The organism is Kitasatospora sp. NPDC023118, from assembly GCF_055560875.1.
The window spans coordinates 58,237-114,820 of sequence record NZ_JBVHHW010000005.1 but is presented as its reverse complement, the minus strand read 5'-3'; the positions used below and the strand labels follow the sequence as shown (position 1 = coordinate 114,820).

Here is a 56,584-nt window from a genome sequence, read left to right as displayed (position 1 = left end):
CGAGGCCGACGCCGAGCACGAGGCCGGCGACGATCTGCACCCAGAACGGCGTCTTGCGGATGCGGGCGAGCACGGACGGCGACGAGGTCGCCTCGGGCGCTGTGGACATGGGGGTGCGACTCCGGGGGAGGGCGTTGCTGACGGTGGGGTGTGGGGCGGAGGAGGCGGCACGGCACGGGGCCGGACGTGAGAGGGTCACGGACCCTGTTCGTCACAGACCCCGTTCAGGGGCGTGCCGCCGGAATACAGCTCATGGCGCGACAACGGCGCGGGCTGTCCACAGCACCGGTCAGAGCGCACGGGCGGGCGGCGCCGGGCAGCGGGCCCGGGCCGTGCATCCGCAGTGCGTCTGAGGTGGTCACGGCCGACACGTTAGCAGTAAAGGTTTGAGATGTTCAAAGTAGTTGTTTGAGATCGAGCCAGACCCCGACGCCTCGCGAGGGCGAGATCCGGACACGAACGAGGCTGACGTCCCATCAGGCGCACCCTCCGCCCGGATTGACCGGCCAGCAGTTATACGTATAACTTTGACAGCGCCCCCGCCCTCCCCTGCCCTGCCCTGACCTGACCGGAGAAGAACACCGATGGGCTACCTCGCCCTGCTTCGAGCCCCGCACGTCACCCGACTCCTGCTCGGCACCCTGCTCGGCCGCATGCCCGCCGGAATGACCGCCCTGGTGATCGCCCTCGCCCTGCGCGACGCCGGAGTCCCGTACAGCCGGATCGGACTGGCCACCGCCGCCTACGCGATCTCCGCCGCCGTCGGCGGACCGGTGCTCGGGCGGATCGTGGACCGCACCGGACAGCCCCGCGTCCTGCTCGCCTCCGCCGTGGTGGCCGGCGGCGGGTACGCGCTGCTCGCCCTCGACCCCGGCTCCCCGGTCGCCGCGCCCCTCGGCGCCGCCATAGCCGGCCTCGCCATGCCCCCGCTGGAGCCCTGCCTGCGCTCGCTCTGGCCGGACGTGGTCGAGGAGGAACAGCTCGACACCGCGTACGCCTTCGACTCCGCCTCCCAGCAGATCCTCTACGTGGCCGGACCGCTGGCCGTCGCCGGCATCGCCGGCCTGTTCAGCCCGGTCGCCGCACTCTGGGTCGCCGCCGGACTCGGACTGGCCGGCGCACTGATCGTCGCCACCGCCGCACCGGCCCGCGCCTGGCGCGCCCCCGCCCGCGAACAGTCCGCCGGACTGCTCGGACCGCTCCGCTCCCCCGGCCTGGTGCTGCTGCTGATCGGCCTGGCCGGCGCCGGCTGGGCGGTCGGCGCGCAGAACGTGCTCTTCATCGCCTACGCCGAACAGCACACCGGCGAACTGCCGGGCGGCGGCGGCACCCTGCTGGCACTGGCCGCCCTCGGCGGCCTGCTCGGCGCGCTCGCCTACGGCGTGATCGACTGGCGCCGGACCACCGCGACCCGCACCTGGATGATGGCCCTCGCGATGGCCGCCTCCTACCTCCCGCTGGTGACACTGCCCGGCCCGTACCCGATGGCCGCCCTGGCCTTCCTCTCCGGGATCGTGCTCGCCCCGCTGCTCGCGGCCGCCTTCGTCCTGGTCGCCGAACTGGCACCGACCGGCACCGTCACCGAGGCCTTCGCCTGGCTGGTGACCCTCTTCGCCACCGGCAACTCACTCGGCTACGCCGTCTCCGGCCACCTCGCCGAGGACTCCCTCCGCTCCGTGGCCCTCTGCGCGGCCGGCGGCATCGCCCTCGGCGGCCTGCTGCTCTTCGGCGCCCGAGGCTGGTTCCGCACCACCCCGGTCGCCGCACCCCCGCAGCCCGTCCCGGTGGGCTGACCCACCCCACGAACGACTGCGCCCGCCGGGGTCTGGCCGGCGGGCGCGGTCTTCTCACCCACTCGCCGCGATCAGCTGCGGCGGCCCCGACGGCGCCGGGCGATGACGGTGGACGGCACGCCGCAGCCGAGGGCCCCGACCTCGCGTCAGGACGCGGCGGGCGCCGGGGCGGTCGAGGAACGCAGCACCAGCGAGGTGTCCAGCGGCGCGACCGGCTCCACCCGCTCCCCGCGCAGCAGTCCGGCCAGCGCGGCCGCGCCCACCCGGCCCAGTTCCTCGCCGGGCAGGTCGACGGTGGTCAGCGGCGGGGCGAGCAGTCCGGAGACCGCGACGTTGTCCATGCCGACCACGGACAGGTCGTCCGGCACCCGCAACCCCCGCTCGGCGGCGGCCTGGTAGACCCCGGAGGCGACCACGTCGTCGTCGCAGATCACCGCGCGCGGACGGTCCGCCCGATCCAGCAGCTCACCGGCCACGCTCCGCGCGGCGGCATACCCCTCGTTCAGGCTCACGCCCAACTCAACGACGTCCAGCCCCAGTTCGTGCACCGTCCGCTCGAAGGCGGCCTGCCGGACCCGGAAGGTGTACGCGGCGTGGGTGGAGCGCAGGTGGCCGATCCGGCGGTGGCCGAGGGCGGCCAGGTGCTCCACGGCCGCGCGCATCCCGCCGGCCACGTCGAGCTCGACGGTCGGGCGCGCCCGGTCGGTGCCGGGGTCGGCGTCCAGGAAGACGGCGGGGGTGTCGGCGGGCAGCTCGCCGAGCTGGCTGTCGTCCGGGGAGCAGATCAGCAGGCCGTCGAAGCGGCCGGCGGTGGCGGCCTCGGCGAGGGTGGCGCTGCCCCAGCCGGAGCTGACCACGACCGCCAGGCCGTGCCGGCCGGCCTCGTGGTGAACACCCTCCAGCACCCGGCCGAAGAACGGGCCCTGCAGATTGGGCACGGCCAGCATGATCATCCCGCTGCGGCCCAGCCGCAGCTGCCGACCGGCCGCCTGCGGGCGGTAACCGAGGCTGCGGGCGGCCTCCCGAACCCGCTCCCGGGTGGCCTCGGAGACTCGGCGGCCGGCCTCCGCACCGGAGAAGACCAGCGAGACGGTGGCCTGCGAGACCCCGGCGAGCCGGGCCACGTCCCGCCCGGTGGGCCGGCGCACGGGGGCCGGCCAGGTCCCGCTCCCACTCCCACTCCCAGCGGGCCGATCGGCGTCAGCGGGCCGATCCACCTCAACGGGCCGATCGGCGTCAGCGGGCCGGTCAGCGGCGGCGCGGGGATCGGCGGGCACGGCGGACGGCGGTCTCAGGGCCGGGGTCAGTTCTTACCGGCGGCGGCCGCGCGGGCGGCCTCGTCCGCGGCGTCCTCCTCGGCGTTCTGCACGGCGATCCGCTCGGCGGTACGGCTGCGCATCCCGGCGACCTTGGTGGTGATCTGGGAGGACATCTCGTCGCGCTGCTTGCTCAGCAGCACGTAGCTCAGCGGCGCGGAGGCCACCGCGGCCAGCAGGAACAGGAAGACCGTCCCGGCCTGCCCACTGACCGGGATGATCTGGAAGTGCCCGAGCAGCAGGGCCACCAGCAGGCAGCCCAGGAAGATGCTGACCCGCATGGAGGTGTAGCGGAGCGTGGCGTGCGACTTCTGCGGGCCGTTGCTGCTCACTGAGACACATCCTTCTGGGTTCGGGCCGGGGCGGGTCTTCCAGTCAAGCATGCCTGACGGCCGGCGCGGGCTGGGCCCCTCCTGCCCGAAGGCGGGCAAGGAGGGCGGGTCCGCCGCCCCCGGCCGTCGCGCCCTGCCCGGGGCCGTGGCCGGGGCCGGGTCAGCGCAGATCGAGCCACATGGTGATGTCGTCGCGGTCGTCGCCGGGGGCCACCCGGATCGCGGCCGGCACCCGGCCGACCTCGCGGTAGCCGCTGCGGCCGTAGAAGCCCTCCAGTCCCTGGCCGCCGCGCGCGGTCAGCCGCAGCGACTGCAGGCCCCACTCCCGGGCGACCCGTTCGGCCTCGGCGAGCAGCCGGGCACCGTGGCCGAGGCCCTGGAAGTCGGGGTGCACCATGACCCGCTTGAGCATCCGCCAGTGCTCCATCGGCTCGAAGCGCATCGACTCGAAGAACAGCACCCCGACCAGCCGCCCGGTCGCGCTCTCGTGCGCGACCAGCAGCCGGTCGGGGCCCTCCGGGGCGACCCCGGCGAACTGGCGTTCGGCGGTGTCCCAGACCTCGTCCTCGGTGACCGGCGCCACGAAGCCGACCGCGCCGCCGGCGTTGGTCACGTCCGTCCACAGCCGCACCACCGCGGTGCGCAGGTCGGGGTCGAGCTTCGGGTCCAGGGTGAAGGTGAGCGCCATGATGCGGAGCCTAGACCTCCACTCGAACACACCAACGAACGGGCTTCCGAGAACGAGCCGCGACGAACAGACCGCCGCGAACACTCCGCCGCGAACAAGCCGCCGCGAACGGGCCCTTACGACAGGGCGGGCACCGCCCGCTCCGTCGGCCGCCCGGTGCGCAGCGCCAGGCAGAGCCCGACCGCGATCGCGCACAGCGCGCCGGCGCCGTACCAGGTGAGGTCGTAGTTCCCGAGCGCGTCGCGGGCCAGGCCGGCCAGCCCGGCGACGACGGCCGCGCCGATCTGGTGGGCGGCGAGCACCCAGCCGAAGACGATCGGGGCGTCCTCGCCGAAGTGCCGGCGGCACAGCGCGACGGTCGGCGGCACGGTGGCCACCCAGTCCAGGCCGTAGAAGACCACGAAGGCGAGGATCGGCGGCTGGAGCGAGCCGGCGAGCAGCTGCGGCAGCAGGAGCAGGGACAGGCCGCGCAGCCCGTAGTAGACGGTGAGCAGCAGCCGGGAGTCGACCCGGTCGGTGAGCCAGCCGCTGAACACGGTGCCGGCCACGTCGAACAGGCCGATCAGGGCGAGCAGGCTCGCGGCGGTGGTGACCGGCATGCCGTGGTCGTGCGCGGCCGGGATGAAGTGGGTGCCGACCAGTCCTGCGGTGGTGGCGCCGCAGATCGCGAAGGAGCCGGCCAGCAGCCAGAACGGCCGGGTCCGGGCGGCGTCGCGCAGCACCCGCAGCGAACGGGCCAGCGCGCGGCCGTCGTTGACGGGGGCGGGCGGAGCCTCGGTCGCACCGTACGGGAGCAGGCCGATGTCGGCGGGCCGCTCGCGCATCAGCAGCAGGACGGGCACGGCGACGGCGCAGGCGGCGAGCGAGACCACGACCACGGCCGCGCGCCAGCCGTGCCGCTCGACCAGCCAGGCGCCGACCGGCAGGAAGACCAGGTTGCCCGCGGCGCCGGCGGCGGTGAGCACCCCGGTGACCAGGCCCTGGCGGGCCTGGAACCAGCGGCCGGTGATGGTGGTGGCGAAGGCTCCGGCCATCGAGCCGCTGCCGAGGCCGACCAGCACGCCCCAGCAGAGCACCAGTTGCCAGGGCTGGCGCATCAGCATGGTGAGTCCGGCGCCGACCGAGATGGTCAGCAGGGCGCAGACCACCACCAGGCGCACGCCGAAACGGTCCATCAGGGCGGCGGCGAAGGGGGCGGTGAGGCCGTAGAGGGTGAGGTTGACGGAGGTGGCGCTGGAGATCGTCCCGAGCGACCACCCGAACTCGTTGTGCAGGGCGTCCATCATCAGGCTGGGCGTGGAGCGGAAGCCCGCCGAGCCGAGCAGGACGAGCAGGGCGACGCCGGCCACCACCCAGGCGTAGTGCACCCGGGGGCGTTGGGCGGGGGTGGGCCGGTCGGGATCGGATGCGGCGGCGGGAGTGGGGGCGAGGGCGCTGCGTTCGGTCACGCGGAAGAGTCTCCCGAGCCTCCGGTTCCCGGACGAGTGGCCTGAATGACAGCTTTCGCAAGAATCGGGCCACGGGTCCGGCGTACCCTGGCCCGGACCCATCGACCGGCGGAAGGAATCGGCATGGCGCACCTGGTCGCGGTACTGGCCCTGGAGGGCGTGATCGCCTTCGAACTCGGCATCCCCGCCCGGATCTTCGGCATCGCCAGGGACGGCGAGGGGCGGCCGTGCTACCAGGTGGCCACCTGCACGGTGGACGGCGGGCCGGTCGGCACCAGCACCGACTTCCGGATCGCGGTCGACCACGGCCCCGAACTGCTGGAACGGGCCGACACGGTGGTGATCCCTGCCTCCGGCGACGCCGGCCCGGACGGCGTCGACGCCGCCCTCACCCCCGAGCTGGCCGCCGCGCTGCGCCGGATCCGGCCCGGCACCCGGCTGATGTCGATCTGCACCGGCTCGTTCCTGCTGGCCGCTGCCGGCCTGCTGGACGGCCGTCCGGCGACCACCCACTGGAGCTACACCGACCGCTTCGCCCGGATGTACCCGCAGGTGAGGCTCGACCCGGACGTGCTGTACACCGACGACGGCGACATCCTCACCTCCGGCGGGGTGGCCGCCGGGGTGGACCTGTGCCTGCACGTGGTGCGCCGCGACCACGGCAGCGCGGTGGCCAACGCGGTGGCCCGGGCCTGCCTGGTGCCGCCGTGGCGCGACGGCGGCCAGAAGCAGTACGTGGAGGCCCCGAGCCCGGTGGAGACCGGCGGCTTCAGCACCACCGCCGTCCGCGCCTGGGCGCTGGAGCACCTGGACGAGCCGCTGCCGCTGCGCCAACTCGCCGACCGGGCGGGCATGAGCGTACGGACCTTCACCCGGCGCTTCCGCGAGGAGACCGGCGCCAGCCCGGGCCAGTGGATCACCACCCAGCGCACCGAGCGGGCCCGCCAGCTGCTGGAGCGCACCGACCTGACGATCGACCAGGTCGCCCGGGAGTCCGGATTCGGCACCGCCGCCTCGCTGCGGCTGCAGCTGCGCGGCCGCCTGGACGTGGCCCCGAGCGCCTACCGGCGCACCTTCCGGACCACCCCGGCCGAGGCCGGACCAGAGGTGCGGCGCGCTTCCTGAGTGGCGGCTGGGAGAAGACTGGCGGCTGGCCTGAATTCACCGCTCCCGGAGGGCGCCACGGACGGCGGCCGACCGCGCGCACCCCGAGCGCAGCGTGGCAGGCCGCCATCCGATCGCGACGCGCGGGCCCTGAACCCGCGCCGCGGCCTCCGCACTCGCCGAGGAAAGGCCCGCGACCGGCGGTCCACGGTCCCCCTGCTGACGCGATCCCCCTGGACAGCAGCACCGTGGCGGCGGGCGGACATCCCCTCGGCGTCCCCTCGCAACGAAGAGCCGCACCCAAGCGTGATCAGTCGGATACGTCACGTCAATGGGTAGTCCGAAATTCGGAATGGTTGCGTCACCTTTCGGCCGGTGATCGGCACCGGCCAGGGCCCGCACCGAAAGCCGCTATTGCGCCAAAGCCGCCCAGTCCGCGCCCGCCAGCGGATCGGCCGGGCGGGCGTCCGCGCCGATCTCGCACCAGACCCGCTTGCCCGAGCCGTCCGGGTACCAGCCCCAGCGCTCGCAGAGCAGCTCGACCAGTTCCAGGCCCCGCCCGTTGGTGGCGTTCTCGTCCGCCCCGGCGTGCCGCGGGGCCGGGGCGGCCTGACTCGCGTCGGCCACCTCCACCCGCAGCGGGCCGGCCGGACCGGCCTGCGCCGCGCCGTCGGCCAGCGGCAGACACAGTCTCAGCACGGCCGGACAGCCGGTGTGCACCACGGCGTTGGTCACCAGCTCCGAGACCACCAGCACCACCGTCTCGGCGATCGGCTCGTCCGGGTCCACGCCGTGGTTCAGCAGCCGCGAGCGCACCCACCGACGGGCCCGGCCGACCTCGGCGGGGTCCGCCTGCACCGCAAGCTGTACCTGAAGAACCTGCACCGCTCCACCACCCGCACTCGCAGTTCGGCCATCGTCCCGATCGGGCCGGATCGGCCGGCGGCCCTCGCACATCGCCCGGTGCCACCCGAGGCTCACCCGGGCGCTCGCCGACCCGTCCGCCCGGCGCCGACCCGTCCGCGCCAACTCGTCGGTCGCGCACCGGCCGCGACACGAATACGCCTCAGGATGGGTGGGCGGGCGGAGCACAGCAAGCGCTTCGGGCATATTCCGGCGATCGGGGGACAGGGCAGTGCATACTGTCCCGTTCACTCTCGCGAGCCTCGCACCGGCACTCGTCCGACCCGGGCCGACCGGCCGGTCCTACAGGCGGGAACCTACCGCCGGACACCCCCCGCACCCCGCCCGCCACTCGCGAACCACCCGTGCGACATATGTCCAGCTGATCTCGAACGGCGCCGTCGACGGACCGTCCCACGAGCGGACCGTCCAGCCATGTGGCGATCCACCGGACGCCCGCGCCGGCCGCACCCGTCCACGAGGACGCCGATCCGCCGGGTGGGGCCCGTACTTGCCGGATTCCCTCCCGCCGCGGACCGGCCACGGGATACCGTTGGGTAACGCCAGCGAACCGGGCAGGAGGGTGGTTCCCGATGGCCACCCCGGACCGGACTCCGCGCTGGGACGAGCAGTTGCGGCGGCGCCTCGCCCGCGGCGAGGAGACCGCGCTCGGCGAACTCTACGACCAGCTCGCGCCGATGGTGCACGGCCTGGCCGGGCGGATACTCGCCGACCAGGCGGCCGCCGCCCAGCTCACCCGGGAGATATTCGCCCACGTCTGGGAACACCCCGAGGACTTCGACCCCGCCCAGGGCTCGCTGCGCTCCTGGCTCGGCGCACTCACCCACCGTCGCGCGGTCGAGCGGCTGCGGGCGCGGCGCGCCGCCGAGTGGACCAGGGGCGGCGGCTCCGGCGCGGCCGAGGAGGAGATCCGCGCCGTGGCCACCGCCGCGCGCGTGCAGTACGTGGTCGACTCCCTGCCGCAACCCCTGCGTGAGACCATCGCGGTGACGTACTACGACGGCCGCACCTACCGGGAGACGGCCCGGATGCTCGGCATCAGCGAGCAGGCCGCCAAGCAGCGGATGCGGCTCGGTCTGGAACTGCTGGCCACCGAACTGGCCGACGAACGCGCCCGCCAGGACGAGGACGGGAACAGGTGAACATCTCCGAGGAGCAGCACGACGCCCTGCGCTCGCTGCTCGGCGCCTGGGCCCTCGGCGCCTGCCCGCCGCGCGAGGCCGCCGAGTTGGAGCAGCACCTGCGCGACTGCCCGGAGTGCGCCCGGGAGGCGGCCCGGCTGCGCGACGCGGCCGGCTGGCTCGCCCTGGACGAGCCGCTGGACCAGCCCGGCTCGCTGCGCCAGCAGGTGCTGGACTGGTGCCTGGCTCGCCGCCCGGCCGAACTGCCCGTCCCCGCCTGGGGGATGCCGTACACCGCGGAGACCGCCAAGCTCGACGCGCTGCTGCGCGATCTCGGCCCGGAGGAGTGGCAGGAGGTGGCCGAACTGCCGTGGCACGGCGGCACCGAGCGGCTGCGCCCGGCCGAGGTGCTGGGCCGGCTGACTGCCGTGGACGGCGTGCTGGCGCTCGCGCTCGGCCTGCCCGACCCGGTGCCGGCCACCACGGGTGCGCCCGCGCCCGTCCCGCCCGCCGGGCGGCGGGTGCCGCCGCAGGAGACGGCCGTCCCGGCGCCGCGGGTCCCGCCGCAGGGCGGCCCGTACGCCGCGCTCACCGCGCGCAGCGCGCGGCTGCTCGCCGACCAGTCCGGTCTGCCGCCGCAGTCGGTTCGCTCCAGGTGGCGGCGGCAGACCCACGACCTGGTCCGCAGTGCCGCGCGCGCCCCGCAGGGCAGCGCCCCGGTCGACCTCGGCTTCGCGGTGCTGCCGCTGCGCGACGCCTTCGTGGACCGCGCCCTGGAGTGCTACGTGCACGGCGAGGACGTGGCCCGCGCGGTCGCCTACCCGTACGACCCGCCGGCCCCGCAGCACCTGCGGCAGATGGTGGAGCTGGTGGTCCGGCTGCTCCCCCGGGCGCTGGCCCGGCTGCGCACGGCGCGCCCCGAGCACGCCGGGGCGCCTGGTGCGTCGCCCGGGAGCCCGACGACCGGCGGCGCCGTGGGCGGCCGGCGGCTGCGGCTGGTGGTGGACGGTCCGGCGGCCGGCGAGTGGCTGGTGCCGCTGGACGGTCCGGACGCCGGGCCGCCCGGCGGGGAGCCGGTGGCCTCGATGGTGCTGGACGGCCTGGAGCTGTGCCAGTTGGCCGCCGCGCACCGCGATCCGGACCGGCTGCCGGTGGGCGAGCACGGCGACCGGACCGCGGTGCGCGAGGTGCTGCACGCGCTGCCGCTGCTCTCGCGGCCGTAGCCGGGATTACGCGAAGACGACCGTACGGGTGCCGTCCAGCAGCACCCGGTGCTCGCTGTGCCACTTGACCGCGCGGGCCAGCGCCTGACACTCGACGTCCCGGCCGAGCGCGACCAGCTGGTCCGGGCTGACGTCGTGGGTGACCCGGGCCACCTCCTGCTCGATGATCGGGCCCTCGTCGAGGTCGGCGGTGACGTAGTGCGCGGTGGCGCCGATCAGCTTCACGCCGCGGGCGTGCGCCTGGTGGTACGGCTTGGCGCCCTTGAAGCTCGGCAGGAAGGAGTGGTGGATGTTGATCACCCGGCCGGACAGCTCGGTGCACAGCTGGTCGGAGAGCACCTGCATGTAGCGGGCCAGCACGACCAGTTCGACGTCCTCCTTGGCGACCAGGTCCAGCAGCTGCCGCTCGGCCTCGGCCTTGGTGTCCCTGGTGACCGGGATGTGGTGGAACGGGACGCCGTAGCTCTCGGTCAGGTCCCGCAGGTCGGTGTGGTTGGAGACCACCGCGGCGATCTCCACCGGCAGCGCGCCGATCCGGGTGCGGTAGAGCAGGTCGTTCAGGCAGTGCCCGAACTTGCTGACCATCAGGATGATCCGCATCCGCTGCTCGGTCGGGTGGATCTGCCAGTCCATCCCGAAGGAGGCGCCGATCGCGGCGAAGCTGGCCCGCAGCTTGTCGGCGGTGACCGGCTCGGGGGCGGAGAAGTGCACCCGCATGAAGAACAGGCCGCTGTCCCCGTCTCCGAACTGCTGGCTGTCGATGATGTTGCAGCCGGTCATGAAGAGGTAGCTGGAGACAGCGTGGACGATGCCCTGCTTGTCGGGGCAGGACAGCGTGAGGACGTACTGGGCGCTGGCCGGCTGCTGTTCCACTGGGGGTATCCCGTCCTGGTGTCGTACGTGGGTGGACGGTCCAGCGTGTCACATCCTGGACAGTCGCCGCCCCGCTGCCCGTACTGCGGGACGGCACTGCCCGACGGACGGCCTCAGACCTGGGTGAGGATGCGCAGCACGTCCAGCGACTTGGGCGCCGCGTCCGGGTCGTCCCCGTCGCCGACGGCCAGCGCGACGTGCGCCTCCCGGGCGGCCCGGACGGTCTCCGCCCAGCCGGGGTGGCCGAGGTAGGCGGAGGCCGGGGCGTCCGCGCCGACCTCGTGCAGCATCTGCACCGCGCGCAGCACCGCGACGTCGACCAGGGCGGCCTCGGCGGAGTCGCGGAACATCGTGCCCACGTACTTCTCGGCCGACCAGCGGTCCAGCCAGGTGTCCTCGACCAGCCGGTAGACGGCGTCGGTCACGTCCCCGTACCCCTCGCGGCCGGCCAGCCAGGTCTCCTGCTGGAAGCCGGGGTCGGACAGCATGTGCAGCGCCGAGCGCAGTCGCGCTCGCCAGCGCCACCAGGGCAGGTCGTTGAGGGGCATGCCGCCCATCGTGCTGGAGCGGTGGCCCGGACGAGAAGGGTTTCGGGCAGACCTGTGCGAAGAATCTGTGCTGGCGGACATGGTGAACGATCGTACGTTCCCCGTCTGTTCGTACTCCACTCGCGATCTACACGCGTACCTCTTCGGATTTCAGCTCCCGTTTGCCGAACGTTCGCATTTCGGCCCTCTCGGCTTGTGGCTCCGGAGCTTGGCTGGTTCCGGCGCGCCGGATGGCGCCCAGAGAGGGAGACCGATGACCAGCCGAAGGGACTCGTTCCAGGCCCGTCCCCCGATCGCCCGACGCCGCCGTCGGCGCCCGATCTCCGCCGCGGTGACCGCCGCGGCGCTGCTCCCCGCCCTCTTCTCGGCCTCCGCGTGCGGCGGATCGGCCGACGCCTCCAGCAGCGCCGACGAGCTGACCGTGATGACCTGGGCCCCGTCCGACACCGGCTCGGCGGACCGCCCCGGCATGACCGCGCTCGCCGAGGCGATCGGCCAGGACGTCAACATCAAGGGCGGGTTGAACGGCCACCGGCTGCACGTGATCACCTGCAACGAGCACAACCGGGCGGACGGCGCCAAGGCCTGCGCCCAGCAGGCGGTGGACGCCAAGGCGGTCGCCGTGATCGGCTCCTACAGCCAGTGGGGCGACGCCTTCATGCCGGTGCTGGAGCGCGCCGGCATCCCGCTGATCGGCGGGTACGGCCTCTCCCAGCCCGAGTTCTCCAGCCCACTGTCCTACCCGGTGGACGGCGGGATGCCCGCGCTGATCGCCGGCAGCGGCCGCCAGCTGGTCGAGGCCGGCTGCAAGGCCGTCTCGCTGGTCCGCCCGGACACCCCGGCCGGCGACAACCTGCTCGGCTACCTGGGCAACGCGCTCAAGCCTGCCGGGATCAAGCTGCTGGACGTCAAGACGCCCGAGCAGTCCTCGGACTACACCCAGTGGGTCCGCAAGGCGATCGGCAAGGACGACCCGGGCAACTGCATCACCAGCGCCCTGGCCGCCGAGCCGACCGGCAACCTGCTGGACTCCTACCGGCGGCAGAACCCGAAGAACACCCGGATCGCCTCGGTGATCGGCAGCGTCCAGCAGTCGGTGGTCGACTCCACCGGCGGCGACTCCGGCCCGCTGTCCGGCGCGTTCGTCACCAGCTGGTACCCGCCGGAGTCGGCCAAGATCTGGGACGGGCTGCGCGGGGTGGTGCGCTCCGACACCACCGGCGGGCGGACCATCGACGTCTCCGACCCCGGCGTGCAGACCACCTGGGTCGCCTACGAGGTGTTCCGGTCGGTGTCCGAGAAGCTGTCGGCGGCCGGCACGCCGGTCACCGCGAAGTCGATCGCCGCGCTGCTGGACAGCGGCGAGGGCATCGACGTGGGCCTCACCCCGCCGCTGAACTGGGGCACCACCAACATGCTGCCCAGCACCGAGTCGCCGCGGCTGGTGAACACCTGGGTCACCTACCAGGTGGTCAGGAACGGCCGGATGACCCTGCAGCAGCCGGGCTTCGTGGACGTCCGCTGGGTGCTCACCGGGGGCCGTCCCCCGGCCTGACCCGCGAACCCGTCGAAAGGGGCGGGCCCGGCGGGCCCGCCCCTTCGCTAGCCCGCTCGCCTCCGGGCACTCCGGACCCGGCGCCGTCGCTACAGGTCGCCGTCGCCCCGGTTGGGCAGCCCGGTCTGGGTGGCGATCGCGTTCCACAGGGTCGAGGCCTGCTTCTTCGCGGTGGTCGCCGTGCCGCTGGCCTGGACGGCGTTCTTGTAGTGCTGGTTGCCGGTGTCCGGCTTCTTCGGGTCGCAGGAGGACTGGGCGTCCGTCGCCCAGGCCGCGTACTCGTCGTCGGCCTGGGCCGAGGCCGTCCAGGCGGCGTTGAGCTGGTCGACCAGTTGCTGGCCGCCGGGCAGCTTGTCGGTCTTCAGCTGGCCGAGCTTGGTCTGCAGCTCGCGCCGCTTGCCGGCCGCGGCGGCCAGGGCCTGCTGCGACTCCGGGAGCTTGTCGCACTTCTGCACCGAGGCGACCGCGGAGACCACCGAGCTGCGGCTGTCGCTCGCCGTACCCAGCAGGTCCGACAGCGGCTGCGCCTGGGCCTTGACGTCCGGGTCGACCGCCGTGCCGGAGCCGCCCGCGCTCGCCGGGCCGGGCGCGGCGCTACTGCCGGTGGCGGCGACCGGGGTGGTCTTCTGGGCGCCCTTGGTGCCGTCCCCGCCGCCACTCATCAGCACGGCGACCAGCACGCCGGCCACCGCGCAGCCCGCCACCACACCGCCGATGATCAGCTTGCCGGACGGGCGGCCGCCGCGGGCGGAGCCGCCGCCCCGGGTGGCGTCCGGGTCCGGCCCGTAGTTGTCCTGGCCGTAGCCCTGCGCGGGGTACACCGGCTGCTGCGGCTGCGGCGCGTAACCCTGGTAACCGGGTGCGGCCTGCGGCGGGACGCCGTAACCGGGCTGCTGCACCGGGTAGCCGCCCTGCGGGTCGCCCGCCGGGTACGGCGGCAGGTGCTGGGTCTCCGGGGCCTGGGGCTGCGGGCTGCCGTAACCGGACTGGGGGGCGTAACCCGGCTGCGGCGCGGCGCCCCACGGGGGCTGCTGGGCCGGCACGGCCTGGGTCGGCATCGCGTGCGCGCCCTCGCCGAGGTACTCCGGCTGCCCGGACGGCTGCCCGACCGGCGGCACGGCTGTGGGGCCCTGCGGATGGCCCGGCTGGCCCTGGGGCTGGCCGGGCTCCGGGCGGAACAGATCGTCCAGGTTGAAGTCACCCGAGTTGGGGTACGACCGGCGCTGGCTCAACGCGATTCCTCACCTGGGCCGGACCGCGGGCTGACGGCGGACCACATCTCGTCGGTTCTTGGGAGCATCACAGTTCCTTGGACGTCGCGCCCACGCTACCGGTTCGCCTCACCGGGTGACCACGTGGGCGGGACGATCCCACACGCTCCCTGCACAGACGATCCCAGGACCCGTCCCGCCGCCCGACGGGCCCCAGGACAGGCCCTAGGCCGCCTCCGCGTCCGCCCGGGCGTGGAACTCGCGCACCACCCGCTGCTCCCGGTAGGGCTCCAGCCGGCGCCGGAACTCGTCCAGGTACTCGACGCCCCGGTTGGAGCGCAGCCCGCTGAGCAGCCGCACCGCCTGGGTGCCCGTCTCGCAGGCGCGCTCCAGATCGCGCTGCTGGAGCTGGGCGGTGGCGAGGAGCACCAGGTCCACCGCGCGGCGGCGGACCCGGGTCGGCGGGTGCAGGTCGAGCGCCCGGCGGGCGTAGTGCTCGGCCTGGCCGGCCTGCTCCAGGTCCCGGTGGCAGTGGGCGAGTTCGTCGGCGAGGTAGGCGTCGTCGAAGTGGGCGATCCAGTCCGGGTCGTCCTCCGCTCGGCGCTTCTCCATCATCTCCAGCGCCTTGGCCGACACCGCCTCGCAGGAGCGGGCGTCGCCGAGCAGGGCGTGACCGCGGGCCTCGGCGGCGTAGAACATCGCCATCGCCGTCGGGGTGGCGACCGTCCGGGCGCCCTCCTGGGCGGCGCGGGCCAGCTGGGCGATCTCCCGCGGATTGCCGAGGGTGGCCGCCAGGTGGCTCATCGAGGCGGCCAGCACGTAGCCGCCGTAGCCCCGGTCGTCGGCGGCCTGGGCCAGCCGCAGGGCCTGGATGTAGTAGCGCTGGGCCAGCCCGGGCTGCCCGGTGTCCACCGCCATGTAGCCGGCCAGCTCGGTCAGCCGGGCCACCGCGGCGAAGAGCTGGCGGCCGGTCTCCTCCCGGTAGGCGCCGCCGAGCAGGCCGGAGACCACCGAGTTGAGGTAGTGCACGACCACCGGGCGGACGTGCCCGCTGCCGAAGCGGTGGTCCAGGTCGACCAGCATCGCGGTGGTGGCCTTGATCGCGGCCACGTCGGTCGGGCCGACCCGGGGGCCGCCGCTGCGCGCCACCACCGGGTCGGGCGGGGTGATCAGCCAGTCCCGGCTGGGCTCCACCAGGGCCGAGGCGGCGACCGTCGCCCCGGTCAGGAAGTCCCGCCGGCCGACGTCACTGCGCCACAGCTCGCACACCTGCTCCAGGGCCGCGTTCAGGGTCGGCGCGAACTGCAGCCCGATGCCGGAGCTGAGGTTCTTGCCGTCGGCCATGCCGATCTCCTCGACCGACACGCTGCGGCCGAGCTTGCGGCCCAGGGCCTCGGCGATCACGGCCGGCGCCTGACCGCGCGGCTGCTGCCCGCGCAGCCAGCGGGCCACGGAGGTCTTGTCGTAGCGCAGGTCCAGTCCGTGCTCCGCGCCGCACAGGTTGACCCTGCGCGCCAGGCCGGCGTTGGAGCAGCTGGCCTCCTGGATCAGTTGCTGCAGACGCTCGTTGGGCTGTCGTGCGACGAGTGGTCTCGCGGCCATTGGGCTTCGCCTCCCCACACCCTCCGGTCCCGGCCGGCGGGCGACGATTCTGCTGATCTGTTGCCGACTGTCCGACCGTCCAAGGAATCTGACACCAGGTTAGCGATCAGCGACGCCAGCGGGATACCCACGGTGACGAACCGCACCCCCCGCGCGCCCTGGGAAATGCCTCCGTGCGCCCCCGCTGCGCCTGCCTCCGCCCGCCCCAACTCGGTTGAGTCACCGGTTCGGGTGACATTGCCGGGATGCGCCCGACCGGGCCCCGCCGGGCCGTAACCAGCCTCACACACGGTAGTTGAGCAGCGCGTGGAAGACATCCCCGACGCCCCCGGCCAGGACAAGAACGCCAGCCTGCCCCCGCTGCTGATCGAAGCCGTCGGCTACGCCGAGAACCGCCACTGGGAGGTGGCCCCGGGCGCCTGGCTGATCGACGACGACGGACCCGCCCGCTGCTCCTGCGGCGACCCGCGCTGCGCGCTGCCGGGCGCCCACCCGCTGGACGCGGACTGGGCCCGCAAGGCGAGCGCCGGGCCGGGCGCGGTGCGCCGCTGGTGGACCGAACGGCCCAAGGCCTCGATCCTGCTGCCCACCGGCCGGTCCTTCGACGTCCTGGACGTCCCGGAGACCGCCGGGTGCCTGGCGCTGGCCCGGATGGAGCGGATGGACCTCCAGCTCGGCCCGGTCGTGGTGCTGCCCGCCTCGCCCGGCCGGGTGGGGCGGCGGCTGCACTTCCTGGTGCTGCCCGGGGTCGCGGCCAAGCTGCCGGAGATGCTCCGCAAGCTGGGCTGGCCGCCCGGCCGGCTGGACCTGGTCGCCCGCGGCGAGGGGGACTGGACGGTCGCCCCGCCGTCCCGGATCGGCTCCACCGGCTACGCCCAGTGGGCCCGCTCCCCCTCCGCGCTCAACCGCTGGCTGCCGGACGCCGCCGAGCTGATCAGCCCGCTCGCCTACGCGTGCGGCCGCGAGGCGCCCGCGCAGCACGCCCAGGCCGCCCAGCCGGCCGGCGTCTGATCCCCGGATCCCGCCGCCCCGCGCCCGATCGGGTGAGGGCGTGCACCGCGCGACACCACGCGCGCGAGTGACGGGCCTTGTCTCCCACCGGAGGCGGGGCCCGTCACACGCATGTGCGGATAAGACCCGGGTCTACCCGCTGGTCAAGCGGAGAAGCCCCTCGTACGAGTGACAGCCCTCAAGGATTGCCATGATCGGCCGAGGGGAGGAATTGCGGTGTGAGGGGACGCCGGAAGGGTCGCTCGGACGGGGAAGCCGGGCGAGGCGGTGGAGGGGAACCGGGAGGGACGGGAGGGAACGGAGGGGACCGGGAGGGAGCCGGGGAGGACGGGAAGGGCCCGCTGCACGGGGAGCAGCGGGCCCTGATCGTTCGTACCGGCCGTCGTCGTTACCTGCCGGCCGTTAGTCGTCCGTGCCGGCCGTTGCCGGCCGTTGCCGTCCGTGCCGGCCGTGCCGGTCGTTCCGGCCGAACGGACGGATCAGGCCTGGGCGACGAACACGTGCTGGGCGATGTCCTTGCCCAGCTCCGCCGCGGTGTCCCCGGTGCCGACCAGCACACCGGCCACACCGGTACTCACCCTGACCGTGGAGCCCGGCCGGATGCCGGCCCGGCGCAGGGTGCTCATCAGCTCGCTGTCGGTCTGGATCGGCTCGCCGATCCGGCGGACCACCACGCTGGCCCCCGCGTCGCCCGGCTTGACGGTGTCCAGCGGGACGAGCGCGGCGTCGAAGCCCTCTCCCTCGGCCTTGGCGTCGCCCAGCTCGTCCAGGCCCGGGATCGGGTTGCCGTACGGGGACTGGGTCGGGTGGCCGAGCATGGCGAGCACCTTGCGCTCGACCGTCTCGCTCATCACGTGCTCCCAGCGGCAGGCCTCCTCGTGCACCTGCTCCCACTCCAGGCCGATCACGTCGACCAGCAGACACTCGGCGATGCGGTGCTTGCGCATGACGCGCACCGCGAGTCGGCGGCCCTCCTCGGTGAGTTCGAGGTGGCGGTCCCCCGCGACCTGGAGCAGACCGTCGCGCTCCATCCGGCCGACCGTCTGGCTGACCGTGGGACCGCTCTGCTCCAGGCGCTCGGCGATCCGGGCGCGCATCGGGACGATGCCCTCTTCCTCCAGTTCCAGGATGGTGCGAAGGTACATCTCAGTGGTGTCGATCAGCCCAGACATCGCCGCTGGCTCCGTTCTTCGGTGTCCTCACCGCCAATTCTGACGTACCGCACCGGCAACCGAGCCCGCCCAGGGGTTTCCGGTACCGGTTTTCGTTCCTGTTGACAGCTGTGCCGCCGGGGCGCGACCGTGCTCGCCGTAGCTTTCTCCACTGGCGGTCTGGACCACCCCCGGCCGCCCCACCCGGCCGGCGCCCTCACCGGCAGAGAGCGGAGGCAACCGATGAACGACCTGGTCGGCAGGTACTTCGACGCCGCGATCGATCACCTGCAGCGGGTCCGCGAGGAGGAGGCCGACGCCATCGAGGCGGCCGCCGCCCTGCTGGCGGAGGCGATCTCCGAGGGCCGCCGGGTGTTCGCCTTCGGCGCCGGGCACTCCTCGCTGCCGGCCCAGGACGTGGTCTACCGGGCCGGCGGGCTGGTCCCGATGAACCTGCTGAACGTGCCCGGGATGGCCGGGGTGACGACGATGCCCGCGCCGCTGGCCTCCGCCCTGGAGCGGGTCTCCGGGCTGGCCACCGCCACCCTGGACCTCACCCCGGCGACCGCCGGGGACCTGCTGTTCCTGATCTCGCTGTCCGGCCGCCAGGTGATGCCGGTCGAGCTGGCCCGCTACGCCCGGGCCCGCGGCCTGAAGGTGATCGGGGTGACCTCGCTGGCCTACCCGGGCGAGGTGCCCTCCGCGCACCCCTCCGGCAGCTATCTGAAGGACCACTGCGACGTGGTGCTGGACAGCAAGGTCGCGGTCGGCGACGGCGAGCTGACTCACCCGGGCGCCGAGACCTCCTTCGGCCCGGTCTCCACCATCGTGACCAGCGCGCTGATGCAGGCCGTGGTCGCCTCCGCGGTCGGCCGGCTGGCCGACCGGGCCGCCGCCGGGGACGCCCCCGCCCCACCGCTGTTCCGCTCCGGCAACGTCCCGGGCGGCACCGAGTGGAACGCCAAGCAGATGGCCGAGAACGCCGAGCGCATCCTCTACACCTACTGACGCACGCTGGGGGCCCGATCCCGATCCACGCTGGGTACCGGCCCGAACACGGGGCGTACCGGACAAACCACCGGGGCTTCCCGGCCAATGCGGGCGGCCCCGGGGCCCGTGAGGCGTACCGGGAAGCCGCCCGGGGCAGGAGAGCGGTGCGACCGGAGCGACGGGTGGGGGCCGAACATGGCGTCTGGTGCGGGACGGACCGGGTGGGTGCGCGAGCGCGAGCTGTTGCCCGAGTTCTTCTGGGCCGCCGACACGGCCTCCCTGCGGGGCCAGCGCCGCGCGGTGCTGCTCTCCGCCTGGGAGCTGCTCCTGCTGCTGGTCGCCGCGGCGACCGGCTCGGCCGACGGCGAGCCCTGGGCCTGGCCGGCGGCCGCGGCCTACCTGGGCGCGATGGCACTGGCCGTGGTGATCAGCCGGCAGAACCCGCAGGGCCTCTGGTACGAGGGCCGGGCCGCCGCCGAGTCGGTGAAGACGCTGGCCTGGAAGTTCGCCGTCCGGGCCGACGCCTACCAGCCGCCGCCGCGCAGCCTGCCGGACGCCGAGGGCCTGTACCGCTTCCAGCTCGACCGGGTGCTCGGCGCCTTCCGGGACAGCCCGGTCGCCGTGCCGGGTCCGGGGGTGGAGCACGCCGGGATCACGGCGGCCATGCGCGACCTGCGCGACCAGCCGCTGGCGGTGCGCCGCGAGGTGTACCTGAACGAGCGGATCCGGGTGCAGCACGACTGGTACCGCACCAAGGCCCGCTACTGCGCCCGGGCCGGGTACTGGGCCGGCGTGCTGGGCGTGCTGCTGCCGGCCCTGGGCCTGGTACTGGCGGTGCTGCGGGCGCTCGGCGCGTACACCTACGACGCGCTGGGCACGGTCTCCGCGGTGGCCGCCTCGGTCACCGCCTGGGCGCAGCTGCGCCAGTACCGCCCCCTCGCCGCCGCGTACGGGCTGGCGGCCGACGAGCTGGAGCTGATCCGGCGCCAACTCACCCAACTGGACCTTGAGTCGGTGGACGCCGAGGAGATCTGGGCCCGGCTCGCCCGGGACGCCGAGGACGCGGTGTCCCGCGAGCACACCACCTGGCAGGCCCGCCGGGAGGTGCGCACCACCACCGACCGGGAGCACTGAGGAGGAACGCGTGGCGTTACGGATGGTCAAAACGGCGGACGGCCGCGCTCTCGCCGTCGAGTCCCTCGGCGACCCGCGCGGCCGTCCGGTGTTCCTGATCCACGGCATGCCCGGCAGCCGGGTCGGCCCGCACCCGCGCAGCACCGTGCTGTACCGGCTGGGGGTGCGGCTGATCTCCTACGACCGGCCCGGCTACGGCGACTCCACCCGGCTGTTCGGCCGCCGGGTGGCCCACGCGGCGGCCGATGTCCGCACCATCGCCGACGAGTTGGGGCTGAGCGGCTTCGCGGTGCTCGGCCGCTCCGGCGGCGGCCCGCACGCGCTGGCCTGCGCGGCGCTGCTGCCGGAGCGGGTGAGCCGGGTCGCGGTGCTGGTGGGCCTCGCGCCGCGCGACGCGGCCGGCCTGGACTGGTACGCCGGGATGACCCCGTCCAACATCCGCGCCTACCGGGAGGCGGATCGCGGGCACAGCCGGATCGCCGACGCGATGGAGTTCCGCTCCCGGCAGATCAAGGACGACCCGGTCCGGCTGCTGAACGGGCTGCGCACCGAGCTCTCGCCCGCCGACCGGGAGGTGGTGGCGGACAGCGGGCTGCGGCAGATGCTGCAGAGCAACTACCGGGAGGCGTTCCGGCACGGCGCGGACGGCTGGATCGACGACATGCTGGCCTTCACCGCCGACTGGGGGTTCGAGGTCGGCTCGATCCGGGTGCCGACCTGGCTGTGGCACGGCGCCGACGACCAGTTCTCGCCGGTCGACCACTCCCGCTGGCTGGCCGACCACATCCCGGGCTCCGAACTGTTCCTGGAGCCCGGCGCCGCGCACTTCGGGGCGTTCCGGGTGATGACCACCGCCCTGGCCTGGGCGGCCGGCTAGCGCCCCGGGGGCTCGGGTCTAGGCCTTCACCGGGGTCAGCGGTTCGCCCCCGCCCAGTACGGCCACGATGTTGTCCACCGCGAGGCCGCCCATCGCCTGCCGGGTGCGGACGGTGGCGCTGCCCAGGTGCGGGACCAGCACCGCCCGCTCCTGGGCGAGCAGGGCGGCCGGGACGTCCGGCTCGTGCTCGAAGTTGTCGACGGCGGCAGCGAACAGCGCCCCGGACTCCAGCGCGGCGGCGAGGGCCTCCTCGTCCACCACGCCGGCGGTCATGCTGACCACCACCGCGCCGCGCGGCAGCATCGCCAGCCGGCGGGCGTCCAGCAGGTGCCGGGTCTCCTCGGTGCACGGGCAGGTGACGACCAGCACGGTGGAGGTGGCGAGCAGTTCCTCCAGCGGCTTCCAGTCGGCGCCCTCGGCCTGCTCCGGCGGCAGTTCGCGGCGGTTGTGGTAGCTCACCGGCATGTCGAAGGCGCGGGCCCGGCGGGCCACCGCCTGCCCGATCCGGCCCATGCCGAGCACGCCCAGCGGGGTGCCGGCCAGCTCCAGGCCGAGCAGGAAGTTCGGCCCCCAGGTCCAGGGCGTGCCCGAGCGCAGCAGGCGCTCGCCCTCGCCGAGCCGGCGGGTGGCGGCCAGCAGCAGCGCCCAGGTCGTCTCGGCGGTGGCGTTGGTGAGCACCCCGGGCGTGTTGGTGACGTGCACGCCGCGCTCGGCGCAGGCGGCCAGGTCGATGTTGTGGAAGCCCACCGCGTGATTGGCGACGATCTCCAGCTGCGGGCCCGCCGCCTCCAGGAACTCCACGTCCACCCGGTTGTTCAGGGTGGTGAGCACGGCCCGGCGGCCGCGGACGGCGGCGAGCAGCTCGGCCCGGTCCATCTCCGTGTCGGTGTCGCGGCAGGCGACGGCGTACCGGGCGGTGAGCCGTTCGATGACGCCGGGCGCGAGGCGCCGGGTGACCAGAACCGGGGGCGGGGTGTCACTCATGGTTCGGCAGCGTACCCCGCCCCCTCCTGGTCACACCGGCTGCGGCTCCAGGTCTCGGTTGATCCGCTTCCAGCCGCGCGCCGACACCGTGTTGGGGTGCTCCTCGCCGAACTGCCGGATCAGTTCGGCGATCGCCCGGGCGCGCAGCTCGGCGGCCTGGGTGTGCCGGCCGGCCGCCCGCAGGGTGATCGCCAGGTTGGCCTCGCAGGCCACCGCGTCCGGGTGCTGCGGCGAGTAGCGCTCGCACAGGCCCTGGTAGGCGGCCCGGCCGAGCTCCTCGGCGAGCTCTATCCGCCCGTCGTCGCCGTAGGCGTTGGCCAGGTTGATCACCGCGTTGAGGGTGTACGGGTGCTCCGCCCCGACCGAGCGGGTCAGCCCCTCGACGGTGAGCCGGCCGCGCTCGATGGCGCCCAGGACGTCGCCGCTGCCGCGCAGGTAGATGCCCAGGTTGTTGGCGCAGGCCAGGGTGAACGGGTGCTCGTCGCCGAACAGCCGCCGGTGGCCCTCGAACACGGTGGAGCAGAGGTCCCGGGCGGCCTCCTTGTCGCCGGAAGCGCTGTGGTCGGCGGCCAGGTTGAGCGCGCAGGCCAGCGCGTCGGGGGCGTCGGCGCCGTAGCGCTCCAGGTAGCGCTCGTAGGTCTCCTTGGTGATCCGGCGGGCCTCGGCGAGCTGGCCGATCCGGCGCAGCGAGACCGCCAGCGACTTGGCGTTGCGCAGGTTCTCCGGCAGGTCCGGGTCGAGCACGTCGCCGAGGTCGGAGGTGACTTCCTGGAGCAGGTCCACCGAGCCGCGGTAGTCGCCGAGTTCGCGCAGGTCGCGGGCCAGGTTGGACTTGGTGGACAGGGTGTAGGGGTGCTTGGGGCCGAGCACGGCGGTGCGCCGGTCCAGGGTCTCCTGGTCGAGTTCGCGGGCGGCCTCGCTGTTGCCGACCAGCCGGTAGTCGATCGCCAGGTTGTTCGCCATGGAGAGCGTGCGCGGGTTGTCGTCGCCGAACAACTCCCGGAACTGCTCCAGGATCTCCTGGTCCAGGTCCAGTGCGGCCTGGAACCGGCCGAGCGCCCGGCGGTCGGCACCGAGCGAGCCGGCCGTCATCAGGGTGTACGGGTGGTGCTCGCCGAGCAGCGCCCGCTGGCGCTCCAGGGTGGCTTCGTCCAGGGCCAGCGCCTCGGCGTAATTGCCCTGGGAGCGCAGCACGTTGGCGAGCTGGAAGCGCAGCAGCAAGGTCTGCCGGTCGTCCTCGCCGAGCTTGCTGGTCCACTCCGCGTCCAGCGCGTGGCCGAGGTCGCGGGCGCGGTCCAGCTCACCGCGCTTCCACAGGTAGCGGACCCGGTCGATGAGCAGCTGGCGGGTGTCCGCCTCGTCGCAGTTGTGCGCCTTGGACGGCGACAGGTGCGGCCAGATCTCGTCGAAGGCGGGCCAGTTGGCCGGGTCGTCGGTGTCGCCGAGGACGGGCCGGGCGCCGGTGAGGATGCGGTGCACCTCGTGGACGGCGGTCTCCTGCTCGTCGTCGCTCATCCCGGCCCGGATCACCGCCTGGACGAGCCGGTGCACCTGGAAGCTGTTGCTACCGGCGTCGACCTTGGCCAGCGCGTACCGGCCGATCGCCTGGATCACCTTGCCCAGCATGAACTTGTCGCTGAGGTCGGCGTCGAACTTCACCAGCGCCCGGATCATCTGGTCGCTGTAGAAGAGGTTCATCGAGATCGGCTCGGGTGCGAAGAAGGCGCACAGCTGCAGCAGCCGCACCGCCGCCGGGGACTGCTGGCGCAGCCGTCCGATCGAGACGTTCCAGGTCGCGGCGACCGGGGTCGGGTAGTCGGCCGGGCGGCCGACGGCGAGCGCCCGGGCCGCCTCGGCGTGCAGCTGGGCGACGTAGGTCTCCACCGGGGTGCCGGTGGTGTCCAGCCAGGCGGCGGCCACCTCGACGGCCAGCGGCAGGTCGCCGACGGCCTCGGCGACCCGGTCGGCGTCCGGACGGGAGAGGCTGCGGGCGCGCCGGCACAGGTGCTCGACGCTCTCGCCGCGGGTGAAGACGTCGACCTCCAGCGCCTCGGCGTGCCCGGTCCAGGCCTGGTTGCGGGAGGTGACCAGGATGTGGCCGGAGCCGCCGGGGAAGAACCGGCGGATCTCGGCGGGCTCGTCGGCGTTGTCGAAGATCAGCAGCCAGCGCGAGGTGGGCACGCCGCGGCGCAGCGCCTCCCGGGCGGCCTCGGCGGCCTCGGTGACCGAGTCGCCGACCCGCAGGCCCAGCCGGCGGGCGAGTTCGGCCAGCGCCGGGGCGACCAGCTCGGTCTGCTCGGCGTCGATCCACCACACCAGGTCGTAGTCGGACATGAAGCGGTGGGCGTACTCCAGCGCCACCTGGGTCTTGCCGACGCCGCCGAGCCCGTACAGGGTCTGCGGGGTGGGCAGTACGGCCGCCATGCCGCCGCGCAGCTGGTTGCGCAACTGCTCCAGGACGGCGGCGCGGCCGGTGAAGGAGGGGTTGCGCGGCGGGACGTCCCACACCGAGGGCTTGCTGCCGGGGAAGCGCGGACCGCCGCTGGGGGCGTCGTCGAGCGCGACGTCGCCGCGGCCGAGCGCCCGCAGCAGGCTCTGGATCGACTGCGTCTCGTCGCGGCCGACCAGGTCCACCGGGTTGCGGTTGCTGAACGGTGCGGTGAGCCGGACGTCGCCGACCCGGACGGGCAGCAGCTGGCGCCGGGTGCCGGAGGGGTCGGAGCTGACCACCGACTCCCACAGCGCCCGCGCCTGCGGGGAGCGCTGGTAGGCGGGCGAGAGCACGGCGACCGTGCGGTAGGCGGAGTCGATGCCGCGCTCGGTCTCCTCGCGCGGGTCGGTGCCGGCGCTGAGGTCGCGCGGCAGCACCCGGAAGCCGGCCCTGGTCAGGATCGACTCGATCCAGTCCGCCCACATCCGGTCCTCGGGCACGTAGGACAGGTAGAGGTCGGCGGGGACGGACGGGCGGCGGCGGGTGAAGGCGTCCACGTAGCGCAGCCGTACCTCCTCGTCCATCGACGGCAGGCCGGTGACCCGACCCTCGGTGATCACGGAGGTGAGCCGCTCGCAGGCGGCCAGCATCGAGGTGGGGGTGCCGGTCTGGTCGCCGAAGGTGGCGAGGATCTCCTCGTAGGCGTAGAACGGCCGGTACGGGATCTCCACCGAGCCCCAGTACTGGGCGAGTTCGTCGCCGCCCAGACCGGACGGCAGGCCGTCGAAGCGGACCCGGGCGAGGGCGCGGCCGGCGTCCGCCTTCTCCTTCTCGCCCTCGTCGATGCGCATCGGGACGGGCAGGATGCGGATGCCGCGCTCGCGGTAGCGGTCGTGGATGTGCTGGGCGATCCGGGAGGCGCCGTCGATGGACTGGTCGCTGAGGGTGAAGCAGACCACCAGGTCGTCGGGCATCTGCACGGTGCAGATCTCGGCGATGTCGGACAGGCCGGTGCGGGAGTCGATCAGCACGTAGTCGTAGCGCTTGGCCATGTCGGCCTTGAGGGCGTCGAAGAACTGCCCGCCGTCGAAGCGGTCGTAGAAGATGTCCCAGTCGAGGTGGGTGACGGCCTCGGAGTAGTCCCGGTTGAACTGGCCGGCGGAGAGGAAGTCCAGGCTGCCGCCGGACGGGAAGTGCGGCCAGGAGAGCGAGAGCGCGTGCGGGTGCACCCGGGCGAAGTCCAGGTGCCAGCCCTCGGCGTGCTCGACCGGGCGCAGCGCCTCCTCGCGGTACTCGGCGATCAGGTCCATCATCCCGGTGGTGCCGGCCAGGGAGGCCGGGTCGAGGAAGGGGTGGAAGAACTTGGCCAGGCCGGGCGCCTCCAGGTCCCAGTCCACGGTGAGCACGCGGAATCCGTTGGCCGCCAGGATCCAGGCGGTGTTGGCGAGCGCCATGGTGCGGCCGGTGCCGCCCTTGTACGAGTAGAAGGTGATGATCCGGCCGTTGCGGTCCTGCTCCGCGGCCCGCCGTTCGGCCTCGCGCTGGGCGGCGAGTTCGGCGGCGGTGAGACCGCCGAGGCGGAGGTTCCTGGTGCGGTTCTCAGTCATCGGGGTCCTCGTCCTCCCAGGGGCGCCATCCCGTCATCGGGGTCATCGCCGTCGTCACGGTCGGTGCGGTCGTCACGGTCGGTGCGGTCGGTGCGGTCGGTGCGGTCGGTGCGGTCGGGGTCGTGGGGGTCCGGACCGAAGGTGTCCACCCGGTGACCGCCTTCTTCGAGGCCGTTCGGGCCGTTCGGACTCGGCCCTCGCCGGAAGGCCTCCCGCAGGCTCGGCCGGGGTACCGGCGGCTCCTCCGGTTCGACCCTGGTGCGGCCCTCGAAGGCGTACTTGGCCTTCATCGCCGCCCGGGGCAGCGCGTCGTCGAAGTCCTCCAGGGTGTGCAGCCCGGTCGGGCCGGTCGCCCCGAGGAAGCTGGGACGGCTGGCCCGCCGGGTGATCCGCAGCGTCTGGTCGCTCAACTCGACCAGTTCGCGGCCGCCTCCGTCGCATTCGGGATCGTCGGTGTTCCAGGGCTCCAGCACGCTCACCCAGGTGGCGTCGGAGCGGTCGAAGCGGCGGACCAGTTCGCGCCGGGCCGGATCGCGCAGCGCCCACCGGTCCAGCAGCAGCAGCCCGGGGGCCTCGGCGTTGCCCTCGATGATCGACTCGACCTCGTCATCGAACTCGTGCACGGTCGGCTGGAACCCCAACTGCCTGGCCAGGCGCACCGCGTGCTGGGCGATCGGCGATCCGGAGGGACGGTAGGGGTGCCAGTCGGTGCGCTTGGCACCGTAGAAGTCGGGGTTGCGGTCCGGCGGCAACTCGCCCTGGTGGTAGGCGAGTACCGAGATCCGCAGCTGTTTGGTGGGGGCGGTCACGTTGAAGGCGCTGGGAAGCCCGTTGAACTCCAGCCGCCGCCCGACCGGGATCACCGTCTCCTCCGCCACCTGCACGATCCGCGCCGCCAGCCGGTGCACGGCCAGCTCGTAGGCGGAGCGGAAGTAGCTGAGCTTCATCAGCGCGTACAGGCCCTCGGTGGCGTAGTCGGGCCCGAAACTGGCGTGGTTGAACTGAAGTTCACTGGCCACCCCGGGCAGCCGGTAGCGGCTCATCGGCGCCCACAGCACCGGGACGATGCCGCTGGTGCGCTCCGCGTCGATGGTCGCCGGATAGACCGGCCGGCGGGTGAAGGCGTGCCACTCCTGTCCGCACGGAACGCTGTTGAAGTACCGGGGCGAGTACAGCGGCACGAACACCCGGCAGGTCGCCAGCTCCTCCGACAGCCGGTCGGCCCACAACTCGCCCTGGTGCATGGACTCGTCCATGAACCCGACCGGCACCCCGGCCGGGACGGTGGTGAGTTGCAGCACCGCCTCGCACAGGTCCCGGTAGAGCTGCCGAACCCAGTGGTTCGGATCGCCGGCACCCCGCGCTCCGGCCTTCGGGGTGTGCGCGTAGGAGAGGAAGAAGTATGGCCGGGCCTCGTCCTCGTCCCAGCCCCGGTCAGTCACACGTGCCTCCCCCGGGCCCGTCGGCAACCTGGTTCCCGCAGCCCCCGTGCGGCGGGGTCTCAGTGTAGGAACGACTGACACCCCAATGGAATAGCACAACGACCCGCACGAATTGACATGACCGAAACGATGCCGCTGCGCCGTTCCCTGAGCAGTACCCTCGTTTCGGCTATCGCGAACGATCAGGGGAGACACCCGTGGACCAGCTCAACTGGCAGAGGTCGAGCTTCAGCAACGACCAGACCAATTGCCTCGAAATCGCCTCCGAGGGCGAGTTCGTCTACATCCGCGAGTCCGACAACCCCACCCACATCGTCACCACCACCCGCACCAAGCTCAACGCCTGGATCCTGGGCGCCAAGGACGGCGAGTTCGACCACTTCGTCGACCTCTGAGCCCTCACCGCAGGTAGCGGGCGGCCAGCGTCCGGGCCGTCTCGGCGATGCGGTCGCGGAGTTCGGCCGGTTCGAGGACCTCGACGTCGGCGCCGAGGCGCAGGAACTCCCCGTGGGCGTGGTCGATGGATTCGATGGGCACCCGGGCCTCCGCCCAGCCCTCGCCCGCGGGTGCCACCCCGAGGTGGCGCGCGCCCTCCGGGGTGAGCCGGACCAGCGCCTCCCCGGTGTGCAGCCGGGCCTGGAAGTCCGCCAGGTACGTCCGCCAGTACCCGGCCAGGTCGAAGCCGCCCGGCACGGCGAACTCCTCGTCCAGCTGCCGCAGTTCGAGGACCTGGTCGACCCGGTAGGTGCGCGTTCCGGACGGCCCGGCCGCGACCAGGTACCAGCGGCCCGCCTTGAGCACCAGCCCGTACGGCTCCACCCGCCGCTCGATCTCCTCCGGCGCCCGCCACCGCCGGTACCGCAGCACCACCGCCCGCCGAGCCCACACCGCCGAGGCGACCGCGGCCAGGTGCGGGGTCTCGTCCGCCTCGCCGTACCAGCCGGGGGCGTCGAGCAGGAAGCGCTCCTGGATCCGCCCGGCGTGCTCGCGCAGCTCGGCCGGGAGAGCGGCCCGCAGCTTGAGCTGGGCGGTGGCGAGCGCCTCGCCGAGGCCGAGTTCGGCGGCGGTGCCCGGAAGCGCGGCGAGGAAGGCGGCCTGCGCCTCGTCGGCCGTCAGCCCGGTGAGGCGGGTCCGGTAGCCGTCGACCAGCCGGTAGCCGCCCGCGTGCCCGGCCTCGCCGTACAGCGGGACACCGGCGGCGGCGAGCGCCTCGACGTCCCGGTAGACCGTCCGGACCGAGACCTCCAGCTCCCCGGCCAGCTGCTGGGCGGTCATCCGGCCGCGGTTCTGGAGGAGCAGGAGCAGGTTCACCAGCCGACTCGCGCGCATGCCGTCGAGTATCCCGTTCTCCACTGACAGTGGATGTCAGTGGAGCGCCCCTAACCTGCGGCGCATGAACGACTTCGACTTCTTTCACGGCTCCTGGGACGTGGCCAACCGCCGCCTCACCGCACCGCTCACCGGCGGCGGCACCTGGGAGGAGTTCCCCGGCCACACGGCGGTCCGGCCGCTGTTCGGGGGCGCGGGCAACATCGAGGAGCTCGTCTTCCCCACCCTCGACCGCCGGGGCGCGACCCTGCGGCTGTTCGACCGCGCGACCGAGCAGTGGTCGATCTACTGGTCCGACAGCCGGACCGGCCGACTGGACCCCCCGGTGATCGGCGGCTTCACCGGCGAGCGCGGCGACTTCCACGGCGAGGACACCCACGACGGCCGCCCGATCCGGGTGCACTTCACCTGGTACCGGCTCGGCCCGGACAACGCCCGCTGGGAGCAGGAGTTCTCGGCCGACGGCGGCGCCACCTGGGAGCTCAACTGGACGATGGACTTCACCCGCACCGGGCCGGCCCTGGGCGGACTCGCCACATGAGCATCGTCGAACTGCGTCAGTACACCCTGCACCCCGGCGCCCGCGAGACCCTGATCGAGCTCTTCGAGCGCGAGTTCGTGACCGGCCAGCAGGCCGTCGGCATCACCGTCGGCGGCCGGTTCCGCGACCTCGACCGCCCGGACCGCTTCGTCTGGCTGCGTGCTTTCCCCGACATGGCCGAGCGCCGCCGCTCGCTGGAGGCCTTCTACGGCGGCCCGGTCTGGCGGGAGCACCGCGACGCGGCCAACGCCACCATGGTCGACAGCGACGACGTCCTGCTGCTGCGCGGCCCCGGCTTCACGCCTCTTCCGGGCGGCCGCGAGGTGCTCGCCACGAGCTGCCACCCTGCCGACGCGGCCTCCTTCGACGCCTTCGCCGCTTGCCATTTGGGCCCGGAGCACGCCCTGCACCACACCGAGCACGCCGAGAACGACTTCCCCCAACTCCCCGTCCGCACCGGCGAGGACGTCCGCCTCTGGTTCGGCCCGGCCGCGTCGCCGTCCTGGCCGGTCCAGCGGTTGCGGCTGGAACCTGTGGCCTGACGCCGTCAAGGGCCGACGAGCTCCGCCAGCTCGTCGGCCGACTCCGGAGTCAGCCGGTAGAAACCCTGGAGGCTGACCGCGCGTTCGAGGCGGCCGTCCACCACGTACTTCAGCACTCGGCTCTGGTTCCGGCGGTTGCGCCACGTGAGCCGTTCGAGGAGCTCACCCGGTATCGGCAGGTCGAAGCGCACGGGCGTCCCGTCCACGTGGACGGCCTCGGCTCCGCAGCCGCCGGCGCCGAGCATCCGCCAGTCGTCGTGCCCGGGGAACGAAGGGTCCTGCCAGGTCGCCGGCTCGGCACCGCAGCAGTTGCCGCGCTCCAGGTCGACCACCCGCATCCGGCTCACCACGAACACCTCGCCCCGGTTGACGTGCAGCGCGTACACCTCGTCCCCGGCGCGGGCGCCCGACCAAGCAGGCAGTGATTGGTGCGCCCCGCTGAACGCGACCGGCGGCCGCTCGCCCACGCGCCCCTCCTTGCGCAGGGCACGGCAGGTCTCCTGGGTCCACAGGACGGTGAAGGCATCGGACATGCCGCGATCCTAGGAGCGGGGACGGACAATCCCGGCGCGGGCCCCGATCGACTGACGGGGCCCGCGTGCCATGGCTGGCACCTACCCCAAGCTTGGGCGCCCGATCACACTCAACCCCGGTGCCGGGCTTGAACTCGTGCAGCAGAGGGCTCGTCAAGCACGCGGCACTCGATCAACGGCGCCAAGGCCGGCGAATTCGACCACTTCGTCGCCTGCCCCCTCCTCCCCGTGCCCCGGCCCGCCGCCGGGGCACGGTGGATATCCGGTGGCACGCCCGGCGCCAGGCAGCGAAGATCGCGAGATGCATGTCTTCCTTGAGACCGAGCGGCTCGTGCTGCGCCCGTTCACCGAAGCCGACGCCGATCACCTCTTCGCCCTGGACAACGACCCCGAGGTCATGCGCTTCATCAACGGCGGTGAGCCGACCAGCCGGGAGACGGTCCAGACGAAGGTCCTGCCGCGCCTGCTCCACGACTACCCCTGCTTCGACACCCGTGGATTCTGGGCCGCCGAGGAGAAGGCCACCGGGACCTTCCTCGGCTGGTTCGAGTTCCGCCCCCTCGCCGAGCACAGCCCCGCCGTCGTGGAGCTCGGATACCGGCTGAACCAGGCGTCCTGGGGCAAGGGCTACGCCACCGAGGGGTCGCGGGAGCTGATCGACAAGGGCTTCACCGACCTCGGAGTGGAGCGGGTCACCGCGAACACCATGGCCGTCAACGCGCGCTCCCGGCGCGTGATGGAAAAGTCCGGCCTGTCGTTCCTCCGGAACTTCACCGGCGACTGGCCGGACGCGATCCCCGGCTCCGAGTACGGCGAGGTCGAGTACGAGCTCACCCGGTCCGACTGGCAGCGGCGCCGGTAGCCGCCACCCGCCGGACGGCCTACGCCCGTGCGACTGAACCGGTGCATCCAACAGCCGGGTCGGCCGTTGAGCAGGCCATGGAGACCAGGACCTGGGCCGGGCTGCTCGCCGGCACCGCCGTACTGGTGACGGGTGCGGCTCTTGCCCCCGTCGCCGGAGCGGCGGGCACGCCGACCGCACCGCACGATCCGTACACCCGTACCGAGCTGTTCTTCGGCACCGAGCGGCCCGACGGCGGTCCCGCCGTCACGGACCAGGAGTTCCAGGACTTCGTCGACTCGGTGGTCACTCCGCGCTTCCCCGCCGGTCTCACCGTCGAACAGGCGCGCGGCCAGTACCGGGACAGCCGCGGCGTCATCGAGCATGAACGGTCCTACCTGGTCACGCTGTTGTACCCGACCCCCAGGGCGAAGCCGGCGGGCGCCGCCGTCGAGGAGATCCGCCGCGCCTACGACCAGCGCTTCCAGCAGGAGTCCGTGGGCCGGGTGGACGAGTCGGTCAAGGCGTCGTTCTGACGCAGACCCGTCGGAGCCTCAGCTTCCCCTGAGTCTGTCTCACATTCGCCGAACCCACCGGGCGGCGTTGCCACTTCAGCAGTGCCGAAGTGACAACGGGCGACCGGGCGGAGGACGGGTGGGGAGCTACGCGGCCTGCTCGTTGCAGAAGACCGCCTTGATGAGGCGGTCGAGCGCCTTCGGGAACTCCTGCGCCGGGTCCGCGTCGGAGTCGCCGGTGGTCAGCCCGGCGGTCAGGGTCCGGCCGCCGTCCGGGGTACCGATCATCAGCGCGCCGTAGCCGCCGGGGGCGCCGCCGTTGTGGTGGACGATGGTGACGTCACCGTTGTCCGGGCCCAACTCCTGCACGAACAGGCCCAGTCCGTAGCCGAGCATCCCGTGCGGCGTCCGCATCTCGTCCAGCAGTGCGGCCGGGAGGAGCCTGCCGCCGAGCAGTGCGGCGAAGAACACGTGCAGGTCCCGGGTGGTCGAGATCATGTCCCCGGAGCCGGTCAGCAGCGAGAGGTTCTGGCGGGCGACGTCGACCACCTTCCACTCCTCGCCGTCCTGGTAGCGGTAGTAGCCGTGGGCGTGCGGGCCGGGGATCTCCGGCGAGTTGCCCGGCACCACGGTGCCCCGCAGCCCGAGCGGCCGCAGGATCCGCCGCTGCATCTCCTCGGCGTACGTGCGGCCGGTGAGCGCCTCGATCAGCAGCACGGCCAGCGTGTAGTTGGTGTTCGAGTAGCTCTGGCCGGTCCCCGGCTCGAACCGCGCCGGCTTGGACAGCGCGAACTGCACCAGCTCATCCGGCTGGTAGTCGTGGAACCGGTTGTCCACCCACGCCTTGCCCACCGAGGGCAGCCCCGGGACGAACGTCCCCTCCGCGTCGAGCTCGCCGGTGCAGTTGTAGACGCCGCTGGTGTGCTGCAGCAGCATCCGCACGGTGATCCGCTCGTCCAGCCCGAACCGGGGCACGTGCTCGGCCACCGGGGAGTCCAGTTCGATCACGCCGTCGGCCACCAGGTGCAGCACCAGGGACGCGACGAAGGTCTTGGTGGTGCTGCCCACCCAGAACTGCCCCTCCGTGGACGGCTTGGCGCTCTCGCCGAGCTTGTGCACCCCGGCGCTGCCGACCCACTCACCGCGCTCGTCGTGCACCCGCATCTGCACCCCGGCGAAGCCGGCGTCGACGAAGTCCTGGATGGCCTTCTGCAGCTCCGGACGATCCTGCGCGGCGCCCTGCTTGCTCATGATCGTTCCCCCTCTTCCGCGGCTCGGCCCCTTCGGCCTCCGCTTTCCGACAACAGAAACGCTACGTTGCGTTCGATGGATCAGCAACAGCCAAACCGCTCAACACCCCATTACTGCAGGTGGATATCGAGGAATCGTTGCAACGGCGCTGTCGGAAATGCAACGGCACCCATCCCATTCGTTGCAATGGATTGAGAGTGAACGCTATGGCGGCGGCGCCGGGGCGCACGAACGAGCCGACCAGCCGGGAGACGGTCGGGTTGGTCCGATTGGTCGGATCTGCCGGTGGGTCGCTCCGAGACGCTCCGGGCGGCGGCAGAGGCGAGGTTAAGAATGCGGTCGGATGGCAGTTCGCCATTCGACCATCCGTGAACATCAGCCTCAGGAGCCACGATGCGCCCCGTCAGAGCAGCCTGTCTCGGCACGGCCACTGCGATGGCCGCCCTTCTCGCCTGTGCCCCCGTGGCGGCCGCCGCCGCGACGGACACCGATTCCGCCCACGCCGAGGGCAGAGACCGGGTCTTCACGATCATCGGCCGGCTCGCCGAGGAGACCCACTTCCCCGTCAACCCCGGCGGCGCCCCCGCCCAGGGCGATCGGGCCGTCTTCCGCTCGATCCTCTTCGACGAGGACGGCAAGCAGATCGGCGACACCGGCGGCACCTGCACCACCACCCGGGTCGACAACGGCGGAGCGGAGGAGTGCGTCGTGACCTACAACCTCCCGGGCGGCCAGCTCTCCGTGCAGGGGATGGTCTTCGGCTTCCTCAACCCGGGCCCTCCCCCTTCGTTCGACAACGGGATCACCGGCGGCACCGGGAAGTTCGACCGGGCTCGTGGCCAGATCCACGCCGACACGATCGCTCCGGGCACGAGGCGCTTCACGATCGACCTCGACCGCTGACTGCCCCTGGCTCCGCCCCCGCCCGGTGAAGGCCAGCGGGGGCTCGTTTACGTCACGCGGCGCTCAGCGGTCCGATCCCGGACCGTCGCCGCGTGCGGCATGGCCGGCCCACAGCCACGGACGGCCAGGCGGGGGCGGGGCGAGGAACGGCGGGATCAGGTGGCGGCGGGGGTGGTGCGGAGGAACCGGTCGGCGAGGTCGACGGCCTCCCGCACCGGCATGAGACGGCAGTCGGCGGTACCGATGCGGGCGGTGGTGACGCCGGTGGCGGCCGCGAGGACGCGGGCGCCGAGGTCGGCGAAGTGCAGATCATCCAGGTCGGGGGCCTGGAAGGTGGTCCAGCCGTCGGGGGCGACGCAGCGGTACTCGCGGACCTGCACACCGGGCTGGCGCAGGTCGGCGAGGTGGAAGGCGGTGAAGCGGGCCATCCCGACGCCGAGCTGCAGCACCCGGGCGTCGAGGTCGTAGAGGCGGCCGAGGGGCGAATCCGGGCCCAGGTGGGAGGTGAGCGGATGGTGAGCGGTGATCTCCGCCGCTGACGGGCCCAGGGCCGCCCAGGAGGTCTGCGGGTGGCTGCTGCGGAGGGCGCCGGGCCGGGTGCGGATCTCCTCGGACAGCGCGCCCACGGTCGGGGAGGCCGGGGTGGTGGCCGGATCGAAGCGCGGCATCCGGGCCTGGTACTCGGCCACTTCCGCCGCGGAGAGCCCGGCAACGGCGCACTGGTGGATCCGCGAGGTGGAGGAGTTCTCGGGCGTGGCGGTGAAGGCCACCAACGTGCCGTCGGGGCCGAGGGCTTCGGACAGGGCGTCGACCACACCGCCTGCCCCGCCCTCGACCGGCCCGAGCGTCCGTAGCGAGGCCTGGACGTGCAGCACCATGCCGGGACGGACACCCAGTTCGGTGAATGCGGCAGTGAGAGCGGCAACGGACAGCACGGCGACTCCTTCGAATCAGGCCTCGGCGAGGCGGAGTTGGCTGCGCTCCTGCCGCGCCCGCTCGGCATCCCGCTCGGCCGAGGCAGGCAGCGGCACCGCGAGCCACGGGGAGACGCTTTCCCGCATCCCGTCCGCGAAACGCCGACCGAGCGCGGTCAGCGCCCCCGACTCGGCCAAGCGCTCGACCGCCTCCGCCGTGTACCGCCGCCAGAGCGCGAACTGCGCCCGCGCCCGGTCGGCGGCCTCGCCCGGCAGCCCGTCGTACGCGGCCGTACGCGTGCCCCAGTACTCGGTCACCGCCAGGTGCGCGTACGTGCCCTGGAGCAGCCCCTCCAATGGACGCGGATCGGGCCGCCAAGGCGCGAAGTACAGCCGGTCGTCGGCCCGGTCGTAGAGGTCGAACAGGTCGAGCACCGCACCCAGCTTCACGTGCTGGAACTCGTGCGCGAGCAGCAGCGCCAGCGTCGGCGCCGTCGAGGGCCGCGCGATGCCCACCGCACCGTACGCCTGCCGGGCCGCCGAGCTCACATCCCGACCAGCCGGCCCCGGCCGCAGCGGGGTCACCGTCCGCAGCCCGGCCCGGATGCCCTCCGCGTACCCGGGCAGATCCCGCCCGAGCAGCTCCCAGGCCTCCCGCAACGCGCCTGTCCAGCCGAGCAGTTCGCCGTCCGGGAGCCGCCCAGCCACCGCGTGGCCGTGGCTGTCCCGCAACGGGTCGACATCCTCCAGCACAACCGTCCACCCGCCCGCCAGCCGGACCCGCCGCAGCGGCTGGTCGTACGAGGTGAACACCGACCCGTCCGAGGCCCGCACCTCGAACCCGTCCGCGAGACCGGTGACCACCGCCTCCCCGTCCGGTACGGCGATCCGCCCCAGCGTCGGCAGGTGCAGCCACCCGCCCCGCACCGGCACCGCGACCGCGTCCCCCCGCCCGGCCCGCACCGCCGCCGCGGCCGCCAACGCCGCCAACTCCCCGAGCCCGACCGACAGGTCACCGCCGAGGCTCCGCGCCGCCCAGGCCCGCGTGTACGGATGCGCCAGCACCGCGTCCACGGCCGGATCCTTCGCGGCATCCAGCTCCGACAGCAGCCCCCACGCCTCGGATCGCCCCTGCCCGGAGGCGTCCCAGGCGGCCGCCAGCATCGCCCGGACCAGCGTCAGCTGCGAGCGGCCGAGGGCAGCGACGGTGTCCGCACCCCCGTACCCCCGGGCCAGTTCGTCCAGTTGCTCGGGGGTGGGAGCGGCCGGCAGCACCGGCTCACTCCCCTGTGCCGGGACGGACGGAGAACCGCCCGTCCCCGCAATGCCGTTGATGAGCGTCAAGAGATCACCGCAGTAGACAGAAGGATTGTCGAAGCCGGTGTCCGCCCGGTACCGGTGGGCGTACAGGCCGCCACCGCACGAACGGACCACGGGGCAGGCACGGCAGTCGGCGCTCAGCCCGGCCAGACCGGATTGGCGGGCGGCGATGCCGGGGTGGAGGGCGAGGTCGTCGAGACTGTGCTCGAAGACGTTCATCCCGGTGGCGGGCGCGCCGTCGTACGCGGTCTTCAGGCTGTCGACCTGCTCGAAGGCCCCGTCCGTCTCCAGCACCGCCAGGTCCGAGGGCTCCAGGCCCAGTGACTCGGTGAGGCTGGAGAGCCCGCGCCGAGTCCGGTGCACGGACTCGAAGGTGCGCACGGCGAACGGTCGCCGGTCCGATTCCCACAGCCTGTGGACGGTGAGCAGCCAGTCGGCGTACGGGGTCTCGCCGCCGCCCGGGACCCGCTTCGGCGGCTCCTCCCAGGTGGCGTGCGGGAGCAGGAAGTCGACGGCCGGGGGCCGGAGTTCGGCCAGCGCCCGGTACACGGCCACCGGGTCGTTCTCGACGTCGATGGTGCACAGCAGCCCGGCGAACAGGTGCCGGTACTCAGGCCTGCGCAGCCGCTCGACGGCCCGCAGCACCATCGGGTGGCTGCTGCGCCCGTCGGCGAAACGCCGGTGGCGGTCGTTGGCGGCCTTGTCGCCGTCCAGGGAGATGCCGACCTTCACGTCCAGTTCGGCGAAGAGTTCGCAGTAGGCATCGGAGAGTTGGACGCCGTTGGTGTGGATGCGCAGGTCCAGCGCGCAGCCGGGCGGCAGCGCCGCCCGGAGCGCCTCGGCGGCGTGGCGCAGACGGTCCGGGCCGGCTAGCAGGGGTTCTCCCCCGTGCAGGACGACCCGGACAACAGGCAGCCGGTGGGCGGCCGCGTGCTCGCCGATCCGTTCGGCGATGGTGTTCAGGACTTCTTCACCGATGACCTTGGGGCGTCGCCGCCAACTGGTGTCGGCGTGCTCGTACACGTAGCAGTGATCACAGGCGAGATCACACCGGCTGTGGACCTTCACCACGAATAGGCTGAAGGGCCGGGGAGTTGGCGTCATGGTCGATCGGGATTCAGCTCAGGTGACGGACGGCGGCCGATCAGATGCAGGAGTTGAAGGCCGCGACCGGCACCCCGGCGTCAGGGAGGGCTCGCCGGATGCTCGCATAGAGTTCTTCGGCGCCGATCTGGGCGAAATCGCCCAATGACGGGTGATCCTCGACCTGAGGATCCTGCGACTCCGTCAGTTCCGTGCGGGGCTTGATGTCCAGTGCGGGTGTCATGTTCGATTCTCTTCCACGATGGGGGTTAGAGAGAAGCAGCGCCGGGTATACACCTCGGCTTGGTCGCAAGGGTACTGCGCACGTGCCAGCCGCGATGCTCCCTTGCGCAGTCCTAACTGCCCGTTATCCCCTCCATGCTGCGAACTCTCGCCAAAAGTTCATCCATTCGGCGGTCGCGCGAAAGCACCTGACCGGCGCATGGGCGCTCAGGTCGGCGCTGATCACACCGGTGGCGCCTCCACGAAGATGTCCGCCCGTCCGACAGTGCCGGAGACGCCGGCTTCACGGCCCGCCCGGCTCAGCGCCAGGTTGTCGAGCGCCGCCCGGGTGTCGGGGTGGTCCGGCCCCAGCGAGTCCGTCAGCACCGCCGCGGCCCGCTCGTCCAGTTCCCGCGCGCCGTCCGCATCACCCGCGGCCAGCAGCGAGTTGGCGTGGTTCAGCAGCGCCGCCCCGACGTACCGGTGCCACTCCCCCAGCCGCTCCAGCAGCCCCTCCAGCACCCGCCCGGACAGCGCCACGGCCTCCTCCGTACGGCCGTCCCGCCGCAGCAGCACCGCGAGGTTCCCGGCGGCGAGCAGGGTGGTCGGGTACTCCTCGCCGAGGTGGTCTCGGTGGTATTCGAACACGGCCCGGGCCAGCTCGACCGCCCGCCCGGTGTCGCCCAGCGCCGCGAGGTCGGCGGCGAGGTTGCCGGCGGCGGCCGCGGTCGCCGGGTGGTCGGCGCCGTGCCGGGCCAGCAGTCGGCGGTACGCCTCCTCGTCGGCGGACCGCGCCTCCTCGTACCGGCCGAGCCTCAGCAGGGCGCCGCCGAGGTGGCGCAGGGCCCTGAGGGTGTCGTCGTGGTCCTCGCCGTAGCGCGCTCGAAAGCGCTCGACGGCGTCCGAGAGCGCTGCCCGCGCCTCCTCGTACCGGCCGGCCTCGCGCAGGGCACGGGCCCGGTTGATCCCGGACTGGAGGGGGTACAGGTCGTCCTCGCCGAAAGCCGCCCGTTGCCGGGCCATGGCGGTCGAGTGGCCTTCGAGGGCGCGGTCGAGGTCGCCGGACACGAAGTCGGAGACGCCCAGGTTGTTGAGACTCATCATGGTGCGCGGATGGTTCGGCCCGAGGACCCGCTCGGCGGCCTCCAGCGTCCGCCGGTCGAGCGCCTGCGCCTCGGTATAGCGGCCGAGTTGGCGCAGATCGGCGCCGAGGCCGCCGGCCGCGGCGAGGGTGTGAACGTGGTCGGGCCCGAGCAGTTCGGTGAGCCGCTCCCACGCCTCCCGGTCGATCCGGTACGCCTCCTGGGCCGCGCCTTGGAGCCGCAGCACGTTGCCGAGCTCGACCCGCAGCAGCAGCGCCGTCAGCTCCTCCCTGCCCCACTCGGCCAGCGCCCGCCCGGCGAGCTCGCGGGCCTCCTCCAGCAGCCCCCGGTGACGCAGGTAGCGCACCGAGGCGGTGATCCACCGCCGCACCTCCGGGTCCGCGCTCTCCACCGCCCCGGACGGCTCCAGGTGCGGCAGCAGCGCCGCGAACCCGGGCCAGTCCTCCGCCCTGTCCGGGTTTCCGGAGCCGACCAGCGCCAGGGCTCCGTGCACGGCGGCCCGGATCGTGGGCCGGTCCGCCTCGGCCACCTGGTCGCGCAGCAGTGCCTGGACGATCCGGTGCACCGCGAGCGTCCCGCCGCCCTCGGCGTCGTAGCGGACCAGGCCGTACTGGTGGACGGTGCGCAGGATCTCACCGATCGCCAGCCGTTCGTCCTCGCCCCGCGGGGGCCGGATCGCCCCGACGGCCGGTTCGCTGTAGAACAGCTCGATCGGGATGGCATCCGGTCCGAGGAAGCCGCAGAGCTCCAGCAGCCGCATCGCCGGGGCGTTGATCCGGCGCAGGTCGGCACCGGCGATCCGGGCGGTGGCGGCGATGGCGGCCGGGCCGTCGCCCGGGACGGGTCGGTCGAGCACCTCGGTGAGCGCCCCGTCCAGCAGTTGCAGGTAGGTGGCGGCCGGAATCGGGGTCTCCTGGAGCCAGCGCGCGGCCTGGTCGACGGCGAGCGGCAGGTCGCCCAGCCGGTCGGCGATCGGCTCCGCCTCCTCCGGCCGGATCGCGGGGTTGAACCGCCGCAGCAGCCGCACACTCTCCACCCGGTCGAACACGTCGACCTCGGTGCGGCCGGAGTGCCGGGCCCAGCGCCGGTTGCGCGAGGTCACCAGCACGTGCCCGTCCACGGTCCCCGCGGGTAGCCACGACGCGAGCCGATCCGGGTCCTCGGCGTTGTCGAAGACCAGCAGCCAGCGTCCGTACGGCCGCCCCTGGTCCAGGTGGACCAGCAGCTCGCGGGCGGCCCGCTGGACGTTCTCGTCGGCGGGCAGCCCGAGGGTGGCGGCGAGTTCGGCGAGCTGCCGCGGGACGTCGGTGGGCTCCTCGGCCCGGATCCACCAGGCGACGTCGTACCCGGCCGCGAAGCGGTGCGCGTACTCGGCGGCGGTCTGCGACTTGCCGACCCCGCCCATGCCGTACAGCACCTGCACCGGTACGGCGGCGGGCCGCCCGGTGAAGCGGTCGCGCAGCCGTTCGAGCAGGCTGCCGCGGCCGGTGAACGCGGGGTCGCGCGGCGGCAGCGAGTGCACCGCCGGACGGCCGCCGGGGAAGCGGGCGGGCGGTGCGGGCTCCTCCTCGGACTCGACCCAGCGGCCGACGCCGGGCGGCGGTCCGAGCAGCTCGAACAGCCGGGACTCCGCCGATTCGGCCACGCAGTCGGCCAGTTCGACCACCGCCCGCCCGTCGAAGGGTTCCGGCAGCGGTTCGGCGGCCACCGACACCGCCGCCAGCGCGCCCTCCTCCCCGTCACCGAACCGGCGCCACAGCTCGCCCGCCCGCGGCAGGGCCAGGTACTCGGGTGACAGCAGAGCCAGCATCCGCCCGTCCCCGTCCAGCGGCCGGTCGGCCTCCGGCAGTTCGCCGGAGGCGTCCGGCGGGACGGCCGCGCTGTGGAGCGTGGCCAGGTAGCCGAACCCGGTCAGCGCCGCGGCGGCCCACTCCGCCCACATCCGGTCCCCGGGGGCGTAACTCAGGTACACCCGGCGGGACCTGGACCGTCCGGGCCGCAGGTAGGCCGCGTAGAGCCGGCGGCGGACCCGGTCCGGGACGGGCCGCAGCTCACGCACCCGGCCGTCGGTGAGCCAGTCCGCCAGCCGCTCGTACGCGCCGAGCAGGCTGCGGTGCTGCCGGGGCCGGTCGGCGACGGTGGCCGGCACCTCCTCGTAGGCGTAGAAGGGCTTGTAGGGCACCTCCACGTCGCGCCAGTAGGCGTCCGTGCGCTCGCTGCCGAGCCAGCGGTCCAGGTAGGGCGCGAAGGCCTCCCGGACGAAGTCGCGTCCGGCCGCGAGCCCGGCCCGCTCGGTCTCCTCCACCCGCATCGGCACCGGGAGCACCCGGATGTCGCGGATGTCCGCCTCGGCGATGGCGTGCGCCGCGTCGACGCCGCCCCGGATGCTCTGGGCGCTGAGGGTGAAGCAGTCGACCACGGTGTCGGGCAGCACCACGGTGCAGATGCCCGAGGTGTCGCTGACCCCGGTCCTGCTGTCGATCAGCACATAGTCGTACGAACTGGTCCACTGCTCGCGCAGGGCCGCCAGGAACTCGGACCCGCGGATGTCGCTGCGGGTGTAGAAGCTGCGCCAGTTGAAGCTGGTGACGGCCGCCGAGTAGGCGCCGTCCTGCCGCCCGGCCGGCATCAGGTCGAGGCGGCCGCCGGCCGGCAGGTCGAGGGCGAGGCCGCACAGGTGCTCGTCGAGCCGGCCGGGTGCGCTGAGCCACTCACGCGGTCCGAGGGCCGGTGCGTCGGCGGGGCGCGGCAGAGCCTGGTCGACGTAGCCGCGCAGCAGGTCGATCAGGCCGGGGGTCCCGCGCAGTTCGGGGTCGATCAGCAGCGGGTGGTAGTAGCGGTGCAGGCCGGGGGCTTCGAGGTCCCAGTCCACCACCAGGACGCGCAGGCCCTGGCTGGCCAGGATCCAGCCGAGGTTGGCCAGCGCCATGGTCCGGCCGGTGCCGCCCTTGAAGGAGTAGAAGGTCACGATCGAGCCGGTCGCGGGTGGGGCCGCGGCGGCCTCCACGGCCGTCGGAAGGGCCTGGTCGGCGGTCATGGCTGCGGCTCTCCTCGGCTCGGCGGGTCGGTGGCGGACAGCGGGTCGGCGGCGGACCTCGGCGGGTTGACGACGGGTCTCGGTGGAGCGCTGGGCCGGGGCGGCAGTGGCCGCGGCTCCGGTCGCCCGGCCGGGATGGTCAGCCCGGGCATCGTCGGCGCCCCCGGTTCGAGTCCGAACGAGGCCCGGACGGCGTACGGATCACCGTCCTCGCCCTCGTCCGCCTCGTCCAGCAGCCGGTTCTGGGCGACCGTCACGGATCGCAGGAGCTCGCTCTCGAAGCGTTCCCGGGACACCCTCACCCGGAAGAGAGGTTCCGGCCCGGAACGGTGCAACCAGTTGCGCGGGAACACCGCGCGCACCCCGCCCCACAACTGCGCGCGGGCAGGCCCCTCGGGCGGGTCGTCGGTGCCGGTGGGCACCAGAACGCCGGTGACCGGGTGGTTCTGGTCGTCGTACTCGCGCAGCGCCTGCCGGTACGGCTCCCGCCCGGCCGACCACGGGTCCACCAGCAACACGCTGACCTGGTTGTTCTCCCGGGCCCGGTCGAGGTCCCGGGCGAGTCCCGGGCCGACCTCGTCCAGGGTCGTGATGTGCCCGGCCCGGGTGATCACCTGCTGGGCCCGGGCCACCAGCGAGGGCACGGTCGGCGGGTGGTACGGCGCCCAGTCCCAGGGCTGCGCCCCGTACCAGCCGCCTCCTTCGACCGGTCCTGACCGGCCGTCATCACGCCCGCCCCGCCTTGCCGCCACGAACAGCCGGACCAGGCCCGGGCGGGCCGGCGGCAGCTCCGTGGCGGACACCGGGAAGCAGCCCTCCACCGCCCCCAGGTCCAGGGACGGCAGCTCGCTGAGGTGCTGCCCGGCCGCCTCCCGCACCCGCTCGGCGATCGCCTTGACCACCCGCAGGTAGTCCGGCCCGTACGGATCCGCGCGCAGCAGGGCCCGCAGCCCACCGGCGGCGTAGGCCTCGCCCAGGTCGTGCTGGACGTACTGGATCCGCAGCACCTCGGCCGGCAGCTCCTCGGGCAGCGGTTCCCAGAGCACCGGGATCAGCGCGGGCACCGTACGGCCGGTCAATTCACGGTGCCGAAGCACCCGTTCGTGGAAGGCGGTCCACTCCTTGCCGCAGTACGGGCTGGCGAAGTACGCCGGGGAGTACAGCGCGACCAGGGTGCGGCAGCCGGCGACCGTCCCGGAGAGCTGCTGCTCCCAGTCGTCGCCCAGGCGTAGCCGCTCGGTGTCCCGGTAGCCGAGCCCGTCGGGGCGGGCCTGCGGTTCCATCCTGGCCAGTTCGTCCTTCAGGTCGCTGAAGAACTGGTCCACGAAGGTACCGCCGACCAGGTGGTCCCGATGCGCGTAGCTGAAGAAGAAGAACGGTTCCACCGCACCCCCGGCCACAACACCCCCTGGTCCGCCGACCGGCCTACCGTACCGGGGAGTTGGCCGGAATCGGAGTGGGGCGCCGAGGCGGGTGGCCGCCGCCCGGAGCCGGCCCCCGCCCTCACGGGCAGAGGCGCTCCACCCGCCACCCCGCCGGGCGGGAGGGGTCGGAGAGGTAGCGGAGGCGGTCGTGCAGGCGGTTCTCGCGCCCCTGCCAGAACTCGACGATCGAAGGGATCACCCGGTAGCCGCCCCAGAACGGCGGGACGGGGACGCCCTCGCCCTCGGGGTAGCGGCGTTCCAGTTCGGCGTAGCGCTGTTCGAGGACGTCCCGGCCGCTGACCGGGCTGGACTGCTCGCTGGCCCAGGCGCCGAGTTGGGAGCCGTGCGGGCGGGTGCGGAAGTAGGCGGCGGTCTCGTCCCGGCCGACCTTCTCGACCCGGCCCTGGACGATCACCTGGCGGGCCAGCGCGATCCACGGGAAGAGCAGCGCGCCGTGCGGGTTCGCGGCGAGCTCGGAGCCCTTGCGGGAGCCGTAGTTGGTGTAGAAGACGAAGCCGCGCGCGTCGTAGCCCTTGAGCAGGACGGTGCGCGAGCTGGGCCGCCCCTCGGCGTCGGCGGTGGAGAGCACCATGGCGTTGGGCTCCACCACCCCGGCGTCGTCCGCCTCGAGGAACCAGCGGGTGAACTGGCTGATCGGCTCGGGCGCGAGCTGCTCCTCGACCAGGCCCTCGTGGGTGTAGTGCTTGCGCATCACGGTGAGGTCCGGACCGGGGCGGGGCTCATCGGCCAGGGTCCGGTTGGCGGGGCTCAGGGGCGTCGACTGGGCGCGTTCCGGGGTCTGCACGCCAACATCATCCCGTACGACAAGCAACCGGCACCGCTACCTCCGGACAAACCCCGGCCGGAGATAGGGTGACTCGCCACCGCTTGGCCGCCCGCCGTGCGGGGAATTGTCCGGAACCGGGTGTTTGGTTCCGGGTCTCCCCCGGGCACGACCGACCCTCGGCGGAAAAGTCAACCGGGCCCACGGGCAACATCACCATGGTGGTGTATGGCGCAATGCACCCCGTGCCTGTCACTCTGGCACCGAGTGCCAACCACGATTCGGTCACTGGCGCGCCGCCCCACCACGGCGGAGCACCGATCGCAGAACTGAAGGAGCCGTCGTATGTCCGACTTCGTACCCGGGCTTGAGGGAGTCGTCGCGTTCGAGAGCGAGATCGCCGAACCCGACCGTGAAGGCGGCGCGCTGCGGTACCGCGGTGTCGACATCGACGACCTGGTCGGCCACGTCTCCTTCGGCCACGTGTGGGGCCTGCTGGTGGACGGCAAGTTCAACCCCGGCCTGCCGGCCGCCGAGCCCTTCCCGATCCCCGTGCACTCGGGCGACATCCGGGTCGACGTCCAGTCCGCGCTCGCCATGCTCGCCCCGGTCTGGGGCCTCAAGCCGCTGCTCGACATCTCCGCCGAGCAGGCCCGTGACGACCTCGCCCGCGCCGCCGTGATGGCGCTGTCCTACGTCGCCCAGTCCGCCCGCGGCCAGGGCCTGCCGATGGTCCCGCAGAGCGAGATCGACAAGGCCGAGACGGTCGTCGAGCGGTTCATGATCCGCTGGCGCGGCGAGCCGGACCCGAAGCACGTCAAGGCCGTCGACGCCTACTGGACCTCGGCCGCCGAGCACGGCATGAACGCCTCCACCTTCACCGCCCGGGTCATCGCCTCCACCGGCGCCGACGTCGCGGCCGCGCTCTCCGGCGCGGTCGGCGCGATGTCCGGCCCGCTGCACGGCGGCGCGCCGTCCCGCGTGCTGGGCATGATCGAGGAGATCGAGCGCACCGGCGACGCCGTCAAGTGGGTCAAGGACGCGCTGGACAAGGGCGAGCGCCTGATGGGCTTCGGCCACCGCGTCTACCGCGCCGAGGACCCGCGCGCCCGCGTGCTGCGCCGCACCGCCAAGGAGCTCGGCGCGCCGCGCTTCGAGGTCGCCGAGGCGCTGGAGAAGGCCGCGCTGGAGGAGCTGCACAACCGCCGCCCGGACCGCGTGCTGGCCACCAACGTCGAGTTCTGGGCCGCCATCATGCTGGACTTCGCCGAGGTCCCGGCGCACATGTTCACCTCGATGTTCACCTGCGCGCGCACGGCGGGCTGGTCGGCGCACATCCTGGAGCAGAAGCGCACCGGTCGCCTCGTGCGCCCGTCCGCGCGTTACGTGGGCCCCGGCCCGCGCCGCCCCGAGCAGGTCGAGGGCTGGGACGCCATCGCCCGCTGAGCGCGCTGAGCGCGTTCCCGCGCACCACCTCTGACCAGCGGGTCCGGCCTCGGCCGGGCCCGCTGTCGACGTCCGGCGGGCAGTGAAGATCACAGTCTCAGCGGGCGGACGACCGTACCCCGGGCGAGCCCCCGGCCGGTAGGCTGCGCGCGTGGCTCAGATCCAGATCCCCGCTGACATCAAGCCCGCAGACGGCCGTTTCGGCTGCGGACCGTCCAAGGTGCGCCCCGAGGCACTGAGTGCCCTCGCCGCCACCCAGACCTCCCTGCTCGGCACCTCGCACCGCCAGGCCCCGGTCAAGAACCTGGTCAAGCGCGTGCGCGAGGGCGTGAGCAGCCTCTTCTCGCTGCCGGAGGACTACCAGGTCGTCCTCGGCAACGGCGGCTCCACGGCCTTCTGGGACATCGCCGCCTTCGGCCTGGTGCGGGAGAAGTCCCAGCATCTGGACTTCGGCGAGTTCTCCTCGAAGTTCGCCTCCTCGGTCAAGGCCGCGCCGTGGCTGGCCGAGCCGACCGTGATCAAGACCGCCCCGGGCACCCACCCGCTGCCGGTCGCCGAGGCGGGCGTGGACGTCTACGGCCTCACCCACAACGAGACCTCGACCGGCGTCGCGATGCCGATCGAGCGCCCGGTGGGCGCGGACGAGGGCTCGCTGGTCCTGGTGGACGCCACCTCGGGCGCCGGCGGCCTGCCGGTGGACATCACCGAGACCGACGTCTACTACTTCGCCCCGCAGAAGTCCTTCGCCTCCGAGGGCGGCCTGTGGCTGGCCACCTTCTCCCCGGCGGCCCTGGAGCGCGCCGCCGAGATCGCCGGCTCCGGCCGCTACATCCCGCCGTTCTTCTCGCTGCCGACGGCCATCGACAACTCGTCGAAGGACCAGACGTACAACACCCCGTCGATCGCCACCCTGTTCCTGCTGGCCGACCAGCTGGAGTGGCTGAACGGCAACGGCGGGCTGGACTGGGCCGTCGCCCGTACGGCTGATTCCTCGTCCCGACTGTACGCCTGGGCCGAGAAGTCCTCCTTCGCCAACCCGTTCGTGGCGAACCCGGCCGAGCGCTCCCAGGTGGTCGGCACCATCGACTTCGACGAGTCGGTGGACGCCGCCGCGGTCGCCAAGGCACTGCGTGCCAACGGCATCGTGGACACCGAGCCGTACCGCAAGCTGGGCCGCAACCAGCTGCGCATCGCGATGTTCCCGGCGATCGACCCGGCGGACGTCGAGGCGCTCACCCAGTGCATCGACTACGTGGTCGAGCAGCTCTGACCGCCGCGTCCCCGAGACACGGCTGAGGGCCACCGCCTGCGGGCGGTGGCCCTTCGCGCTTGTCCGGTCCACCGGTCGGCTCCGGTTCACCGGTCGGCCCCGGCCTGTCCGGGTCGGCTCCGGCCTACCGGTTGACGAGTGAGCTGATCAGCACGATGACCAGCAGCAGCACCAGGGTGCCGGAGACGATGCGCATACGAGTCTTGGGATCCACGGTCAACGAGCGTACCTCCGGCTCACACCCGAGCCGACCCGAGCCCTCAGCTCCAGTCGGCCAGCGCCCAGGAGCGCAGCGACGCGTAGTGGGTGGCGCCCCCGTCCTGGCGGCTCTCCATCAGGTGCAGCTCGGCGGCCTCCCACTCCGGCCCCCGGTACTCCGCCAGCGCCGCCGCCAAGGCGTCCAGCTCGGCCGCGGCGACCCGCTGGACGGCCCGCCGCTGGCCGCGGTGGGAGCCGGCCCGGGCCAGCGTGAGGTGCGGGTGGAAGGCGAAGGCGTCAGTGTCCCCGGTCGCCTCGGCGGTGGCCTCGGCGACCGCCTCCGCGAGCCGGCGCAGCGCCCAGGTCTGGCCCTCCACCCCGGCCCAGAGCACCCGGTCGCCGAACCGGCCGGCGCCCGCGATCCGCAGCCGGTGCACCGGGTGCACCTCTGCGACGGCGGCCAGGCCGGTCTCCAGCTCGGGCAGCCGCTCGGCCGGCACCTGGCCGAGGAAGGCCAGGGTGAGGTGCCAGCCCTCGGCGGTGGTCCAGCGCAGCCGGTCCGCCCCGGGCAGCCCGCGCACCGGGGCGACGGCGTCGGCGAGCCCCTGCAGCGCCGTGACCGGCGGGAGGACCGCCACGAACAACCTCATGGGCCAATCTTCCCTCGATCGGCCGTTTGGAGTAGAACGGTCGTCCATGAAGATCCGCAACGGGGGTCCCGCGGACATCCCCGACATCCTGTCCCTGCTCGACGGCGCCGTGTCCTGGCTGGCCGGCCAGGGCCGCACCGGCCAGTGGGGCGACCAGCCGTTCAGCACCAACCGGGCCCGGGTCGACCAGGTCTCCTCGTACGCCGCCGAGCCCTTCCTGATCCGCCTCGCCGTGGACGACGACGGCCGCACGGTCGGCTGCTGCGTACTCTCCGAGGAGCGCGGCCGGTGGATCCCCGCCGTGGACGAGCGCGAGCTGTACGTCCGCAACCTGGTCACCGACCGCAGCCGCAAGGGCTCCGGCATCGGCGCCGCGCTGATCGCCGACGCGATCGAGGAGACCCGCCGACGCGGCATCGGCCTGCTGCGGGTGGACTGCTACGGCGGCGCGGACCGCAGGCTGGTCGCCCAGTACCGGGCGCTCGGCTTCACCGAGACCGAGGCCTTCGAGGTCGAGCAGCCGACCGGCATCTGGCCGGGCCAGGTGCTGGCCATCCGTCTCTGACGCACGGCAGGACCCCCGGGAGGACAAGCCCCGGGGATCCTGGCGACCTAATCTCTGACGATACGTCAGCAGGCCGGAGCCAGCTCCGACTTGCTCGCCGTGCGGGTCCGCGGCACGACGGCCACCACCCGGCCGCCACGGCCCGGGTGCAGGTCGAAGCGCACCCGCAGGTCCGCGCTGCGGGCCAGCACCAGGCCGACGGCGGCGGCCGCCAGCGCGGACACCACGCCGCAGGCCAGCAGGCCGAGCCGGGGCCCGTACGAAGCGGTGACCCAGCCGACGATCGGGGCGCCGATCGGCGTGCCGCCGGTGAAGACCAGCACCAACAGGCCCATCACCCGACCGCGCATCTCGGGGTCGGTGGCCAGCTGCAGCGAGGAGTTGACCGAGGTGTTGAAGCTCAGCCCGAACACCCCGATCAGCATCAGCAGCAGCGCGAAGGTCCAGTAGTCGGGCGCGAAGGCCGCGACCACCTCCAGGGCGCCGAAGGCCAGCGCTGCGCCGACCAGTCGACGCAGCCGCGGCGCGCCCCGACGGGCGGCGAGCAGCGCACCGGCCAGCGAGCCGACCGCCATCGCGGTGTTCAGCAGACCGTACTGCCCGGCGCCCACCTTGAAGGTGTCGTACGCGAAACCGGACAGCAGTGTCGGGAAGTTGAAGCCGAAGGTGCCGATGAACCCGGCCAGCACCATCGGCCAGAGCAGCTCGGGCCGCTCCTTCACGTAGCGCAGGCCCTCGCGCAGCTGGCCCTTCTCGCGGGCGATCGGCTCGGTCGGGCGCAGCTCGCTCTCCCGCATCGCGAGCAGCCCGCCGATCACGGCGGCGAAGGACAGCGCGTTGACGGCGAACGCCCAGCCGCTGCCGACCGCGGCGATCAGCAGACCCGCGACGGCCGGGCCGACCAGGCGGGCGGTCTGGAAGTTCGCGGCGTTCAGGCTGACGGCGTTGGCGAGGTCCTTGGGCCCGACCATCTCGGAGACGAAGGCCTGCCGGGTCGGGTTGTCCACCACGGTGACCAGGCCGAGCAGCAGCGCGAAGGCGTACACGTAGTACGGCGTCACGATGCCGCTGACGGTCAGCACGGCCAGGCCCGCGGCGAGCAGGCCCATCGCGCCCTGGGTGTAGATCAGCAGCCGGCGCTTGGGCATCCGGTCGGCGAGCACGCCTCCGAACAGGCCGAGCAGCAGCATCGGCAGGAACTGCATGGCGGTGGTGATGCCGACCGCGAGCGGGCTGCCGGTGAGGCTCAGCACCAGCCAGTCCTGGGCGATCCGCTGCATCCAGGTGCCGGTGTTGGACACCACCTGGCCGGCGAAGTAGTAGCGGTAGTTGCGAACGCGTAGGGAGGAGAACATCCCCCCGGGCCTCGTGAAGCGGGCTCTGGTCGGAGATGCTGCCGATCGGGTTCGGCTCTGAGCGGCGGGGTCCGCCGCGGTGCGTTCGTCGGGGTCGTCGTCGCCGCTGCCGGGCAGCCCGCTGGGGGCGGGGGCCTGGGCGTCGGCGGCCGCGGCACTGTCCGCGGCGGGGTCGGTGGTCGGGTCGTCGGTACGGATGGCGGCGGCGCTGGCTGCGACCGGCGGTGTCACTGTGGTCTCCCCTCGCGGCGCGACGGCCCTGGCGGTGGCCGTCGCGCTCCTGGTGTCGGTGGTCGGTCCTGCGGTGATGCGGCGTCCCTTCTCCCGCGGGGTCCTTCCCGGCCCGGCCGGCCGGGTTCGGTGTGCCTAGAGGTGTGCGAGCTTGTAGAGCACGGGCGCGGCCTCCCGGAGGACGGCCCACTCCTCGTCGTCGAGCCCTTGGGCGAGCTCGGCGAGCCAGACGTTTCGGCGCCGACGGCTCTCCGCGAGGATCGCCTCGGCCTGCTCGGTGCTGCTGACGACCACCTGGCGGCGGTCCTCGGGGTGCGGCTCGCGCCGCACCAGCCCCTTCTCCTCCAGCATCGCGACGATCCTGGTCATCGAAGGAGGCTGCACGTGCTCCTTCCGGGCGAGCTCACCCGGTGTCGCCTTCCCGCACCGGGCGAGGGTGCCCAGCACCCCTATCTCGGTGGGACTCAGCGACTCCTCCACCCGCTGGTGTTTGAGTCGTCGGGAGAGGCGCATCGTGGACGACCGCAGCTGTGAGATCGCTGCGAGGTCCTGCTCGGACATCTCGGGCATCTCTTTAGCTTACGTCATTACTCTCTCTAAGGAAAAACGGGTTCCCGCCGTGCCGGAAGATCGACCCGGTGCCATATTGGTCATGGGTCACCACTCCCGACTCCAGGAAGGCCCGACCAGCCATGTCCGATCTCGCCGCCGAGCAAGCCGGGCCGTACGTCCCGTACGCGCCGCCCGCGCCGTACGAGCAGTCCGCCACGTCCGGGCGGTCCGGGCGGTCCGGGCCGCAGGGGCAGGACGACACCGGCTTCGCCCGGCTCGCCATGGTCACCATCGACTGCGCCGACCCGGTCGCGCTGGCCTCCTTCTACGGCGAGCTCCTGGGCTGGGAGACCCGGCACGTGGACGAGCACTTCGCGATCCTGGACAACCCGGAGGGCGGCAGCCCGCTGGGCTTCGGACGAGTGACGGGCTACCGGCCCGAGCCGTGGACCGAGCCGGACGGCAGCAAGCACTTCCACCTCGACTTCTACGTCGACGACCTGGACGAGGCGACCGCCAAGGCCCTCGCGCTGGGCGCGACCGAGCCCAGCTACCAGCACGGCCGCACGCTCAAGGTGCTGATCGACCCGGCCGGCCACCCGTTCGGGCTAGCCCCGTTGGAGTAACGGACAAAGCGGGCCGAAAAGCGCGCACGGACCGTGTCAGGGCTTGGTGGCAAGATCATGAAGACCTCGTAAAGGTCCAGGTGACCTGGCATTTCACGAAAACCGCGAACATTGTGCGACCGCCGGGTAATGGCTACTGTCCCGGTTGTCAGGGGCACCACCACGCCAGGTCTCCCTCGGCGGAGCCCCTCCGCGCCCGCCTGTGCGCGCGTTCCACCAGCCGTCCGTTCCCGGCCACCGTCCTCCGCCCGAGCTCTGGCGCCCTCATCCCCCTCATCCGTCCAGGGAGCTCTCTTGGGTGAGATCCACCATGCCGACCACGGCTGGGTGACACCGGCGGTCTCGTACTTCGTCGCCTGCCTCGGTGCCTTCGTCGCCCTGCGCAGCGCCCGCTGGGCACTCGTCTCACAGGGCCGCACCCGGGCCGTCTGGCTGCTCTTCGCCTCGACCTCGCTCGGGGCCGGGATCTGGTCCATGCACTTCATCGCGATGCTCGGCTTCTCGGTCAGCGGCGTCGAGATCACCTACCAGCCGGGGCTGACCGTGCTCAGCCTGCTGGTCGCCGTCGCCGTCGTCGGCGTCGGGCTGTTCACCGTCGGGTACTGGCGCAGCCGTCCCGTCCTGTCCCTGCTGATCGGCGGGCTGACCACCGGGCTGGGGGTCGCCGCGATGCACTACCTGGGCATGGCCGCGATGGTCCTGCCCGGCCACCTCGGCTACGACCACGTCACGGTGGGGTTGTCCATCGGCATCGCGGTGTTCGCGGCCACCGCCGCGCTCTGGGCCGCACTGAACATCCGGGGCACGCTGGCCGTGCTGGCGGCGGCGCCGGTGATGGGCGTGGCCGTCTGCGCGATGCACTACACCGGCATGGCGGCGCTGTCGGTCCAGCTGGACACCTCGCACTCCACCCAAGACGGCGTGATGGCGCTGGAGTTCATCTTCCCGCTCGGGGTCGGGCTCGGCTGCTACGTCTTCTTCGGCGCGCTGGCCTTCGCCGTCTCGCCGAGCAAGTCCTCCACCCAGCCGCTGCTGGCCGGCCCGGCGGCCCCGCTGCCGCCGCGGACGCCCCGCGTCCCCCCGCAGCGCCGACCGATGAGCGAGGCGAGGACCCGGCGCTGACATCCGGGCAGCGAGAAGGACGTCCGGCCGGGTCCCACCACCCCGGCCGGACGTCCTTTTCGCTGCGGGTTATTCCGGCTGCCCGAGCAGCCCGGTCAGGTGCTCCGGCGTGGCCACCGGGCAGACCTTGCGCACGAAGTCCCGCCGCAGCCCGTGGTACGGCTCGCCCGCCCGGTAGAAGTTGGCGTGCATCCGGCGCAGCTCCTCCGCCCGGTACTCGGCCAGCGGCTTGGCCTCCTCGTCCTCGGCGCGGCGGCGCTTCTTGTCCATCAGCCGCCCGGTGAGCTCCGGCGAGTCGGCCAGCCGGGCGGCCTCGCGGGCCACCCAGCGGCGGAATTCGGCGGCGTCCCCGCCGGTCGTACGGTCCACCAGGCCGATCCGGCGGGCGTGTTCGGCCCCGACCGGCAGCGCCTCGGTGGTGAGCCGCTCGGCCTGCTCCGCACCGACCCGGGCGGGCAGGGTGTACGTCCAGTACTCGGAGCCGTACAGGCCCATCAGCCGGTAGTGCGGGTTGAGCACCGCCGACTCCCGGCACCACACCTCGTCGGCGGCGAGCGCCAGCATCAGGCCGCCGGCCGCCGCGTTCCCGGCCAGCGCGGCGACGGTCAGCTTGTCGCCGGTGGTCAGGATCGCCTCGACCAGGTCGTCCATCGCGTTGATGTTCTCCCAGGACTCCAGCGCCGGGAAGGCCGCGCCCTCGATGACGTTGAGGTGGATCCCGTTGGAGTAGAAGTCCCGGGGCGCGCCGAGCACCAGCACCGAGGTGGGCCGGCCGGCGGCCATCCGGTAGGCGGCGAGCAGCCGGCGGCACTGATCGGTGCTCATCGCCCCGCCCGCGTAGGCGAATTCGAGGTAGCCGACGTCGCCGTCCTCGCGGTAGCGCAGCTCCGACCAGGTGTCCCGGCGGGCGGCCTCGGCCGGGGTCACCGGCACCTCGCGGACCCGGTGCAGCTCGTCGGCGAGCACCGTCGCGGCCGGCAGCTTGAAGGTGACCGGCCCGCCGGGGGTGCGGCGCGGGCGCAGCTGCGGGATCCAGACCGCGCCGTCCACGGTGGCCCGGCAGATCGCGCCGTCGCGGGTGGCGATGACGGCGCCGGGCCGGGGGCCGCGCAACTCGTCCTCGGGGTGGCCGCCGTGCAGGAAGAACTCCCGCCCGTACAGCTCGTCCAGGACACCGGGCTGGGAGTCCGCAGCGCGCAGCTTGCGCAGCACGGTGGCGGTGTCGTCCTGCTCCCAGTCGATCCGGCGGGCCTCCTGGCGCAGGAAGGGCCGCAGCTCGCCGTGCACGTCCGGGCGGGCGTAGTCCAGCGGCTCGGGGGTGAACAGCCCGCCCTCGTAGCGCTGGACGGCCAGCAGGACGGCCTCGACGGCGGCGTCGGCGACCTCGCCCCGGTACAGCTCGCTCTTGCCGCAGTCGGGGACGGGGAAGTCGACGGACGCCCAGATGTCGCCCGCGTCCATCTCCTCGACGGCCTGCAGCACGGTGACGCCCCAGCGCGGCGCGCCCTCGGTGATCGCCCAGTCGAGCGAGGAGGGGCCGCGGTCGCCCTTCGGGCCCGGGTGCACGATCAGGACCGTCCGGGTGGACCAGATGTCCGCCGGGACGGCCTTGGTGAGCATCGGGCAGAGGATCAGCTCGGGGTCGACCCGGGCCACCGCGGCCCGCATCTGCTCGTCGCCGAGCGCGAGCTGGACGGCCACCTGGTGGCCGCGCTCGCGCAGCTCGGTGTGGACGCGCTGGGTCAGGCTGTTGAACGCGGTCGCGATCAGGAGAATGCGCAAGGGGACCTCCGGGCAGGTACTTCGGGTGCGCGGAGGCGATGAAACCAGGGCATGGACACGTAACGGTCACGTTCCGTACCTCGGCGCTCTACCCTCACGCATCCCGCACACCTGTGGCGCCGGTGTGGCCCGTGCTTCGCCGGATCTCCCCAGTCTCTTCCCGGAGTTGGACTGGCGGACCCGGCCGGGAGGACTCCACGGGCCCGGCCGGGAGGCACTCGGGTGCCCCTAGCGCGGGAACGCCCGGCGGGCCCGCCAGGTGGTGTGCTCGCGGGAGACCGCGTCCTCCGCCTCGGCGGCCAGCCGCGCCCAGCGCTCCTCGGCGTCCGGCGTCTTGAGGTCGAGGTCGGAGAGCTGGTTGCCGACGTTCTCCAGCTCGCGCGCGGCCAGCTGGTAGGCGGCGGCCAGCGGGCGCAGCTGCTTGAGCTGCGTCCAGGCGATGATCGCGGCGGCCGCGGCCGAGCTGGCGCCGAAGACGTGCACCTCCAGGGCGCCGGTGGCCTGGGCGATCGCCGCCGCCGCGCCGATGATGATCAGCGCCGCGATGCCGAGCCCCCAGGAGACCGCCTGGGACTCGCAGGACTCCGCCCGCGAGCGGTACCAGGTGCGCTGGCCCTCCACCCGGGTGCGCAGGTAGAGGGTGCGCCGGGCGGTCAGGCTGTCGGCCCGGGCGCGCCGCATCTCCTCGGTGATCTCCGGGACGGCGCCGGGCGGCACGATCTCCGGGTCCTCGAAGGCCCGCAGCACGTCCTCGACCTGGAGCAGGTAGCCGCGGTCGGCGTCCGCCGACTCGGCCTCGCCGCCGAACGGACGCGCCCGGACGCTGTACTTCCAGGCCAGCGTCTTGACCGACTCGGCCGCCGCCCGCGCCTCGTACCAGCGGCCCTGCGGGTTGCTGCGGCGCAGCCGGGACCAGAAGTAGCCGGCGACCAGGAAGGCGGCCACCGAGAACAGTGGCTTGATATCGCTGTCGCCCTTGTGGTCCGGGCCCGGGAGCGACCCGATCAGCGCGGCGATCACCAGCATCGCGATCAGTCCGCGGTGCCAGCGCAGCGTCTCGCGCTGGCCGTCCAGCGAGGCCTTGTCCGCCCGCCAGAACAACTCCGGCAGCAGCCGTGCCTCGACTCCCCCGGGCGGATCCTGTTGCACCATCGGTCGAGCCCCCTCCTCGTCTCCGTCCAGGCAGTATGCCCACCACCAACTGCCCTACACGGTCGCCTTTTTGACACCTTCGGCGACGCCCTCCCGCGACGTCCCCCACCCCTTGGCGATTGCCCGGCCCCTTCGTAACCGATATAAACGGTTACATGCCGCTGCACTGGAAGCTCGTCATCGACTGCGCCGACCCGCACCGCCAGGCCGCCTTCTGGGGCGCCGCCCTCGACTACACCGTCGAGGACCACGGCACCCTGATCACCCGCCTGCTCGGCGCCGGCGCGATCACCCCGCAGGACCTCACCGAGCTGGGCGGCCGCCCCGCCTGGCGCACCCTCGCCGCCGTCCGCCACCCCGAGGACCCGTACGACCCGGCCTCGGACACCGGCCTCGGGCGCCGCGTCCTCTTCCAGGCCGCCCCGGAGGCCAAGCACGGCAAGAACCGCCTCCACCTGGACGTCCACCCCGGCCCGGGCGAGCGCGCGGCCACCGTGACCCGCCTCGAAGCCCTCGGCGCCACCGTGCTCCGGGAGGTCAAGGAGCCCGGCGGCGAGTGGACCGTCATGCGGGACCCGGAGGGCAACGAGTTCTGCGTCCACTGACTCCAGGCTGACTGCAAACTGAAAAAAATCAGCCATAAGGCAGCCGCGACCGGCCCACGGGCCAGCTGCGGCTGCTGCGATTTTGTGAGGATAAATCGCCAGAATCAGTCAGTTGAGCGGCGCTGAATCAAGCCACGCAACTTCTTGATCATTTTCACTAAACATTGACTCCCCTTGTGCGTGGAGTGAATGATTCGGTCCGCGTGACCAACCGTCATATCCGGCAGTCGACTTCGCGTGCACGACGCCGGACCGGGGTCACGGACAGCCCGCCGAACAGGCGGGTCTTGCGCATTCACCCATCCGCCGTCCCAAGGGGGGACCTTTCATGTCGACGCACGTCTTCTCCCGGGCCTTGGCCGTCACTGCCGCCGCAGGCCTCGTCGCCGGTATCCTCACTGCCGCTCCGGCCTTCGCCGCCGACCCCGCCGCGCCACCGTCCGCAGCCGCTGTCGCGACCAAGGACAAGGGCGGCGCCGGCCAGGGTCAGTCCGTCATGCCCTCCCTGCTGGCCGCGGGCACGCAGATCAGCCGGAGCGAGGTGATCAGCCGCGCTGCCTCGTGGGTCGGCCTCGGCCTCACGTACAGCTGGGACAGGACCTACCAGGGCTACCGCACGGACTGTTCCGGCTACGCCTCGATGGCCTGGCACCTCGGCACTCCCGGACTGGACACCACCAGCTTCGTTCCGAGCGGTGTCGCGTCCTGGATCAGCAAGGAGGAACTGAAGCCCGGCGACGCCCTGCTCAATGACGCGGCTGGGGCCTCGGGGCACATCGCCATCTTCGCCGGCTGGACGGACTCCTCGCACTCTTCGTACGACGCATACGAGTTCACCGGTTCCGGCGTGCACCACCGGACGATCCCCTACCCGTACTTCTCGGGTTACGGCACCTTCAAGCCGGTCCGCAACAACAGCATCGTCGACGACGTGACCACCACTGGTGACCAGCCGGTGGCCGGGAACTGGGACGGCGGCCCCGCCGGGAACGTCGGCGTCTTCCGCCCCTCCACCGGCCAGTTCCACCTCCGCAACGACGACGGCAGCCTCACCGTCCTCAACTGGGGCCAAGCAGGAGACATCCCCGTCTCCGCCAACTTCGACGGCACTGGCCCCGACAACATCGGCGTCTTCCGCCCCTCCACCGGCCAGTTCCACCTCCGCATGGACGACGGCAGCCTCACCGTCCTCAACTGGGGCCAAGCAGGAGACCTCCCCATCGCCGGAAACTGGGACGGCGGCCCCGCCGGAAACGTCGGCGTCTTCCGCCCCTCCACCGGCCAGTTCCACCTCCGCAACGACGACGGCAGCCTCACCGTCCT

The 56,584-nt window shown here is 73.0% G+C and carries 50 protein-coding genes (1 of these 50 cut by a window edge); 22 read left to right on the top strand and 28 right to left on the bottom strand.

What is annotated here, in order from left to right:
• A protein-coding gene (locus ACZ3UD_RS08595) for a dicarboxylate/amino acid:cation symporter (protein WP_465583956.1) crosses the window boundary here: on the bottom strand, positions 1-109 show its start. The gene continues 1,232 nt to the left of window position 1, outside the view; only the first 109 of its 1,341 coding nucleotides appear in the window; its start codon is at positions 107-109; its stop codon lies beyond the left edge, outside the window.
• A 475-nt stretch (positions 110-584) separates the two neighbouring features.
• On the opposite strand from ACZ3UD_RS08595, the gene ACZ3UD_RS08590 reads away from it, so the two are divergent.
• Entirely contained in the window at positions 585-1,793 is a 1,209-nt protein-coding gene (locus tag ACZ3UD_RS08590) for an MFS transporter (RefSeq protein WP_387614873.1), read from the top strand.
• Between the two features lie 146 nt (positions 1,794-1,939).
• On the opposite strand, the gene ACZ3UD_RS08585 is transcribed toward ACZ3UD_RS08590, so the two are convergent.
• The 4 genes from ACZ3UD_RS08585 to ACZ3UD_RS08570 all read right to left on the bottom strand — a co-directional run bounded on the left by ACZ3UD_RS08585 (position 1,940) and on the right by ACZ3UD_RS08570 (position 5,577).
• A complete protein-coding gene (locus tag ACZ3UD_RS08585) occupies positions 1,940-2,941 on the bottom strand; it encodes a LacI family DNA-binding transcriptional regulator (protein ID WP_465583950.1) in 1,002 nt (333 codons plus the stop codon).
• Positions 2,942-3,096: 155 nt separating this feature from the next.
• Positions 3,097-3,441 carry a DUF4229 domain-containing protein gene (locus tag ACZ3UD_RS08580; protein ID WP_465583947.1) on the bottom strand — a complete coding sequence of 115 codons (345 nt, stop codon included), beginning with the start codon at positions 3,439-3,441 and terminating at the stop codon, positions 3,097-3,099.
• A 160-nt stretch (positions 3,442-3,601) separates the two neighbouring features.
• Positions 3,602-4,129, bottom strand: a complete 528-nt coding sequence (locus tag ACZ3UD_RS08575) for a GNAT family N-acetyltransferase (protein ID WP_465583944.1) — start codon at positions 4,127-4,129, stop codon at positions 3,602-3,604.
• Between the two features lie 116 nt (positions 4,130-4,245).
• Positions 4,246-5,577: an MFS transporter gene (locus ACZ3UD_RS08570; protein ID WP_387614861.1), complete on the bottom strand. Its 1,332-nt coding sequence runs from the start codon at positions 5,575-5,577 to the stop codon at positions 4,246-4,248.
• A gap of 123 nt (positions 5,578-5,700) precedes the next feature.
• On the opposite strand from ACZ3UD_RS08570, the gene ACZ3UD_RS08565 reads away from it, so the two are divergent.
• A complete protein-coding gene (locus ACZ3UD_RS08565) occupies positions 5,701-6,702 on the top strand; it encodes a GlxA family transcriptional regulator (RefSeq protein ID WP_465583941.1) in 1,002 nt (333 codons plus the stop codon).
• A gap of 390 nt (positions 6,703-7,092) precedes the next feature.
• Here the strand turns inward: ACZ3UD_RS08565 and ACZ3UD_RS08560 are convergent, their stop codons facing one another.
• Entirely contained in the window at positions 7,093-7,566 is a 474-nt protein-coding gene (locus tag ACZ3UD_RS08560) for an ATP-binding protein (protein WP_465583938.1), read from the bottom strand.
• 611 nt (positions 7,567-8,177) lie between these two features.
• Here ACZ3UD_RS08560 and ACZ3UD_RS08555 point away from each other — a divergent pair.
• Positions 8,178-8,747 (top strand): sigma-70 family RNA polymerase sigma factor, encoded by a 570-nt coding sequence (locus ACZ3UD_RS08555; protein ID WP_465583935.1) that lies wholly within the window; start codon positions 8,178-8,180, stop codon positions 8,745-8,747.
• A complete protein-coding gene (locus tag ACZ3UD_RS08550) occupies positions 8,744-9,949 on the top strand; it encodes a zf-HC2 domain-containing protein (protein ID WP_465583932.1) in 1,206 nt (401 codons plus the stop codon). The genes ACZ3UD_RS08555 and ACZ3UD_RS08550 overlap by 4 nt, the downstream gene beginning before the upstream one ends.
• 6 nt (positions 9,950-9,955) lie before the next feature.
• On the opposite strand, the gene purU is transcribed toward ACZ3UD_RS08550, so the two are convergent.
• The gene (purU, locus tag ACZ3UD_RS08545) at positions 9,956-10,822 is read right to left on the bottom strand and encodes a formyltetrahydrofolate deformylase (RefSeq protein ID WP_465583929.1); all 867 of its coding nucleotides are present in this window, start codon (positions 10,820-10,822) and stop codon (positions 9,956-9,958) included.
• A gap of 113 nt (positions 10,823-10,935) precedes the next feature.
• The gene (locus tag ACZ3UD_RS08540) at positions 10,936-11,370 is read right to left on the bottom strand and encodes an SCO4402 family protein (RefSeq protein ID WP_465583927.1); all 435 of its coding nucleotides are present in this window, start codon (positions 11,368-11,370) and stop codon (positions 10,936-10,938) included.
• Between the two features lie 253 nt (positions 11,371-11,623).
• Here ACZ3UD_RS08540 and ACZ3UD_RS08535 point away from each other — a divergent pair, with 253 nt between their 5' ends.
• Entirely contained in the window at positions 11,624-12,925 is a 1,302-nt protein-coding gene (locus ACZ3UD_RS08535; RefSeq protein ID WP_465583924.1) for an ABC transporter substrate-binding protein, read from the top strand.
• An 89-nt stretch (positions 12,926-13,014) separates the two neighbouring features.
• On the opposite strand, the gene ACZ3UD_RS08530 is transcribed toward ACZ3UD_RS08535, so the two are convergent.
• Both ACZ3UD_RS08530 and ACZ3UD_RS08525 read right to left on the bottom strand, forming a co-directional pair.
• A complete protein-coding gene (locus ACZ3UD_RS08530) occupies positions 13,015-14,157 on the bottom strand; it encodes a hypothetical protein (protein WP_465583921.1) in 1,143 nt (380 codons plus the stop codon).
• A gap of 204 nt (positions 14,158-14,361) precedes the next feature.
• Complete coding sequence (locus tag ACZ3UD_RS08525) at positions 14,362-15,738, bottom strand: tetratricopeptide repeat protein (protein ID WP_380611218.1); 1,377 nt, start codon at positions 15,736-15,738, stop codon at positions 14,362-14,364.
• Between the two features lie 306 nt (positions 15,739-16,044).
• Between ACZ3UD_RS08525 and ACZ3UD_RS08520 the strand changes: the two genes are divergently transcribed.
• A complete protein-coding gene (locus ACZ3UD_RS08520; protein ID WP_465583918.1) occupies positions 16,045-16,749 on the top strand; it encodes a bifunctional DNA primase/polymerase in 705 nt (234 codons plus the stop codon).
• A gap of 479 nt (positions 16,750-17,228) precedes the next feature.
• On the opposite strand, the gene ACZ3UD_RS08515 is transcribed toward ACZ3UD_RS08520, so the two are convergent.
• Positions 17,229-17,921, bottom strand: a complete 693-nt coding sequence (locus ACZ3UD_RS08515) for a metal-dependent transcriptional regulator (protein WP_465583915.1) — start codon at positions 17,919-17,921, stop codon at positions 17,229-17,231.
• 222 nt (positions 17,922-18,143) lie between these two features.
• Here ACZ3UD_RS08515 and ACZ3UD_RS08510 point away from each other — a divergent pair, with 222 nt between their 5' ends.
• The 3 genes from ACZ3UD_RS08510 (at position 18,144) to ACZ3UD_RS08500 (ending at position 20,901) form a co-directional block, all read left to right on the top strand.
• Positions 18,144-18,908, top strand: a complete 765-nt coding sequence (locus tag ACZ3UD_RS08510) for a sugar isomerase domain-containing protein (protein ID WP_465583912.1) — start codon at positions 18,144-18,146, stop codon at positions 18,906-18,908.
• A gap of 207 nt (positions 18,909-19,115) precedes the next feature.
• The gene (locus tag ACZ3UD_RS08505) at positions 19,116-20,024 is read left to right on the top strand and encodes a DUF4231 domain-containing protein (protein WP_465583909.1); all 909 of its coding nucleotides are present in this window, start codon (positions 19,116-19,118) and stop codon (positions 20,022-20,024) included.
• A gap of 22 nt (positions 20,025-20,046) precedes the next feature.
• A complete protein-coding gene (locus ACZ3UD_RS08500) occupies positions 20,047-20,901 on the top strand; it encodes an alpha/beta fold hydrolase (protein WP_465584338.1) in 855 nt (284 codons plus the stop codon).
• Positions 20,902-20,919: 18 nt separating this feature from the next.
• Here ACZ3UD_RS08500 and ACZ3UD_RS08495 read toward each other — a convergent pair whose 3' ends face one another.
• The 3 genes from ACZ3UD_RS08495 to ACZ3UD_RS08485 are packed head-to-tail and all read right to left on the bottom strand — an operon-like array spanning position 20,920 to position 27,365.
• Positions 20,920-21,885, bottom strand: coding sequence for a 2-hydroxyacid dehydrogenase (locus ACZ3UD_RS08495; RefSeq protein WP_465583906.1), 966 nt, complete (start codon positions 21,883-21,885; stop codon positions 20,920-20,922).
• Between the two features lie 30 nt (positions 21,886-21,915).
• Positions 21,916-25,923: an FxSxx-COOH system tetratricopeptide repeat protein gene (gene fxsT, locus ACZ3UD_RS08490; RefSeq protein ID WP_465583903.1), complete on the bottom strand. Its 4,008-nt coding sequence runs from the start codon at positions 25,921-25,923 to the stop codon at positions 21,916-21,918.
• Entirely contained in the window at positions 25,920-27,365 is a 1,446-nt protein-coding gene (locus ACZ3UD_RS08485; protein WP_465583900.1) for a TIR-like protein FxsC, read from the bottom strand. Before ACZ3UD_RS08485 ends, fxsT (ACZ3UD_RS08490) begins: the two co-directional genes overlap by 4 nt.
• A gap of 197 nt (positions 27,366-27,562) precedes the next feature.
• Here ACZ3UD_RS08485 and ACZ3UD_RS08480 point away from each other — a divergent pair, with 197 nt between their 5' ends.
• The gene (locus ACZ3UD_RS08480) at positions 27,563-27,760 is read left to right on the top strand and encodes a DUF397 domain-containing protein (RefSeq protein WP_465583897.1); all 198 of its coding nucleotides are present in this window, start codon (positions 27,563-27,565) and stop codon (positions 27,758-27,760) included.
• Positions 27,761-27,764: 4 nt separating this feature from the next.
• Here the strand turns inward: ACZ3UD_RS08480 and ACZ3UD_RS08475 are convergent, their stop codons facing one another.
• The gene (locus tag ACZ3UD_RS08475; protein ID WP_465583895.1) at positions 27,765-28,694 is read right to left on the bottom strand and encodes a helix-turn-helix transcriptional regulator; all 930 of its coding nucleotides are present in this window, start codon (positions 28,692-28,694) and stop codon (positions 27,765-27,767) included.
• Between the two features lie 64 nt (positions 28,695-28,758).
• Here ACZ3UD_RS08475 and ACZ3UD_RS08470 point away from each other — a divergent pair, with 64 nt between their 5' ends.
• Positions 28,759-29,235 carry a hypothetical protein gene (locus tag ACZ3UD_RS08470; RefSeq protein ID WP_465583891.1) on the top strand — a complete coding sequence of 159 codons (477 nt, stop codon included), beginning with the start codon at positions 28,759-28,761 and terminating at the stop codon, positions 29,233-29,235.
• Positions 29,232-29,777, top strand: a complete 546-nt coding sequence (locus ACZ3UD_RS08465) for an NIPSNAP family protein (RefSeq protein ID WP_465583888.1) — start codon at positions 29,232-29,234, stop codon at positions 29,775-29,777. The genes ACZ3UD_RS08470 and ACZ3UD_RS08465 overlap by 4 nt, the downstream gene beginning before the upstream one ends.
• Positions 29,778-29,782: 5 nt before the next feature.
• Here the strand turns inward: ACZ3UD_RS08465 and ACZ3UD_RS08460 are convergent, their stop codons facing one another.
• Positions 29,783-30,310 carry a hypothetical protein gene (locus tag ACZ3UD_RS08460; RefSeq protein WP_465583885.1) on the bottom strand — a complete coding sequence of 176 codons (528 nt, stop codon included), beginning with the start codon at positions 30,308-30,310 and terminating at the stop codon, positions 29,783-29,785.
• A 301-nt stretch (positions 30,311-30,611) separates the two neighbouring features.
• Here ACZ3UD_RS08460 and ACZ3UD_RS08455 point away from each other — a divergent pair, with 301 nt between their 5' ends.
• Entirely contained in the window at positions 30,612-31,172 is a 561-nt protein-coding gene (locus tag ACZ3UD_RS08455; protein WP_465583882.1) for a GNAT family N-acetyltransferase, read from the top strand.
• A gap of 77 nt (positions 31,173-31,249) precedes the next feature.
• Positions 31,250-31,687, top strand: a complete 438-nt coding sequence (locus ACZ3UD_RS08450) for a DUF3574 domain-containing protein (protein WP_465583879.1) — start codon at positions 31,250-31,252, stop codon at positions 31,685-31,687.
• Between the two features lie 126 nt (positions 31,688-31,813).
• Here ACZ3UD_RS08450 and ACZ3UD_RS08445 read toward each other — a convergent pair whose 3' ends face one another.
• Entirely contained in the window at positions 31,814-32,917 is a 1,104-nt protein-coding gene (locus ACZ3UD_RS08445; RefSeq protein WP_465583876.1) for a serine hydrolase domain-containing protein, read from the bottom strand.
• Positions 32,918-33,352: 435 nt separating this feature from the next.
• Here ACZ3UD_RS08445 and ACZ3UD_RS08440 point away from each other — a divergent pair, with 435 nt between their 5' ends.
• Complete coding sequence (locus ACZ3UD_RS08440) at positions 33,353-33,820, top strand: allene oxide cyclase barrel-like domain-containing protein (protein WP_465583873.1); 468 nt, start codon at positions 33,353-33,355, stop codon at positions 33,818-33,820.
• Between the two features lie 155 nt (positions 33,821-33,975).
• On the opposite strand, the gene ACZ3UD_RS08435 is transcribed toward ACZ3UD_RS08440, so the two are convergent.
• The 6 genes from ACZ3UD_RS08435 to pdxH form a co-directional block, all read right to left on the bottom strand.
• Positions 33,976-34,755, bottom strand: a complete 780-nt coding sequence (locus tag ACZ3UD_RS08435; RefSeq protein ID WP_465583870.1) for an AAC(3) family N-acetyltransferase — start codon at positions 34,753-34,755, stop codon at positions 33,976-33,978.
• Positions 34,756-34,770: 15 nt separating this feature from the next.
• Entirely contained in the window at positions 34,771-37,122 is a 2,352-nt protein-coding gene (locus ACZ3UD_RS08430; protein WP_465583867.1) for an FxsB family cyclophane-forming radical SAM/SPASM peptide maturase, read from the bottom strand.
• A 76-nt stretch (positions 37,123-37,198) separates the two neighbouring features.
• Entirely contained in the window at positions 37,199-37,381 is a 183-nt protein-coding gene (locus ACZ3UD_RS08425; RefSeq protein WP_465583864.1) for a hypothetical protein, read from the bottom strand.
• 221 nt (positions 37,382-37,602) lie between these two features.
• A complete protein-coding gene (gene fxsT / locus ACZ3UD_RS08420; RefSeq protein ID WP_465583861.1) occupies positions 37,603-41,499 on the bottom strand; it encodes an FxSxx-COOH system tetratricopeptide repeat protein in 3,897 nt (1,298 codons plus the stop codon).
• Positions 41,496-42,884 carry a TIR-like protein FxsC gene (locus tag ACZ3UD_RS08415; protein ID WP_465583858.1) on the bottom strand — a complete coding sequence of 463 codons (1,389 nt, stop codon included), beginning with the start codon at positions 42,882-42,884 and terminating at the stop codon, positions 41,496-41,498. The genes fxsT (ACZ3UD_RS08420) and ACZ3UD_RS08415 overlap by 4 nt, the downstream gene beginning before the upstream one ends.
• A 118-nt stretch (positions 42,885-43,002) precedes the next feature.
• Entirely contained in the window at positions 43,003-43,635 is a 633-nt protein-coding gene (gene pdxH / locus ACZ3UD_RS08410; protein ID WP_465584336.1) for a pyridoxamine 5'-phosphate oxidase, read from the bottom strand.
• A gap of 417 nt (positions 43,636-44,052) precedes the next feature.
• Between pdxH and ACZ3UD_RS08405 the strand changes: the two genes are divergently transcribed.
• Positions 44,053-45,153 carry a citrate synthase 2 gene (locus ACZ3UD_RS08405; protein ID WP_465583855.1) on the top strand — a complete coding sequence of 367 codons (1,101 nt, stop codon included), beginning with the start codon at positions 44,053-44,055 and terminating at the stop codon, positions 45,151-45,153.
• Positions 45,154-45,304: 151 nt separating this feature from the next.
• Positions 45,305-46,423, top strand: a complete 1,119-nt coding sequence (gene serC / locus ACZ3UD_RS08400; protein WP_465583853.1) for a phosphoserine transaminase — start codon at positions 45,305-45,307, stop codon at positions 46,421-46,423.
• A 260-nt stretch (positions 46,424-46,683) separates the two neighbouring features.
• Here the strand turns inward: serC and thpR are convergent, their stop codons facing one another.
• The gene (thpR, locus tag ACZ3UD_RS08395) at positions 46,684-47,271 is read right to left on the bottom strand and encodes an RNA 2',3'-cyclic phosphodiesterase (protein WP_465583850.1); all 588 of its coding nucleotides are present in this window, start codon (positions 47,269-47,271) and stop codon (positions 46,684-46,686) included.
• A gap of 46 nt (positions 47,272-47,317) precedes the next feature.
• On the opposite strand from thpR, the gene ACZ3UD_RS08390 reads away from it, so the two are divergent.
• Positions 47,318-47,836 carry a GNAT family N-acetyltransferase gene (locus ACZ3UD_RS08390; protein WP_465583847.1) on the top strand — a complete coding sequence of 173 codons (519 nt, stop codon included), beginning with the start codon at positions 47,318-47,320 and terminating at the stop codon, positions 47,834-47,836.
• A gap of 65 nt (positions 47,837-47,901) precedes the next feature.
• Here ACZ3UD_RS08390 and ACZ3UD_RS08385 read toward each other — a convergent pair whose 3' ends face one another.
• A complete protein-coding gene (locus tag ACZ3UD_RS08385) occupies positions 47,902-49,191 on the bottom strand; it encodes an MFS transporter (protein WP_465584333.1) in 1,290 nt (429 codons plus the stop codon).
• A 366-nt stretch (positions 49,192-49,557) separates the two neighbouring features.
• Entirely contained in the window at positions 49,558-49,992 is a 435-nt protein-coding gene (locus tag ACZ3UD_RS08380; RefSeq protein WP_387617793.1) for a MarR family winged helix-turn-helix transcriptional regulator, read from the bottom strand.
• A 122-nt stretch (positions 49,993-50,114) separates the two neighbouring features.
• Between ACZ3UD_RS08380 and ACZ3UD_RS08375 the strand changes: the two genes are divergently transcribed.
• Positions 50,115-50,600, top strand: coding sequence for a VOC family protein (locus ACZ3UD_RS08375; protein ID WP_465583843.1), 486 nt, complete (start codon positions 50,115-50,117; stop codon positions 50,598-50,600).
• Between the two features lie 294 nt (positions 50,601-50,894).
• Positions 50,895-51,722 carry an MHYT domain-containing protein gene (locus tag ACZ3UD_RS08370; RefSeq protein ID WP_465583840.1) on the top strand — a complete coding sequence of 276 codons (828 nt, stop codon included), beginning with the start codon at positions 50,895-50,897 and terminating at the stop codon, positions 51,720-51,722.
• A gap of 69 nt (positions 51,723-51,791) precedes the next feature.
• On the opposite strand, the gene ACZ3UD_RS08365 is transcribed toward ACZ3UD_RS08370, so the two are convergent.
• Positions 51,792-53,504, bottom strand: a complete 1,713-nt coding sequence (locus tag ACZ3UD_RS08365) for a hydrogenase maturation protein (protein ID WP_465583837.1) — start codon at positions 53,502-53,504, stop codon at positions 51,792-51,794.
• Between the two features lie 228 nt (positions 53,505-53,732).
• Entirely contained in the window at positions 53,733-54,656 is a 924-nt protein-coding gene (locus tag ACZ3UD_RS08360) for a DUF4231 domain-containing protein (protein WP_465583834.1), read from the bottom strand.
• Between the two features lie 155 nt (positions 54,657-54,811).
• Here ACZ3UD_RS08360 and ACZ3UD_RS08355 point away from each other — a divergent pair, with 155 nt between their 5' ends.
• Both ACZ3UD_RS08355 and ACZ3UD_RS08350 read left to right on the top strand, forming a co-directional pair.
• Positions 54,812-55,261 (top strand): VOC family protein, encoded by a 450-nt coding sequence (locus ACZ3UD_RS08355; protein WP_465583831.1) that lies wholly within the window; start codon positions 54,812-54,814, stop codon positions 55,259-55,261.
• Between the two features lie 328 nt (positions 55,262-55,589).
• On the top strand, positions 55,590-56,584 hold a 995-nt coding region (locus ACZ3UD_RS08350), incomplete at its 3' end, for an NlpC/P60 family protein (protein ID WP_465583828.1).

Bases quoted from the DNA above. Each gene is read 5' to 3' on its own strand.
- ACZ3UD_RS08525 (WP_380611218.1), bottom strand. From the start codon at position 15,738: ATGGCCGCGAGACCACTCGTCGCACGACAGCCCAACGAGCGTCTGCAG.
- ACZ3UD_RS08445 (WP_465583876.1), bottom strand. From the start codon at position 32,917: ATGAGCAAGCAGGGCGCCGCGCAGGATCGTCCGGAGCTGCAGAAGGCC.
- ACZ3UD_RS08565 (WP_465583941.1), top strand. From the start codon at position 5,701: ATGGCGCACCTGGTCGCGGTACTGGCCCTGGAGGGCGTGATCGCCTTC.
- ACZ3UD_RS08515 (WP_465583915.1), bottom strand. From the start codon at position 17,921: ATGTCTGGGCTGATCGACACCACTGAGATGTACCTTCGCACCATCCTG.
- fxsT (WP_465583903.1), bottom strand. From the start codon at position 25,923: ATGACTGAGAACCGCACCAGGAACCTCCGCCTCGGCGGTCTCACCGCC.
- pdxH (WP_465584336.1), bottom strand. From the start codon at position 43,635: ATGCGCAAGCACTACACCCACGAGGGCCTGGTCGAGGAGCAGCTCGCG.
- ACZ3UD_RS08465 (WP_465583888.1), top strand. From the start codon at position 29,232: ATGAGCATCGTCGAACTGCGTCAGTACACCCTGCACCCCGGCGCCCGC.
- ACZ3UD_RS08470 (WP_465583891.1), top strand. From the start codon at position 28,759: ATGAACGACTTCGACTTCTTTCACGGCTCCTGGGACGTGGCCAACCGC.
- ACZ3UD_RS08375 (WP_465583843.1), top strand. From the start codon at position 50,115: ATGTCCGATCTCGCCGCCGAGCAAGCCGGGCCGTACGTCCCGTACGCG.
- ACZ3UD_RS08455 (WP_465583882.1), top strand. From the start codon at position 30,612: ATGCATGTCTTCCTTGAGACCGAGCGGCTCGTGCTGCGCCCGTTCACC.
- ACZ3UD_RS08540 (WP_465583927.1), bottom strand. From the start codon at position 11,370: ATGCCCCTCAACGACCTGCCCTGGTGGCGCTGGCGAGCGCGACTGCGC.
- ACZ3UD_RS08500 (WP_465584338.1), top strand. From the start codon at position 20,047: ATGGTCAAAACGGCGGACGGCCGCGCTCTCGCCGTCGAGTCCCTCGGC.
- ACZ3UD_RS08450 (WP_465583879.1), top strand. From the start codon at position 31,250: ATGGAGACCAGGACCTGGGCCGGGCTGCTCGCCGGCACCGCCGTACTG.
- ACZ3UD_RS08405 (WP_465583855.1), top strand. From the start codon at position 44,053: ATGTCCGACTTCGTACCCGGGCTTGAGGGAGTCGTCGCGTTCGAGAGC.
- ACZ3UD_RS08355 (WP_465583831.1), top strand. From the start codon at position 54,812: ATGCCGCTGCACTGGAAGCTCGTCATCGACTGCGCCGACCCGCACCGC.
- ACZ3UD_RS08385 (WP_465584333.1), bottom strand. From the start codon at position 49,191: ATGTTCTCCTCCCTACGCGTTCGCAACTACCGCTACTACTTCGCCGGC.
- ACZ3UD_RS08440 (WP_465583873.1), top strand. From the start codon at position 33,353: ATGGCCGCCCTTCTCGCCTGTGCCCCCGTGGCGGCCGCCGCCGCGACG.
- ACZ3UD_RS08495 (WP_465583906.1), bottom strand. From the start codon at position 21,885: ATGAGTGACACCCCGCCCCCGGTTCTGGTCACCCGGCGCCTCGCGCCC.
- ACZ3UD_RS08590 (WP_387614873.1), top strand. From the start codon at position 585: ATGGGCTACCTCGCCCTGCTTCGAGCCCCGCACGTCACCCGACTCCTG.
- ACZ3UD_RS08475 (WP_465583895.1), bottom strand. From the start codon at position 28,694: ATGCGCGCGAGTCGGCTGGTGAACCTGCTCCTGCTCCTCCAGAACCGC.
- ACZ3UD_RS08575 (WP_465583944.1), bottom strand. From the start codon at position 4,129: ATGGCGCTCACCTTCACCCTGGACCCGAAGCTCGACCCCGACCTGCGC.
- thpR (WP_465583850.1), bottom strand. From the start codon at position 47,271: ATGAGGTTGTTCGTGGCGGTCCTCCCGCCGGTCACGGCGCTGCAGGGG.
- ACZ3UD_RS08360 (WP_465583834.1), bottom strand. From the start codon at position 54,656: ATGGTGCAACAGGATCCGCCCGGGGGAGTCGAGGCACGGCTGCTGCCG.
- ACZ3UD_RS08390 (WP_465583847.1), top strand. From the start codon at position 47,318: ATGAAGATCCGCAACGGGGGTCCCGCGGACATCCCCGACATCCTGTCC.
- ACZ3UD_RS08510 (WP_465583912.1), top strand. From the start codon at position 18,144: ATGAACGACCTGGTCGGCAGGTACTTCGACGCCGCGATCGATCACCTG.
- ACZ3UD_RS08460 (WP_465583885.1), bottom strand. From the start codon at position 30,310: ATGTCCGATGCCTTCACCGTCCTGTGGACCCAGGAGACCTGCCGTGCC.
- fxsT (WP_465583861.1), bottom strand. From the start codon at position 41,499: ATGACCGCCGACCAGGCCCTTCCGACGGCCGTGGAGGCCGCCGCGGCC.
- ACZ3UD_RS08535 (WP_465583924.1), top strand. From the start codon at position 11,624: ATGACCAGCCGAAGGGACTCGTTCCAGGCCCGTCCCCCGATCGCCCGA.
- ACZ3UD_RS08555 (WP_465583935.1), top strand. From the start codon at position 8,178: ATGGCCACCCCGGACCGGACTCCGCGCTGGGACGAGCAGTTGCGGCGG.
- ACZ3UD_RS08425 (WP_465583864.1), bottom strand. From the start codon at position 37,381: ATGACACCCGCACTGGACATCAAGCCCCGCACGGAACTGACGGAGTCG.
- ACZ3UD_RS08380 (WP_387617793.1), bottom strand. From the start codon at position 49,992: ATGCCCGAGATGTCCGAGCAGGACCTCGCAGCGATCTCACAGCTGCGG.